This window comes from Hydrogenophaga sp. NH-16 (assembly GCF_004006415.1).
GTDB lineage: Bacteria > Pseudomonadota > Gammaproteobacteria > Burkholderiales > Burkholderiaceae_C > Hydrogenophaga > Hydrogenophaga pseudoflava.
The window spans coordinates 4,602,160-4,657,774 of the sequence record NZ_CP029344.1 but is presented as its reverse complement, the minus strand read 5'-3'; the positions used below and the strand labels follow the sequence as shown (position 1 = coordinate 4,657,774).

The following is a 55,615-nucleotide window of genomic DNA, read 5'->3' as shown; positions in this document are numbered from 1 at the left end:
ACCAGCACCGCGCCACCCATGACCAGCATCAGCCCCATGTCCTGAAAGCGCAGGAAGCTCAGCACCACCTCGGGCCGGATCATGGTGGCCAGCGAGAGCCCGAAGCCGAACAGCGCCCCGCTGGCGAGCACGGCCAGGGCTTTCGAGAGGGTCAGAGAAAAACCGCTCATGCGAAGCTTCCGACCAGATTGGCCACCAGAAAGGCGGTGGCCATGAAGGTCAGCACCGCCCCCAGCGAGGGCAGTTGCAGCGAACCCAGGCCGCAGATGCCGTGGCCCGAGGTGCAGCCGTTGCCAAGTCGCGCGCCGTAACCCACCAGCACGCCCCCCAGCAGCAACTGCCAGGCCGGGATGTCGGTGGAGCCGGGCGTGCCATCGGAAAATCCGAGCCACCAGACCAGCGCTCCCAGGACCAGGCCGGCGGCGTAGACCAGGCGCCAGACCCGCGAATCGGTGAACCGCGCCTGCTGGAAGAACGGCCGCCGCACGACGAACGACCAGGTGGACGAGAACACCGTGCTCATGCCGCCCACCAGGCCGGTGCAGACGAACAGCAGGGCCACGCCCGCGCCGATCAGCAGCCCGCCGGCCAGGTAGTGGATCCAGCCCAGGGGGAACAGGGCGGCAATGGAAGAGGCGATGGCGTCCATGGGGTGAATGAAATGAAAAAGCCCTGAGTCTTTCGAGTCAGGGCTTTGGGATTGGTGCCGGAGAGAGGAGTCGAACCCCCGACCTTCTCATTACGAATGACACGAAAGGAGTGTTCGACAGTATACATGTCTGTAGATACAATCTATGTAAATCAACAACTTGTGGTGCTTTTGGCCGTGCCAGGTGTTGATTTGCACATGGGTTTATTTGTGGTGTTTGCCTACAGATTGCCTACAGATTCTCCGGGGTGAGCCATGAGTGTACTGAAGAGCCGGGTTCGTCTGACCGCTGGGCGCGTGGAAGCATTCACTTGTCCGCCCGGCAAGTCACAGGCGTTTTTGTGGGACACCGACACCCCGACCCTGGCCCTGCGCGCCACGCCCACGGGCCGCAAGACCTACGTGTTCGAGTCGCGCCTGAACGGGGCCACGCTGCGCATCAACATCGGCACATTGGCCGCGACCTTGGAGCAGGCCCGCACCAAAGCCCGTGCGCTGGCTGTCATGGTGGATTCCGGCATCGACCCGCGCGAAGTGGAGCGCCAGCAACAGGCCGACAAAGCCGCTGCAGAAGTCGCCGCCGCTGCCCAGGCGCTGACCGTGGGGGATGTATGGCCGGTATATCTGGCGCAGGGCAAGCCGAAGCGGCGCGATGCGTGGAAGCCGGGATATCGCGCCGACCTAGAGGCCATGGCCGCGCCCGGTGGGGTGAAAAAGAAGCGAGGGGAAGGACTTACCCGACCGGGGCCGCTGTTTCCCTTGATGGCGCTGCCGCTGGCGGATGTGAATGAGGACAGTCTGAAAAGCTGGTTCGACCGCGAAGCTGTAGCCGGGAAACACCAAGCCGCGCGCGCCCTGATGATGTTCCGGGGCTTCCTCCGTTGGTGCAGCGCCCGCCCTGAATACCGCAAGCTGACCGACCGGGACGCGGGCCGCGCCGCCGCCATCGTGGAGAGTCTGCCCAGCAACACCCGCCGCACCGATGCACTGGAAGCCGCCCAGGTGCCGGGCTGGTGGGCTGGCGTGGAGCAACTTAACAACCGCACCGCGTCTGTCTACCTGCGCGCCTTGCTGCTGACTGGTGCCCGCCGCGAAGAACTGGCCGCGGTGAAGTGGGCCGATGTGGATTTCCAATGGTGCAAGCTGACCATTGCCGACAAGGTGGAGGCCACGCGCATCATTCCGCTGACCCCGTACCTTGCCCAACTGCTGGCGACCCTCCCGCACAGCAACGAGTTTGTGTTTGCCAGCACCGGCAAGGCGGGCCGAATCGCTGACACTCGGGCGAGCCACGCGAAGGCGCTGCAGAGCGCGTCCATCAAGGGCCTGACCATCCACGGGCTGCGCCGTTCGTTTTCGCTGCTGGGAGAGGCTGCAGGCGCACCTGCTGGCGCTATTGCCCAGGTAATGGGCCACAAACCCAGCGGAACCGCCGAAGGCTACCGCCCGCGCAGCGTAGATGCCCTGCGCCCGTTCCTTGAGCAGATAGAGGCCCACATCCTGGCGCTGGCCGGCGTGCAGTATGACCCGAAAGCGCAGCCGGGCAAGTTGCGCGCCGTGGTGCGGCGAGAACCGTTGGGTCGATGACCCATATGCGACTCGTTGAGCATATCTGTTTGATTCGTAAGGAAACAATCCTCTGCAACGGGTTTCTTTTGAATGGAATTCATTTAATTGAACATCGTTCTTAACTGAGAAGACCCATATAGGGTTCGACTCAAATCGACGTATGCGAACAATGGGTTTCCAGACCAGCCGCCGGCTGGCCACCTGGAGAAACCATGCACACCACGAACCACAGCGCAGAAGCTCGGCGCGCCTATTCTGACTCTCAACAATTCCCGCCACTGGACACGGTGAGTCGCCCGACAGTACCAACTGCACAAGCCGCCTACTACCTAAATCGCCGCCCACAAACCATGCGTGGTTGGGCATGCTAAGAAACGTTTCCAGAAGGTTTGCGCCCACTGAGGGTGAACGGGCGGTTAGCTTGGCCCGTTGATGGAATTCGCCGTGTCATGGGGGTGTTGTGATGACCACCATGTTCTTCTCGGTCAAGTCCATCGGAATGAGCGGCTACGGTGGACGGAAGAAATGTACTTTGATGGATGCGGCGCGCCACAACCTGCGTGAGATTCAAGCAGAGCGGGGCGCTAATGGTTACATCGACCCAACTCGTATTCATCAGAACGTTATTTTGGCTGGACCAACCAGCGCGAGTGAAGTTGTGGCGTTGTCAAAGACGTTGGCGGCCGAAGCCGGTATCGACTTTGCAACACTGCGCAAAGACTACTGTCATGCCTATGAGCTAGTGTTCAGCTTGTCGACCGTGCGCGGAGGCTTCGATTCACTCAGCTACTTTGCCAATTGCCTGGAATGGACGCGTAGTGCCTATGGATTGCCTGTGCTGTTGGCTACCGAGCATCGCGACGAAGCGACCAAGCACCTGCATGTTTTGTTGCTTCCGATAAAAGACAAGGAGTATGTTGGGTGCAAGATGCTGTCACAGGCATCGACCAGAAAACTCAGCGACTCGTTTTTCAAATCAGTAGCCGGTCCTGCCGGATTGAAACGCGAAAACGCTAAGTTTCGCGGCATCGTTAAGCAGTGGGCTGTGGCCGCTGTTCTTCGGGAATGCGAGGAACAAAAGCTACCAGAGGCAATCGGAGCCCTTTGGCCTGTGTTTAAAGCCTGCATAGAGCGTGATCCCACGGATGCTGTGAAGGCGCTGAACATCGAGGTGGAGAGCCTTCGACCCAGGGAAGATGAAATCCCTGAGCCACCCCAAGCGATCCCTATAGGTTTCGTTCCCACGACAACTGAAGATCAAAACCTATCCTGTGTAGGTTTTCCAGAGGGAACTGGACCTTTAGAGCGTCTGAGCATCGCAAGAGAAGCTGAACGCAGGGCGCTCGAACGACAGGAAAAGCGAAGGTATGTATCTGCGACCCCTACCTTTGAACAGGTTGAAGAAGATGGATTGATCCGCGTCAGGGACTCCGACTTGACCGGGCGTGTCCGAATTTTTGTGTAAACGGTTCGGACTTCAATTGACGGAGATGCGGTCTGCGAACTGAATAGTAAACTCTACATCCGGCGTGCCCAGGTGCTGGACATTCGCGACCGCATCCTGGCCAGCGGCGGGGGTGCGGTGCACGTCTACGGATCGGTCTACCCGGGCACTGAGGCGCCCAGCGCCGACCCGCCGCTGGTGATCCGCTCGCTGTCTGCCGCTGACCTGGTGATGCACGCCACCGATGCGTACATGCTGATCGAGGTGGAGGCCAACGTGGCACTGTCCGGCACACCCACCTGGGCGCGCTTCGTGGATGGCACCGGCACCACGGTGTACGACGCCAGCGCCGGACTGCCGGGCAGCGGTGCGCAGCTGATCGTGAGCGACGGGCAGACCCCGCCCGGCGCGGCCATGTACCCCGGCGGGGTGGTCACCATGTCCATCGAGTTCGTGAGGACCTGACCGTGGATCTGGTTTTCAGCCGGCCGCGATACGTCCCGGGTGATCCGCTGGACCTGGTGTTCGGCGACACGCTCGGGCCCGAGATCCTGCCGCTGACGCTGCAGGGCACGCTGTACCTGGAGGCGCCAGAGGCCACCGGCACGCTGCTCTACGACAACCGCCTGCCCGCCACCGTGTCCGCCGGCTTCACGGCCCGCCACCAGGTGGCCGCGCCTGCACAGGTGCAGCCGGTGGCACCCTGGGGCCAGCCGGCACCGGCCGACCAGGCGAGCGCCAGCGCCTGGCAGAGCGCCGACCGGGCCGCCGCCGCGCCCGTGGCGCCGTGGGACAAGACCGAGCGCGCCGACACGCCCGCGCGCACTGCCTGGCAGGCCGCCACGCCAGTGAGCCAGCAGCGGGGCATGGTCTACCAGGCCTGCACGCCGCTGGACGTGCTGGGCGCCATCGGCTGGCAGCTGGCCGCGCCTGCCACGGTCAACCTGCTGGCGCCGCACCAGGTGGCCGACGTGCTGCACCTGCTGCGCACCGTCAGCGCCCAGCAGGGCGCGCCCATCAGCGCCCGCGCCCACGCGCCGCACCAGGTGGCCACGCCGGCGCAGCGAGCCATCCGTGCCCGCTGGCAGGTGGCCGCCCAGCTCATTCCGCCAGGCCTCACGGTGCTGGTGCCACCGGGTGAGGGTGGCATCACGCCGCACCCGGTCTCACTGGACCTGGTGTTCGCCTGCCCGCCCTACGAACCCGGCGCGCCGCTCGACCTGGTGTTCGGGCATGTGTGCCTGCCGCCGGTGGGGCCAGGCGCGCCCCTGTTCATCCTTCCCGCGAGGTTCTATATGGCCGTCCACTCACTGCAGGCCTGGCGCCTGCCAGACATGCTGCCGCTGCCCATCCTGGAGTTCAGCTACAGCGCCGACCGTGGTTCGTTCGGCTGGTCGTTCACCTTGTCGCTGCGGCGCAGCGCGTTCGACGACCTGGCGCCTGTCTCCGGCGTGCCCGCCCGAGTGCGGGTTGAGGCCGACGGCATCCGCTTCGACATGTTGGTGGACGACCTATCGAGGGACGAGGCGCACGGGCAGCGCGATGTCAAGGTGACCTGCAGCAGCCTCACCGCGGTGCTGGCGGCGCCACTGGCCCGCGAAACCCAGTACCTCAACACGGCCACATACACCGCCCAGCAGTTGGCCCTGCAAGCGCTGGAGTTCACGGGCGTGTCTCTCTCGTGGGGTCTCACCGACTGGCTGGTGCCCGCGGGCGCATGGAGCCACACCGGCACCCCGCTGGGCGCCGTGGCCACCATCGTGGGCGCGGCCGGCGGCTATCTGCAAAGCCACCGCTACCTGCCGGAGCTGCAGGCGTTGCACCCGTACCCGGACCTCACCGGCGGCATCTTGGGCGGGCCGTGGAACTGGGGCCTGGCCGGTGTGACGCCCGCGGTGGAGCTGTCGCCGTTGTCGCTGGTGACCATCGGCATCAAGCGCGAAGATGGGCCGGACCTGAACGCGGTCTATGTGTCGGGCGCGACCCAAGGTGTGAGCGGCCTCTACCGCCGCGACGGCTCGGCCGGTGACAAGCTGCCCAGCCCGATCACCGACCCGCTGATCACTGCGGTCGAAGTGGTGCGTCAGAGAGGCCGTGCGGTCATCGGAGCGGCCGGGCCAAAGCACCGCATCACAGCCACCCTGCCGGTGCTCACCGGCCCAAGCCAGCCGGGCATTCTGTCCGTCGGCCAGCTGATCCAGGTGAATGAGTCCACACCGTGGCGCGGCATGGTCCGCGGTGTGTCGGGATCGTTCAAGCACGGCGCCGAGGTGCGCCAGACGCTGGAGATCGAGCGCCACCTGGGCGTCTGAGGAGCACCCCATGAACCTGTTTGTCGAGATCCTGAAGATCGTCAAAAGAGACCCGGACGTTGCCCAGCCCGAGCTGGTGGGCGACGTGGTGGCCACACATGCCGACGGCACGGTGACTGTGGAGCTGCCCGGCGGCGGCCAGGTGCGCGCCCGGGGCACGGCGGCCGTCAGCGACCGCGTGTTCGTCAAGGGCGGGCTGCTGACAGGCCCCGCGCCCGACCTGCCGTTTGTGACCGTGGAGGAGTGACCAGGACCAGCGAAAAAAGACGGGCGGCTTGACCAGGTGCGGGAACACCAGGCCAAACCCCCAACCTGCAGACATGAGCTGCAAGCCAGGCGAAGACCCGCCACTGTCGCGACAGCGGGACGAGCCTACCAGACATTACAAATAGCGTAATAGGCTTGCAATGAACGAAATCAGATGCGGTGCTTGCTCGCGAAAGCTGGGCGCCGGAGAATTCACCGTCCTACAGATCAAGTGCCCGCGCTGCGGCACGATCAACCACCTGAGGGCCGAGAGCCCCTCACCAGAGCGCCCGAGAGCGTCACGCCCCAAAGGGGATGACCATGGGCAAACCAGCCCCCACGGCCGACAAGGCCCGCCGACCCGGCGAGAACGGGTTTAAGTACCGCCAGCAGTTCGGCCTGGTGATCGTCTGCAAGACGGAGGCCGACCAGCAGCGCCTCTACGGCCGCCTTCTGAAACAGGGCTACAAGCCGAGGGTGGTGTGCGTATGAAGATCGACGTGCACCACCGCTGCGACGACTTCAGTACCTACCGCGCCGCCCGAGTGAAGTCTCTTTTCAACGTCGACAGCGGCGCCAACTTCCGCCTCGAGGCGGATCTCGACATCGAGGGCGCGCCGTGGCAGATCGGCGTGATCGTTGGCCCCAGCGGCTCAGGCAAAACCAGCATGGGGCGGTCGATCTGGGGCGCCGAGGCGCTGTGGGCGCCTGCATGGCCCGCTGATGCCCCGGTGATCGACGCCATCACCCCGCAGGGCAGCTTTGACGACGTGACGGCCGCGCTGTCCAGCGTGGGCCTGGGCAGCGTGCCCACTTGGCTGCGGCCCTTCCCGGTGCTGTCCAACGGCGAGCAGTTCCGCGCCAACCTCGCCAGGCTGATCGCCGAGGCGCCCCACCAGGTGGTGCTGGACGAGTTCAGCAGCGTGGTGGACCGACAGATCGCCCAGATCGGCGCCGGTGCCTTCGCCAAGGCCTGGCGCCGCACAAAAGGGCGGGCGGTGCTGCTGAGCTGCCATTACGACGTGCTCGACTGGCTCCAGCCCGACTGGGTGTTCGACACGGCCACCGGCAAGTTTTCCCGGGGGTGGCTTCGGCGCCGACCACGCATCGACGTCGACCTCTGGCAGACCGGCTGGGAGCACTGGCCTGCCTTTGAGCCGCATCACTATCTGAAGCTGCCCCGCATGATCGCTGCGACGAACTACGTGGCCACGGTGGCCGGCCAGCTGGTCGCGCATGTGGCCGTCAGCACCCGCGCCGGGCTCAAGGAGGCCCGCGCGTGCCGCCTGGTGGTCATGCCAGAGTGGCAAGGCGCGGGCGTCGGGCTGCGCTTCCTGGACGCGGTCTGCGAGCGCTGGCGCCTCGGCGAGAACCGCTACGGCCTGCCGATGCCGGCCCTGTTTCACACCAGCCACCCGGGGCTGGCCAGCGCGCTGCGGCGCTCCTCGAGGTGGACGCAGGTCTCGGCGCGGCTGGTGGGCGACGACAAGGTCAGGAGCGCGGCCAGCGTGGCCAAATCCGCCAGCCGCCACGGGTTTAAGAATCCCACCGCAGGGTACGGCGGCCACTTCCGGGCCGTCCAGGGCTTCCGCTACCTCGGGGAGCCGGTATGCGGGTGATGATCGTCGGGCAGAAGTGGCTGGGGGAGCAGGTGCTGCGCCTGTGCCTGGAGCGCGGCCTGGACGTGGCGGCCGTCAGCGCGCCGAGGGTGGACGACCGACTGGCCGCCGCCGCCGTCGACGCCGGCATTCCGCTGTGCCAGGTCACACGCCGGCTGGACGCGGAGTGGGTGCCGGGCGGTGTCGACCTGATCCTGTGCGCGCATGCCCACGTGTTCGTCACCGCCGACGCGCGGGCCAAGGCCAGGCTCGGCGCACTGGGCTATCACCCGAGCCTGCTGCCACGGCACAGGGGGCGCGACGCGGTCCACTGGACGATTCACATGGGGGACAAGACCGCAGGCGGAACGGTCTATTGGCTGGACGACGGCGCCGACACGGGCGACATCGCGGCTCAGGACTGGTGCTGGGTGAGGCGAGACGACACGCCAGAATCACTGTGGCGCCGCGATCTCGGGCCGCTTGGCATCAGACTATTCGGAGAGGTGATCGACGCTCTGAGGGCCGGAAATCGGCCCGCAAGGCCGCAGCCGGCCGAACCAGCGACATGGGAACCAGCGTTCGCGCCCTCAAAGCTGGCCAGCGCGTCAGCTACAGTGCACAGAACGTAATTCTTTTTCTATGCGCGTAACGTGAGCGAGGTCCATTTATCCAATGAAAACCCGCTCATTTATCGCGCCGCGCTTCAGTTAGCATGGACCGTCCATGCCCGAGCCCTCCCAGCCCCCCGCGCTGCGCCCGGTTCCACCGGTGTCGCCCCCCGACACGCCGCTGTACCAGCAGATCGCGCAGGCCCTGGCACAACTGATTCATGGCGGCACCCTCAAGGCCGGCCAGCGCCTGCCCTCGGTGCGCGAAACCTCGATGGCGCACGGCGTGTCGATCTCCACCGCGCTGCAGGCCTACCGCCAGCTGGAGGAGCAAGGCCTGGCGCAGGCGCGCCCCAAGGCCGGCTACTTCGTGCGGCGACCGCAGCGCATCGCCCAGCCCGGCCTGAGCGCGCCGCCGCAGCGCAGCTTTCTGGTGGAGCGGCAGACCCGCTCCGAGGGCTTTGCCATGCTGCACCAGCCGGGCGACCGCGCCAGCTTCGGCGGCTTCGCGCCCGAACAGAGCACGCTGTTCGACGAGGAACGCCTGCGCGTCGCCATCGGCCGCGCCTCGCGCGTGCACCGCCACAGCCTGACCGAATACAACAAGGCCGACGCCGGCCGCCCCGCGCTGCGCCAGGCGGTGGCCCGGCGCGCGCTGCACCTGGGCTGCGCGCTGGACGCGGCCCACATCGTCATCACCGCCAGTTGCACCCAGGCCGTCAGCCTGTGCCTGCGCGCCGTGACCCAGCCGGGCGACGTGGTGGCGCTGGAGTCGCCCACCTTCTTCGGTTACCTCGACCTGATCGAGTCGCTGGGCCTGCGCGTGCTGGAGATCCCCACGCACCCCGCCACCGGCCTGTCCCTGCCCGCGCTCGAGCTCGCGCTGGACACGCAGCCGGTCAAGGCGGTGCTGGCCGCGCCCACGCTGTCCAACCCGCTGGGTTCGGTGATGCCGATGAACGCCAAACAGAAGCTGGTGAAACTGCTGGCGCAGCGGCGGGTGCCCCTGATCGAGGACGTGGTGTTCAACGACCTGCTGGCCGGCGACGAGCGCCGCAAGGCGGCCAAGTCCTTCGACACCGACGGCAACGTGATGGTCTGCGGCTCGTTCGCCAAGACGCTCACGCCCGGTATCCGCCTGGGCTGGGTGGAGGCCGGCCGCTGGCGCGACAGCGTGGCCTCGCACAAGCGGCTGCAGGGCGCGGCCACGCCGGTGGTGCTGGAGGAAGCCCTGGCCGACCTGCTGAACCAGGGCAGTTACGAGGCCCACCTGCGGCGCCTGACCACCTACATGAACCAGCGCCGCAACGAGGCGCGCCGCCTGATCGCGCACCACTTCCCGCCGGGCACCAAGGTGAGCAACCCGCCCTCGGGCGACACGCTCTGGCTGGAACTGGCGCCCGACCTGTCGGCCATGGAGCTGTTCCGTCGCTGCGCCACCGAAGGCATCACCTTCGGCCCCGGCGAATTCTTCACCGCCACCGACCGCTACCGGCACTGCCTGCGCCTGAACTTCTCCGGGCCCTGGACCACGCTGGAGATGCAGGCACTGGCGCGCATCGGCGAGATCGCGCGGCAGATGCTGCAGGAAAACCCCGAGAAGAAGCGCGCCTGAGCGCGGCGCAGCGGCGCCAGAATGGCCGCACCATGATCCAGCCGCACCAGATCACCCCGCCCATGGGCGCCGACCGGGCACGCGAAATCGCCGCAACGTTCGACCTGCGCGCCCTGCCCGCCGATTTCCTGGCCAACCCATTCCCGGTCTACGCCCTGCTGCGCGAACACGAGCCGGTGCGGCGCATGCCCGATGGTTCGCTCTTCCTCACGCGCCACGCCGACCTGATGGCGGTGTACCGCGACGCCGCCGTGTTCAGCTCCGACAAACACGTCGAGTTCGCCCCCAAGTACGGCGTGGGCTCGCCGCTGTACGAGCACCACACCACCAGCCTGGTGTTCAACGACCCGCCGCTGCACACGCGGGTGCGCAAGCTCATCATGGGCGCCCTCACCCGCCGCGCGATCGCCGACATGGAGCCGGGCCTGGTGACCCTGGTCGACCAGCTGCTCGACCGCATCGAGGCGCAAGGCGGCGGTGATCTGGTCGAGGACTTCGCCTCCGCGATCCCGGTCGAGATCATCGGCAACCTGCTGGGGGTGCCGCACGCCGACCGTGGCCCGCTGCGCGACTGGTCGCTGGCCATCCTCGGCGCGCTTGAACCCGTGCCCACGCCCGAGCAGCACGCCGCCGGCAACCGCAGCGTGACCGAGATGCTGGCCTACCTGCGCACGCTGGTTGCCGCACGGCGCCAGGCCCCGGGCGACCCCGAGCGCGACGTGCTCACGCGCCTGATCCAGGGCGAAGCCAGCGGCGAGAAGCTCAGCGAGGTCGAACTGCTGCAGAACTGCATCTTCCTGCTCAACGCCGGCCACGAAACCACCACCAACCTGATCGGCAACGGCCTGATCCTGATGCAGGAGTTCCCGGTCCAGCGCGAACAGCTGCTGGCCGACCTGCGCACCGCCGGCACCGACGAGGCGGCCCGCGAGCAGGTGCTGACGCTGGCGGTGGACGAATGCCTGCGCTTCGAGTCGTCCAACCAGCTGGGCAACCGGCGCGCGCTGTCGTCGGCCACGGTGGGCGGCATGGCGCTGGACGCGGGTGCGCTGGTCACGCTCTGCATCGGCGCCGCCAACCGCGACCCCGCCGTGTACGACCAGCCGGAGACCCTGAACCTGCGCCGCGAGGGCAACAAACACCTGGCCTTCGGCTTCGGCATCCACCAGTGCGCGGGCCTGAGCCTGGCGCGGCTCGAAGGCCGCATCGCCATCGGGCGTTTCCTCGACCGGTTTCCGCGTTTTGAACTCAGCGCGCCGCCGGTGCGCGGCGGGCGGGCGCGGTTCCGGGGCTTTCTCTCGGCGCCGTTCAGGACCGCCTGATCAGGGCACCGACGGCGCCGCCAGCGCCTGCGCCACCGTCATGCTCCGCAGCCCGCTGACCGCCCAGAAGGCCTCGGTGCTGGGCGAATCGGGCAGCAGCAGGCGCTGCGCCAGCGGCGCCACCGGCAGGTTCGCCGGGTCCTGCAGCAGCACGTAGCGCTCGTCGGCTTCGTCCAGCCGGCCCAGCCAGTCGAGCGCCACCAGCGCGCCGATCGGCTCCTCCAGGTGCAGCGGGTCGACCTGCAGCGCCTGCGCCAGCGCGTCGAGGCTCAGGCCGCGCGCCGGGGCCTCGCGCACCAGCTGCAGCTGCACCAGCGTCTCCAGCGCGAGCTGGAAGCGCCAGCCCGGGTAGTTGCCGCGGCGTGCGATGCCCGAGAGCAGGCTGGGCAGGTAGGCCGCGACCACCGCGCCCAGCAGCACGATCACCCAGGCCACGTAGAACCAGACCAGCAGGATGGGCACGGTGGCGAAGGTGCCGTAGACCACCGAGTAGGTCGGCACCTGGCCCAGGTACCAGGCCAGCACGCCCTTGGCCAGCTCCAGCGCACCCGCGGTGAACAGCCCCCCCACCAGCGCGTGCGACCAGCGCACCTTGGTGTTGGGGACGAAGCGGTAGAGCGCGGCCATGCCGCCGGTCATCAGCACAAACTGCAGCGAGTCGAGCAGCACCCGCACGCTGCCCGATCGCGTCACGCCCGTCGTGGTGACGGCGTAGGAGGTAGCGGTCAGGCTGGCGGCCAGCAGCAGCGGCCCCAGGGTGAGCACCGCCCAGTACACCAGCACACGCTGTGTCAGCGGCCTCGAGGTGCGCACACGCCAGATGTCGTTGAGCTTGCGGTCGATGGTGAGGATCAGCGCCAGCGCGGTGCCCAGCAGGATCAGCGCCCCCACCCAGCCGATCTGCCCGGCCTTGGCCGCGAACTGGTTGAGGTAGCTCAGCACCTGCTTGGCGATGTTGTCGGGCACCAGGCTCTCCACCAGCCAGCGCTGCAGCGTCACCTGCAGGCGGCCGAACATGGGGAAGGCGCTGAACACCGCCAGCGCCACGGTGAACAGCGGCACCAGCGAGATGGTGGTGGTGAAGGTGAGGCTGGACGCGGTCACGCCCAGCCGGTCTTCGCGGAAGCGCTCGCGCAGGGTCAGCGCGGTGGTGCGCCAGGGGAAACGCAGCAGGTTCTGCCACAGCTCGGCCAGCAGGGTCTGGGCGTCGGCAAGGCGCTCGGAAACAGTCATCCCGGTATCATGCCACCCGCCATGTCAGACCCGCTCACCCCCTCTTCCCCCGCGGCCGCCATGGCCCCGGCTCCCGCGGGCGTGGCCCGCTCCCGCCAGCTCGCAGTGGCCAGCCTGGTGGCGCTGATCGCGCTGTGCCTGGCCTGGGAACTCTGGCTGGCGCCGCTGCGGCCCGGCGGTTCCTGGCTGGTGCTCAAGGTGCTGCCGCTGACCATCCCGCTCGCGGGCCTGCTCAAGAACCGCATGTACACCTACCGCTGGCTCAGCCTGCTGGTCTGGCTGTATGCGGCCGAGGGCGCGGTGCGCATGACCAGCGACCCCAGCAGCCTCTCGGCCCTGCTCGCCGGCATCGAGCTGCTGCTGTGCGTCGTGCTGTTCGTGGCCTGCACCTGGCACATCCGCACCCGGCTGCGCGCCGCCGGCAAGGAGGCCATCGCGGCCGACGCGGCCCGCCGGGCTGCCGAGGCCGGCTTTGCCGCCGACCCGCTCCCTCCGTCCAAGACCCCATGAACCAACTGATCACCACCCTGCGCAGCATCGTCGGCCACGCCCAGGTGCTGACGCACGACGATCCGGCCACCGACCTCTCGGCCTGGGAACAGGACTGGCGCAAGCGCATGCGCGGCCGTGCCCTCGCCGTGGTGCGACCCGGCCATACGGCCGAGGTGGCGGCGGTGGTGAAAGCCTGCGCCGCCGCCGGCGTGAGCATCGTGCCCCAGGGCGGCAACACCGGTCTGGTGGTCGGCGCGGTGCCCGACGACAGCGGCACGCAGGTGGTGCTCAGCCTCACCCGCATGAACGCCGTGCGCGCCATCGACGGCGACAACCTCACCATGACGGTCGAGGCTGGCTGCGTGCTGCAGGTGCTGCAGGAAACCGCCGAAAGAGCCGGCTTTCTGTTCCCGCTGTCGCTGGCGGCCGAAGGCAGCTGCACCATCGGCGGCAACCTCGCCACCAACGCGGGCGGCACCCAGGTGGTGCGCTACGGCAACGCGCGCGAGCTGTGCCTGGGGCTGGAGGTGGTGACGGCGCAGGGCGAGGTCTGGAACGGGCTTTCGGGCCTGCGCAAGGACAACACCGGCTACGACCTGCGCGACCTGTTCGTGGGCAGCGAAGGCACGCTGGGCGTGATCACCGCCGCGACGATGAAGCTCTACCCGCTGCCCGCCGCGCAACTCACCGCCTGGGCCGCCGTGCCCTCGCTGGAGGCGGCGGTGCAGCTGCTGGGCCTGGCGCACCGGCACCTGGGCGCGGGCCTGACCGGCTTCGAGGTCATGGGCCGGTTCGCCCTCTCGCTGGTGGCCAAACACTTTGCGCAGCAGCGCGTGCCGCTGTGGGCCGATCACCCCTACTGCGTGCTGCTGGAGAACAGCGACAGCGAGTCCGAGGACCACGCGCGCGGCCAGTTCGAGCGGCTGCTGGAGACCGCTTTTGAAAACGGCGTGGTCAGCGACGCGGTGGTGGCGGAAAACCTGTCGCAGGCCCATGCGCTGTGGCACATCCGTGAGAGCATCCCGCTGGCACAGGCCGAAGAAGGCCTGAACATCAAGCACGACATCAGCATCCCGGTCTCGAAGATCCCCGCCTTCTGCGCCGAGACCGACGCGCTGCTGCAGCGCGAGATACCCGGCGTGCGCCTGGTGAATTTCGGCCACCTGGGCGACGGCAACCTGCACTACAACGTGCAGGCGCCCGAAGGCGGCGACCCGGCCACCTTCCTGCGCGAGCAGGAGGAACGGGTCAACCACCTGGTGTTCGACCAGGTCGCGCGCTTCGAGGGCTCGATCAGCGCCGAACACGGCGTCGGCAGCCTCAAGGTCGACAAGCTGCCGGACTACAAGGACCCGGTGGCGCTGGCGCTGATGCGCTCGATCAAGCAGGCGCTGGACCCGCAGAACATCCTCAACCCCGGCCGGGTGCTGCGCTGATCGGCCGGCAGCGGCACGCCGTCGAGGCAGGGTCAGCCTGCGGGCTGTGCCTTGAGGCGTTCTTCGTTGAAGCGGTCGGCCCGCTGTGCGGCCGGGCGCTCGTGCAACAGCTGCACGTTGTCGGCAGATTTCATCTCGGACCCGAAGTTGAGTCAGACCGTGCGGTAGGGCAGATCGCCCTCCTCCATCATCCAGTGCACGGCGCTCCCCCAGACTGGGAATTGGTGTGAAGAGCCAGTTCACTCATGCAACTTTTATTTCATAAACAAGAACTAGATGGAGTAATTGCAGCAAGACAGAGCGGAGTGCAGGAATTCCGGCTCAAGTATGCTTGGGCCTTGTCAAACACCTGCTTTTTCATCTTAAGTTATTGATTTATATGATTATTCTTTAAAGGCATATAAAACAGCATCAAGATACCAGACGATGTAAGAAAACTAGGCCTGACTTGGCGTTGGGGAAAATTTGTCTTGGCAATGGAGATCCGCCATGAGACTACCCCAGCGTTCCAACCACGACTATCTGAAGCACTTTGCGAAAGACGACGCGAAAACTCGCATCTTGGCCCTTGCGCTTCTAAAGGCTCCGGCCATTCTGGGAGCCCTCGCCGTGATTTTGGGCATCGTCTTCAACAAATAAAACACCTAGAGAATCCATATGACTTCTCGCCCCGTCCGTTCCCAGTACGAAGACTTCATGCGCCACGTCTACGAGCATGGCGTGCAGAAGGGCGACCGCACCGGCACCGGCACGCGCAGCGTGTTCGGCCACCAGATGCGCTTCGACCTCAACGAGGGCTTTCCGCTGGTGACGACCAAGAAGGTCTTCCTCAAGGCCATCATCGTCGAGCTGCTGTGGTTCCTGCGCGGCGATTCCAACGTGAAGTGGCTGCAGGAGCGGGGCTGCACCATCTGGGACGAATGGGCGCGCGAGGACGGCGAACTCGGCCCGGTGTACGGCGTGCAGTGGCGCAACTGGCCCAAGCCGGGCGGCGGCCACGTCGACCAGATCAGCGAGGTCGTCAAACAGCTCAAGACCAACCCCGACAGCCGCCGCATCATCGTCAGCGCCTGGAACGTGGCCGACCTGGACCAGATGGCGCTCATGCCCTGCCACGCCTTCTTCCAGTTCTACGTGGCGCCCGCCACCGAGCCGGGCGGCCGCGGCAAGCTGTCCTGCCAGCTGTATCAGCGCAGCGCCGACATCTTCCTGGGCGTGCCCTTCAACATCGCGTCGTACGCCCTGCTGACCCACATGCTGGCGCAGCAGTGCGACCTGGACGTGGGCGACTTTATCTGGACCGGGGGCGACTGCCACATCTACAGCAACCACCACGAACAGGTGGAACTGCAGCTGAGCCGCCAGCCTTTTGCCTACCCGACGCTCAACATCAAGCGCAAGCCGGCCTCGATCTTCGAATACGAGTACGAGGACTTCGAGGTGGTCGGCTACGAGTGCCACCCCGCCATCAAGGCGCCCGTCGCCGTCTGACGATCTGTCCGTGATTTCGCGCCGCCAGCTCTGGGCGCTGCTGGCCCTCACACTCATGTGGGGGGTCAATTGGCCCATGATGAAGCTCTCGCTGCAGCAGCTCTCGCCGCTGTACTTCCGCGCCAGCACCATGCTGCTGGGTGCGGCCTGGCTGTTCGCCTACGTGGCGTCCAAAGGCGAGCGCATGCGACCCTCCGGCAAGGAATGGCTGACCATCGCCTGGCTGGGCCTGCCCAATGTGCTCGGCTGGCACACGCTGTCCATCTTCGGCGTGCAGGAACTGGCCTCGGGGCGTGCCGCCATCCTGGGCTTCACCATGCCCATCTTCACCGTGCTGATCGGCGCCGCCTTCTTCGGCGAGCGCATCACGCCGCGCGTGCGGCTGGCGGTGGTGTGTGTGAGCCTGGCCATCGGCCTGCTGCTGTGGCACGAGCTGCAGCGGCTCAGTGGCCGCCCCGCCGGTGTGGCCTGGATGCTGGGCGCCGCGGCCTCGTGGGCGCTGGGCACGCTGATGTTCCGCCGCGCCCACCTCACGCTCTCGCCGCTGGTGGTCACGGTCTGGATGCTGCTGCTGGGCAGCGCCGTGGTCTGGGCACTCGCGCTGTCGCTGGAACCGCTGCCGCAGCCTGCCAGCTTCACGCCCATGATGTGGATCAGCCTGGCCTACGGCGTGCTCATCAACTACGGCTTTGCGCAGCTGATCTGGTTCGGCATGGCGCGCGACCTGCCGCCGGCCACCAGCGCCATGAGTGTGATGGCGATCCCGCTGGTGGGCACGCTCAGCGCCACCTTCATCACCGGCGAGGTGCCGCACTGGCAGGACTGGCTGGCCATGGTGTTCGTGATGGTGGCGATCGCCAGCGTGCTGCTGCCCTCGGGCTTTCTGCGCAGAAGTCCCGGCGCGGCACAATCGCCGGATGCCTGAGACCCCCGCCCCCGCTTCGCTCCACCTCATCTACGCCCGCGCCGCCAACGGCGTGATCGGCAAGAACAACCAGCTGCCCTGGCACCTGCCCGAGGACCTGGCGCACTTCAAGCGCACCACCCTGGGCTGCCCGGTCATCATGGGCCGCAAGACCTGGGACTCGCTGCCGCCGAAATTCCGCCCGCTGCCGGGCCGGCTGAACATCGTCGTGACGCGGGACACGGGTTTCGTCGCCGAGGGCGCGAGCGTGGCGCATTCGCTCGAAACCGCGCGCGGGCTCTGCCCCGCCGGTAGCACCGCCTGGGTGATCGGCGGTGCGCAGATCTATGCGCAGGCGCTGCCGCTGGCCAACGAGGTGGTGGTGACGGAGATCGCGCAGGACTTCGAGGGCGACGCTTTCGCGCCCGTGCTGGGCGGCGACTGGCGCGAGGTGGCTCGCGAAGAGCAGGTCAGCGCCAGCGGCCTGCCCTTCGCCTTCGTCACCTACCGGCGCGCGGACGCCTGAACGTCCACCACCCGCCGGCCGTCACTTCGACCGGATCTTTTCCATCAGTTCGCGGGCTTCGGCGCGGCGACCTTCGTCGGCGATCTGGCGGCCGGCGCGGGGCGCGGCCTGCATCACCTTCTCCAGGTGCGCCACCGCCTTCTGCGGCTCGCCGGTCTCGACCAGGTAGTCGGCAAAGAAGTAGTTGGCGTCGATGCCCTTGGGATTGATCGCCAGCGCCTTCTGCAGCAGGTCGCGTGCCTTGTCCTTGTCGCCGAAGGCGATGGGCCAGCCGGGCACCTTGTAGTACAGCACGCCCAGGCTGTTGTAGGCCGAACCATCGAGCGTGTTGCCGTCGATCTGGATCGCCTGCTCGTACAGCACCTTGGCCTGCTTGACCAGGCCGAGCGCGCCCAGGCCGCCCTTGGCGCCGCCCCAGGAGCTGAGGATGATGCCTTCCCAGACCAGGGGCTCAGGGCGGCCGGCGAAGCTCTCGCTGACCTTGTGGGCGCGGGCGGCCAGGGCCTCGAACTTCTTCTCCTTCTCGGCCGCGGGCGTCTTGTAGTTGATGAGCTCCCAGGCCTGCTGCAGCTCGGTCACGGATTCTTCAACCGTGGCGGCCCGGACCGCCGGCAGCAGGGAGAGGCCGGCGAGCGCCAGCAGGGCAGAGCTCAAGCGGCGGCGCGACGCGCCGGTGGTGGAAAGCGGAAACGGGACAGACATGGAAGGACCTCCGGGAATGTGATTCAGGAATTCAGGACCGGCCGGACATGACCGGTGGACTGCAGGTGGCGGCTGTGGCGCTTGAAGCTGCCATCCAGCAGCGCAGGCGCCAGGCCGTTGATGCGGGCGGCGAGCTTCTCGGGAAAGCCGACAAAGCGTTCCCCCGCCCCGCTTTCCAGCAGGGCCACCAGCTCGGCCGCCACCCGTTGCGGGCTGTCGCTGGCGGTGCGGGTCGCCTGGTTGTAGGCCTCGGCGGCCTCGCTGTTGAAGGCGGTCTTCGTGGTGCGCGGGCCGAGGTACTGCACCGCCACCGGCGTCTCGGCCAGTTCACGGCGCAGCGCCTGCGCAAAGCCGCGCAGCCCGAACTTGCCCGCGCTGTAGACGCTGAAGCCCGGCAGGCCGATGGCCCCCAGTGCGGAGCCGACACAGATCACCTGTGCGGCGGGCTGGGCCAGCAGGTGCGGCAGCAGGCCGCGCGTGAGCAGCATGGGCGCCAGCAGATTGGTCTGCAGCGCCGCCGTGATCTGCGCGGGCGTCTGGTCCTGCAGCCGTCCGAACGCAGGCAGCCCGGCGTTGTGCACCAGCACGTTGCAGCACCAGGCCGCCGCCTGCGCCGACAGGCTCTCCAGGTCCTTCGGCTGCGTCAGATCCGCCACCCGGCAGGCCACCTGCGCGGGACGGGCGCCGGTGGTGCGGCCGAGTTCTCGCGCCAGGTCTTCCAGGCGGGGCGCCGAACGGCCCACCAGCATCACCGCCGCGCCGGCCTTGAGCAGCGCCTCGGCGCTGGCGGCGCCAATGCCACCGGCGGCGCCGGTGATCACCACACGAGCGTTCGCGGCCTTCATGCGGCCACCGCCTCGCGGGTCGCCTGGGACGCAGAAGTCTGCGGCAGCGGCAGGCCCCGGAACACATCGCCGTAGAGCCGGAAGAACGCCTTCGCGCTGTGCACGATGTCGGCCTGGTCCTGCGGGTCGCGGATCTGGTCCATCAACAGCTGGAAGTGGGCCGTGTGCTCCTGGTCCAGCGTGCCGTGCGAGCGCAGGTAGCTGAAGGCCGAGTCCGGCAGGTTCAGCGGCTTCTGGATGCTGTCGGCCGCCAGCAGGGCCAGCGAGACGCTGGTGCCTTCGAGCACGTGCACCATGCCGAAGAAACCCAGCGGGTTGCCACGCTGGATGGTGTCGTAGGCGTAGGCGACCATGACCTCGGCCGCATGGCCGGGCCGGCCGTGGCGCACCGCTTCGGCGTCACCACCGCAGGCGCGGATGTCGTCCAGGATCCACTCCTCGTGGCCCTTCTCTTCTTCGACGTATTCGTCCAGTGCAGGTTTCAGCCAAGCGTGGTGCGCCGGCAGCGCGGCCTGGCAGGCCTGCAGCAGCGGCACGGTGTGCTTGACGTGGTGGTAAGCCTCGGTGAGGAAGGCGATGTAGCTGGGCAGCGAGACTTCGCCGCGCAGGCAGCCCTGGATGATGGGCGCGGAGAGCAGGCCCATGCGGGCCTGTACGGTCTGTTGCAGCAGTTGGGCGTGAAAGGACATGAGGACTCCAGAGAAACGCTCAGGCGGTCACCGCGTCGTGGGCGGTGAGACCGAGCAATTGGGCATGAAGGGTCAGGATGGCGTCGCGGCGTGGCCGGCCGTTGGCGGTGGCCATGCTGCTGCCGGCGGTGAACGGCGCCTGCGCCCGCACCCAGCGGGCCACGCGGGCGTAGTCGGGCAGCGAGGCGTTGGCGGCGTCGATCTCGGCCTGGATGGCCGAATCGGGCAGCGCGTCGTTCACCGGCCAGACCACGGCGCTCAGGGCCGGTTCGCCGTCGCCGAGCACCACCGCCTGCGCGAGGGTGCGGCCGCTGCGCAGCGCGGTCTCGACCCACTCGGGCGAGACGTTGCGGCCGAAGGCGGTGATCAGCACGTGTTTGATGCGCCCACGCACGTGCACGAAGCCGTCAGCATCGATCTCGCCCAGGTCACCGGTGGGCCACCAGTCGCCTTGCAGCGGCCGCTGGCCGAGGTAACCCAGCATCAGGCCGCCAGCCACCTCGATTTCGCCGCGCTCGCCGATGCGCACCTGCGCATGCGGCAGCGGGCGTCCGGCGCTGCCGGGGCGGTCGGCGCCCGGCAGGTTGAGTGTCTGCACCGACGAGCCTTCGGACAGGCCGTAGCCCTCGTGCGCCGGAATTCCCAGCTGGCGCGCGGCCCGCAGCAGCGGCGCGCCCACGGCGGCCCCACCGACAGCGACCATGCGCAAACCCTGCGGTGCCAGGCGGCCCTGCACGGCCAGCCAGCCGGCCCAGGCGCGCAGCATCTGCGGCAGCAGGATCAGGCTGTGGGGCTGGTGGCGCTCCACCGCCGCGTTGAACACGGCAGGGTCGAAGGACGAAGAACCGCTCAGGCCCAGTTCGGCCAACGGGGGCACTAGGCACTCCGCCCCGCGCGCCAACGGCGCCATGACACCGGCCACGTTCTCCAGCAGCACCGCCAGCGGCAGCGCGCACAGGTGGCGGCGGATGTCCAGCGGCTCCAGCGCCTGCACCAGCGCGTCGCGCACCCGGTGCAGGCCCTCGGCGCCAAGGCACACGCCCTTGGGCGTGCCGGTGGTGCCGGAGGTGAAGGTCAGCTTGGCAGTGCCGGGCGGCATGGGCAGGCCCTGTGCCGGCAGGCGCAGCGCACACAGCGGTTCGCCCGCCACGTCCCATTGCTCGCACGGAGCCTGCGGCCAGCGCGCGGCCAGCGGGGCGATGGTGAGCAGCGTGTCGACGCCCGCCGCCTGCAGCGCGTGCGCGGTCTGCTCTGGCGTGAAAAACAGTGGCAGCGGCACGTGCACCACACCCGCGTCCTCGGCGGCCAGGTCGGCCACCACCCAGGGCATGCCGTTGTCCAGCAGCGTGGCCAGCACCCGGGTGCCAGCGTGCTTCAGGTGCGCGGTCAAGGCGGCCACTTCGGCGGTCAGTTCGTCGCGGGTCAGACCGGTCTGGCCGTTGCCCAGCGCGATCACGGTGTCGAACGCCATCATGCGTCCAGCCCCCTGGCCTGGCGGCGCTGCAGCCAGCGCAGCGCCGGCTGCATCTGCCCCGCCAGCACGACCGGGTGGTGTTCGTAGTAGCTGCCCCATTCGCCCGCCTGCTCGCCCAGCGCGGTGGCGTCCGCCCGGCCCAGGGCCAGCGGCGTGATGCCCATGCGCACGAACAGGTGGCGCAGTTCTTCGGTCAGCGTGCTCACCACCCACTGCGTGTTCTGCGCGGCCAGGTGGTGGGCCAGCCGCACGATCAGGCGGAGGCCTTCACCGGCGCGCTCGGACGCCAGATGCCCGACCTCGACAATGCCGGCGCGGGCCACCGCCGGCTGGCCCGGCTCGGCCAGGCACTGTTCGACCGGGCGATCCAGGTAGCGCTCCAGAAACAGGGCCCCTTGGTCGGCAAAGCGGTAGCCGGCCGCGGCCACGATGTCACCGCTGTCGGGATCGCGCAGGCACACCAGTTCAGGTGCGAAGCGCTGCACGCGTGCACCAAACCGGCGCGCAAACACCCGCTGGATGAAGCGCTCCACGGTTTCGCGCCCCGGATCGGACTCCGTGCACACGCAGAGCGAGGGTGACGGGTTCGCCGCGGGGAACGAGGGGGCGCATGGGCCACCCGCGGTGGCAATGGCCAGGGGCATCGTGCTTCCTTTTCCAGCCGGTTCGGCCGGACACGGACGCATGGTCTGCGGACCAGATTAAGCGAGTCTTATGGGGGACGTAACAGTGCCCTCACTCCCTAGAATGCAGCTCTTTGGACTCCAGGGAATCCCCATGCAACTAGCGACGTGGAACGTCAACTCCCTCAACGTGCGCCTGCCCCAGGTGCTGGCCTGGCTGGCCACCCACCCGGTCGACGTGCTGGCCCTGCAGGAGCTCAAACTCACCGACGACAAGTTCCCGGTGCAGGCCTTCACCGACGCCGGCTACCACGCGCAGTGGTTCGGCCAGAAGACCTACAACGGCGTGGCGCTGCTGAGCAAGGCGCCCGCCGCCGACGTCATCAAAAACATCCCGGGCTTCGACGACGAACAGTCGCGCGTGCTCTGCGCCACCATTGACGGCGTGCGCGTGATCGGCGCCTACTTCCCCAACGGCCAGGAGCCGGGCAGCGACAAGTTCGCCTACAAAATGCGCTGGCTCGACGCACTGCGCGAATGGGTGCGTGCCGAGATGGCGACGCACCCGCAGCTGGTGCTCATGGGTGACTACAACATCACCTTCGACGACGCCGATGTGTGGGACCCGGTGGGCCTGCGCGAGACCATCCACTGCACGACCGAAGAGCGCAACCAGCTCCAAAGCCTGATCGGCCTGGGCCTGCACGACGCGCACCGCCTCTTCGAGCACCCGCCCAAGACCTTCAGCTGGTGGGACTACCGCATGCTGGGCTTCCAGAAGAACCGCGGCCTGCGCATCGACCACATCCTGATCAGCGACGCGCTGAAGGCCCGCACCACCGCCTGCGAGATCGACCGCGCACCCCGCAAGAACCCCCAGCCCAGCGACCACGCACCGGTGGTGCTGACGCTGGACTGAGCGCGGTCACTCCAGATTCAATTCCTGGATCTTGCGGGTGATCGTGTTGCGGCCGATGCCCAGCTTGTGGGCGGCCTCGATGCGGCGCCCGCGCGTGTTCGCGAGCGCGGTCAGGATCAGGCCGGTCTCGAAGCGGCGCGTGAGCACGTCCCACACATCGGTGCGCCCGGCCTCCAGCAACGAACGCGCCTCGGCCTGAAGGCCCAGCTCCCAGGCCGCCGCCGGAGCCGGTACGACAGGCACGCCCGAGGCCGTGACGGCTGGCACCTCGGGTGCCGGTGCCCACTCCACCGGCGGTACCTGTGGTGCGGGCGCAGCCGGGGCGGCCGCCACCGGCTCGGCGGGCACCGACAACTCGGGCGGCACCGCATCGCCGACCGCAGACAGCACCTCCGGCGGCAGGTCCTTCACCTCGATCATCTGTGCCGGCGCCATCACCGTCAGCCAGTGGCAGACGTTTTCCAGCTGGCGCACGTTGCCCGGGAAATCAAAACCGCTGAGCAGGCGCAGGGCTGCATCCGAAATGCGCTTGGGCTCCACGCCCAGCTGCTTGGCGCTTTGCTGCAGGAAGAAGCGCGTGAGCATGGGCACGTCCTCTCGGCGCTCGCGCAGCGCGGGCAGGCGCAGCCGGATCACGTTGAGGCGGTGGAACAGGTCCTCCCGGAACACGCCTTCCTTGACGCGCTGCTCCAGGTTCTGGTGGGTCGCCGCGATCACGCGCACATTGGCCTTGACGGCGCTGTGCCCACCGACGCGGTAGAAGTGCCCGTCGGACAGCACGCGCAGCAGGCGCGTCTGCAGGTCGAACGGCATGTCACCGATTTCGTCCAGGAACAGCGTGCCGCCCTCGGCCTGCTCGAAGCGGCCGCGCCGCATGGTCTGCGCGCCGGTGAAGGCGCCGCGCTCGTGACCGAACAGCTCGGACTCCAGCAGGTCCTTCGGAATGGCGGCGGTGTTGATCGCCACGAACGGACCGCCACCGCGCGGCGAGTGCTTGTGCAGCGCGCGCGCCACCAGCTCCTTGCCCGAGCCCGACTCACCTGTGATCAGCACCGTCACGTTGCTCTGCGACAGCCGCCCGATGGCGCGGAACACGTCCTGCATGGCGGGCGCCTGGCCCAGCATCTCGGGCGCGGCCGTCAGCGACTCCTGCGCCACTTCCTCGCGCTGGCTCTCCTCCACCGCGCGGTGGATCAGCTCCAGCGCCTTGGGCAGGTCGAAGGGCTTGGGCAGGTATTCGAACGCACCGCCCTGGAAGGCCGACACCGCGCTGTCCAGATCGGAGAACGCGGTCATGATGATGACGGGCAGGCCCGGCAGCTTCTCCTTGACCTTCTCCAGCAGGTCCAGGCCCGAGCCGCCCGGCATGCGGATGTCGCTCACGAGGATCTGCGGTCCTTCGCTTTCGGGCGTCTCGTTCAGTGCCTTGAGGACTTCCTGCGGATTGGTGAAACTGCGGGTGGGCAGGTTCTCCCTCAACAGCGCCTTCTCCAGAACGAAGCGGATCGATTGGTCGTCATCCACTATCCAGATCGGCTTCATGTGTGCGTCTTCCCTTCCTCAGGCGAGGCGTTTCGGTTTCATGGCAACGGAATCAGCAATTTGAAATCCGTGTGGCCTGGCGCGCTCTCACACTCGATCAGTCCATGGTGCTGCTGCACGAAGGTTTGTGCCAGGGTCAGCCCCAGCCCGGAACCTCCCTCACGACCCGACACCAGCGGGAAGAAGATGCGGTCCTTGATCGCATCGGGCACGCCAGGCCCGTTGTCGATCACATGCAATTCCAGTGCCAGGCGGTAGCGCTGCTTGCCGAAGGTCACCTGCCGGCCCACGCGCGTGCGCAGGGTGATCTGCGCATCCCCCGCCGCGATGCGCTCCGCGAGCGCCTGCGCCGCGTTGTGCGCGATGTTGAGCACCGCCTGGATCAGCTGCTCCTTGTCGCCGCGGAACTCGGGGATGGAGGTGTCGTAGTCGCGAACCACCTTCAGACCCCGGGGGAACTCGGCCACGATCAGCGAGCGCACGCGTTCACACACCTCGTGGATGTTCACATCGCCCACCACGTGAGGCCGGCGGTGTGGCGCCAGCAGGCGATCCACCAGCGACTGCAGGCGGTCGGCCTCGTGGATGATGACCTGCGTGTACTCGGTCAGTTGTTTGTTGTCGAGCTCCAGCTCCAGCAGCTGGGCCGCACCGCGAATCCCGCCCAACGGGTTCTTGATCTCGTGGGCCAGGTTGCGGATCAGCTCCTTGTTGGCCTGTGCCTGGTCGATCAGCCGCTCTTCCCGTTCCTGCCGGGCCTGCTGCTCCAGCGGGAGCAGCTCGACAATGACTTCGCCCGCCGTGTCGGTCTGCGCCACCACCACGTGGACCGGCAGCGGTTCATGGGCGAGGCGCCGCAGCCAGGCGTCGTACCGCAGGGCAGCGAACTCGTTGACTGCGGCGCCGCTGAGCGCGTTCTGGAGCAGCTGCGGTTCGGTGAAGCAGTCCTGCAGCCGCGTGCCCGTGATGCTGCGACGGGACATGCCCAGGGCATCCTCCAGCGCCGCGTTGGCAAAAAGTACCTGCCCGTCAAGCGAGACCACCGCCACCAGCGTGGCCAGCAGATCCAGCGAATGGAACTTGCCGTGCGCCGAAGCCGCGCGCTGCGCAGCCTTTCCCGGCAGCATGGCCGCATCGACACGGGACAGGGGGAGAGAAAGGTCTGGCTTTTTCAAGCCGGCTATTTTGCGGCAGGTTCGGACGGCCCGCTCGCACCCGGCACCGCAGGAGCGGGTCCCGCGGGGCCCGACGCCGCTGGCGGCGCCACCGGCGCACCGCCCATGCGGGCCAGCTCGCGCCGCAAACCATTCACATCAGCCTCGGCCCGGGCCACCGTCGCCTTGAGTTCGGCCACACGGTCGAGGTAGCGCTGGTAGTTGCGCGACTCGATGCCTTCTTTCTCGGGCTGCCCATTGGCGTAGGCCTTCTGCGCCTGGGCCAGCCGCTCTTCTGCCTTTCTCAACTCCATCTCAAGAATCTGGCGGGCATCGCTGTCGCGTGCACGCTGCTCAGCAGAATCGTTGCGAGGTGCGCTGCGGGGCGCTGTCGACGAGCTGGCAGACCGCGGAGCCGCCTGCGGCGCCGGGCCTTGAATGACGGTGATGTTGCCGCCCTCCATCAGCTTGCAGCCCTGGGCCTTCGCCACCGTGGCGTTGTTGGTGTACTCGTTGCCACAGCGATAGATGCGCTCTTGCGCCAAAGACGGCAGGCACCACACCGCCGCAACGGAAAGGATCAGGACGCGATGGGTTTTTGCGGCAATGTTCAGCTTCGACAACACGTGGGCTCCAGGCGCTGTGGGCGCATTGAGAATCAATTTTCAGTATGACCCAAAAACAGGCCGCATGGTATCCGCCATGACAGGGCGCCCGCGCGCTCGTCCGGACGGCCCAAAAAAAAGGACGGCCGGGCCGTCCTTTTCATCTGCGAAGCGAGGCCCGGGTGATACCGGGCCTGCCATCACAGGCTGTAGTACATGTCGAACTCCACCGGCGACACTTCGATGCGGCCGCGGTTGACTTCGCCCATCTTCAGTTCGATGTAGGCGTCCAGCATGGAGTCGGTGAACACGCCACCCTTGGTCAGGAACGCGCGGTCCTTGTCCAGGTAGTCCAGCGCCATGTCCAGGCTGTGGCACACGGTCGGGACCAGCTTGTCCTCTTCCGGCGGCAGGTGGTAGAGGTCCTTGGTCGCGGCTTCGCCCGGGTGGATCTTGTTTTCCACGCCATCCAGACCGGCCATCAGCAGCGCCGAGAAGCCCAGGTAGGGGTTCATCAGGGGATCGGGGAAGCGGGCTTCCACCCGGCGGCCCTTCGGGTTGGCGACGTACGGGATGCGGATGGAGGCCGAACGGTTCTTGGCCGAGTAAGCCAGCTTCACCGGGGCTTCGAAGTGCGGCACCAGGCGCTTGTACGAGTTCGTACCGGGGTTGGTGATGGCGTTCAGGGCGCGGGCGTGCTTGATGATGCCGCCGATGTAATACAGCGCGAACTCGCTCAGGCCAGCGTAACCGTCACCAGCGAACAGGTTCTTGCCATCCTTCCAGACCGACTGGTGCACGTGCATTCCGGAACCGTTGTCACCGGCGTAGGGCTTGGGCATGAAGGTGGCCGTCTTGCCATAAGCATTGGCCACGTTGTGCACCACATACTTCTGCAGGACCGTCCAGTCGGCGCGCTGCACCAGCGTGCTGAACTTCGTGCCGATCTCGTTCTGGCCGGCGCCCGCCACTTCGTGGTGGAACACCTCGACCGGGATTCCCAGCGATTCGAGGATCAGGGCCATCTCGGCGCGCATGTCCTGGGTGCTGTCAACCGGAGGCACGGGGAAGTAGCCGCCCTTGACTGTCGGACGGTGGCCGCGGTTGCCGCCTTCGAGCTTGGCGCCCTTGTTCCAGGGAGCTTCGTACTCTTCGATTTCGTAGAAGGTGTGGCCCGGGGCAGTGCTCCAGCGCACGCCGTCGAACAGGAAAAACTCGGGTTCCGGTCCGAAGAAGGCGGTGTCGCCCAGGCCCGAGGACTTCAGGTAAGCCTCGGCGCGCTTGGCAATGGAGCGGGGATCGCGGTCGTAGGCCTTGCCGTCGGCAGGCTCGATGACGTCGCAGGTGAGGATCAGCGTCGTTTCTTCGTAGAACGGGTCGATGTTGGCCGTGTTCGGATCGGGAATCAGCTGCATGTCTGAAGCTTCGATGCCCTTCCAGCCTGCGATGGACGAGCCATCGAATGCATGGCCGGAAACGAACTTGTCTTCATCGAAGTGGGACACGGGCACGGTGGTGTGCTGCTGCGCACCACGGGTGTCGGTGAAGCGGAAATCAACGAACTTGACTTCGTTGTCCTTCACCATTTGCATCACGTCTGCGACGGTCTTGGCCATCAAATACTCCTGTTGCTGTGTGAGTGGAAAACTGAATTTGACAAGGGCATGAAGCAGTTTCTGTGCCAAAGTTGTGCCGTCGGGTTCAATCAACGATGTGCCAAGCCCCAAGGCGGCGCAGATTATGGCGCAGCGCCCTGCGCCGGCGGGCTGCAAAGCCTGGATGCCCGGCGTGACCGCTGTAAACCCGGCATGCAACGCATTGTTTTGGTGCATTCCAGCAGAATGCACAATATTGGTGCAAACAACTATCGCACCAATTCGGGTCCCAACTCCGCACCAAACCGCTCAAGCCCGTCAAGCAGCGACGCAAACGCCGGGGTCACGGCATCTGGGGCGCCCTTGACGCCCAGCTCGATGTGCCGCCCGTAGTCCGGGTGGTCCACGCTGGGCAGGCTGAACACCTTCACCGGGTGCTCGCGCTCGATGGTCTCCATGAGAGGGGTCAAGGTGGCCTCCATGGCCCCCATGACCACCACCGAGCGCTCCTGCCACGCGTCTTGCCGGTGAAGATGGCGGTACGCCCCATCCAGCAGCGCTTCGATCATCGGCCAGGCCATCACGGGAAACCCCGGGACAAAATGCACGGAACCACCACCGGGTCCATCGCAGCTGAACCCGGGAATCTTGTTGTACGGGTTGGGAATGATCCGGGCGCCGACCGGGAACACCCCCATGTTCAGCCGGTGCATGTTGTCGGGCCGCTCGGGGTCGTGAACCTCCCCCTTCTCGGCGGCCACGTCCCTCATACGCTGCTCAATAAGGTCGCGGGCCTCGGGGTGGAGCGCCAGGTCCACCTGCAGTGCCGCAGCCGCGCACTGGCGCGTGTGGTCGTCGGGCGTGGCCCCGATGCCACCACAGCTGAACACCACATCGCCGCTGGCGAACGCCTCCCGCAGTGCGTCGGTGATGCGCTCGCGGTCATCACCGATGAACCGAGCCCACGCCAGCGAAAGGCCTCTTCCCGCCAGCAGTTCGATCACCTTCGGCAAGTGCTTGTCGGCACGTTTGCCCGACAGGATCTCATCGCCAATGATGATCAGACCAAACGCCGGTGGGTTCTCTTTGCTGGTGTTCATGGAGGTCAGGCGCCAGGCGGCGGAAGAACGGTGGTGGGCGGCAGGGTGTCCAGCGGCATGGCTGGTTGGCCTCCTGGCTCAGGATCCAGGACCTCCACCACCTGCGCCGCGCGCATCCGCTGCAGCGCCGCCAGCGTGAAATGTGCGAACCACAGAGACGCAAAAGCAAATACCAGGGTGTAGATCCAGATGGCCACCGGCACCAGCAAGGGCGCCAGCGCCACGAACATGGCACCCGATGCCCAGAGCAGGCTGGGTGCCGCGCCAAGATACCCGCTGAGGATGCCCATGACCAGAAGGCTGCCACGGTGTTCACGCAGGATGGTCTTGCGCTCGGCACTGCTGGCATGCTGCGCCAGTGCGTCATAGGCAAACACGCGGTAGGTCAGCCAGCCCCAGATCAGCGGCGGAAGGATGAGCACCAGCGGCGGAACCAGCCACAGGGGCATAGAAAGAACCAGTACCACCAGGGCCACGAACGTGGACCCCAGCGACCACAACAGACCGAGAACGAAAGAGCCACCACGCCTGCGTTCGAGCAAAGGAAAGCGCCTTTGCGCAACCAGTTCAACCATGGACGGAGTCATGAACACGGCGACCAGCAGCAGGCACAGCAACACGATCACCGGCGTCGCCAGAACCAGGACCACCAGCGGTGCAAACACCGTCCGCATGGAGCCTAGGCCGACGCGATCCAGCCAGCCCAGAAAGCCCTGAACCAGTTCATAGGTCTGCAGCCACTGCGTGACGGCATCGACAGACGTGTCCCAGAAGAAATAGCCCAGCCCAAAAGACAGTGCGACCATCAGCACCAGGGGCAGGAACGACAAACCGATCACCCGCGGGTGCATGCAGTACACCACCGCCCGCCAGAACGCATCAAACAGCTGAGTCATGCAACGAGAATACCGGTTTTCCCGCCAGCCAGGCGGCACGCGAAGCGGAGACACGATGGACAGCGTCATCATCCACGGCACCCGCCTGGAAGTTCGACACATCCCAGGCCCGACCGGCCGCTCGCCGTTGGTGTTCCTGCACGAGGGGCTGGGCAGCGTGTCCATGTGGACCCAACGAGGCCGCGACTGGACGATGGAACTGTGCAACGCCACCGGACGGGCCGGCTGGGTGTACTCCCGGAGAGGCTATGGGTGCTCGGACCCCGTGCCCGACGTGCGCGGGGCGCCCCATGCCGGAGAGTTCTGGCACACCGGACGGCACGAACCCGACTACATGCACCGAGAGGCCCTGGATGTGCTGCCGGCCTTGCTGGAGGCACTGGGCATCGACGCGCCCGTGCTTGTGGGCCACTCCGACGGCGCCACCATCGCGCTGCTGCACGCCAGCCGGCATCCGGTGACAGCCTGTGTGGTCATGGCACCCCATGTGTTTGTGGAGGATGTCTCGATCCGGTCCATCGAGCAGGCCAGGTCCGCCTACATGCAACCCGGGGAACAGGGCCTGCGGTCACGCCTGGCGCGCCATCACAGGGATGTCGACAACGCCTTCTGGCAATGGAACGACATCTGGCTAGATCCAATACTGTTCAGATAGTATTTTTAAAGCCATAATCCTCATCCATCGAAGCTTCAATGGATGAGGGTGATGGCCAGATCGGCCAGTCCTGGCGCAGGAACTGGAGTCGGTTGACGCCGTTCTTTGACTATCCGGCGGAAATCCGAAAGGTCATCTACACGACCAATGCCATCGAGTCGGTGAACATGGGCCTGAGGAAGCTGAGCAAGAACCGGGGCTCGTTCCCCAGCGACGAGGCGCTGACCAAGCTGTTCTACCTGGCACTGCGCAATATCAGCCAGAAGTGGACCATGCCCATCCGGGATTGGAAGGCTGCACTGACCCGCTTTACTATTCAGTTCGCAGACCGCATCTCCGTCAATTGAAGTCCGAACCGTTTACACAAAAATTCGGACACGCCCGGCGCCTGGACACCCAGCCAGGCTGACCCTTGGCCCGTTCGACCTGAACCCAGTCGCGCCGTTTGCTGCGGGTCCGCAGCACTTCACCGTATTCCGCCTGGCCAATGATCGGGTGCCCCGTCCCCGGACCTTTCCGGATGTTGACGATCCGGGACTTGACCACGTGATGAGGCGTTCGCCCGGTCAGGGCTCGTGCAACCCAACCTTTGTCGTTCTCGAAGTCCTGAACCTCAAGCCAGCGCCCCTGGCGCCGCAGTACCTTGAGGGGGTAGCCCTTGTTGAGCACCCACAACACCTCGTGGCCCGTCCCTGGGCCCGAGCGCATGTTCACTTCCGCTCCATCGATGCTCACCAGCCGCTGCGCGTGGGCAACAGGACCGGGCAGAAGCCAGGCACCGACCACGATGGTCGCGGTGATGAATGCCCGGCCCGCCAGCGTCTGAATCATGCGAACTCTCCTTGTGTCAGGTATTGGGATAGGACAAGTCGGATCGTGGCGGCACCATGGCAGCAATGATGTCGCCCATCGAAAGGGTGCCCAGGTGGTGCCCTTTGCTGTTGACGACATTGGCAACCTCCCGCCCCTCAGCACTGAGCACACGGGCGACCTCCTCGATCACAGTACTGATGTCCACCGTCGGTCCTTCGACCGGTGTGTCGGGTCGCATCAAGGTCCTGCTGCGAATCACGCGGCCGCGGTTGACGTCCTTGACGAAGTTGGCGATGTAGTCGTCTGCCGGGTGCAGCACGATCTGCTGGCCTGTGCCCTGCTGCACCACCTCGCCGTCGCGCAGGATGGCGATGCGATCCCCCAGGCGCAAAGCCTCGTCAAGGTCGTGTGTGATGAACACGATGGTTTTGCCGATCTCCTGCTGGATGTCCAGAAGCACGCCCTGCATGTCGCTGCGAATCAGCGGGTCCAGCGCCGAGAACGCCTCATCCATCAGCAGGATGGGCGCATCGTTGGTGAGTGCCCTTGCAAGTCCCACGCGCTGCTGCATACCGCCCGAGAGCTGGTTCGGATAGCTGTCCTCGTAACCCTTGAGGCCGACACGCTCGATCCAGCGCTGCGCCCGTTCACGCCTGACCTTGCGCGCCACGCCCTGCACCTGCAGGCCGTACTCGGTGTTTTCCCGCACCGTCAGGTGTGGGAACAGCGCAAACTTCTGGAACACCATGGCGGTCTGCTCACGGCGGAACTGGCGCAGTCGCGCCGGGTTCATCTTGACCACATCCACGCTTTGATCGTTCACCTGCACCAACACCTCGCCGGTGGTCGGGTCGATCAGGCGGTTGATGTGGCGTATCAGCGTGGACTTGCCCGAGCCGGACAGGCCCATCACCACCTGAATTCCACCGGCAGGCATGTCGATGTGGATGTCGCGCAGACCCAGCACGTGACCATGCACATCGCGCAGTTCCTGCTTGCTCATGCCGCCGCGCACCGCGTCGATGAAGCGCTCCGGCGCGGGACCGAAGATCTTGTACAGACCGCGGATGCTCACACCCACCGCCTCATTGCCAGACGCAGCCGCTTGCTGGATGACGGGATCAGCCATGCACCACCTCCAGATGCTTCTGCAGACGCTTGCCGTAGGCCTGCGAGACGCGGTCGAAGATGATCGCGATCGCGACGATGGCCATGCCGTTGAGGATGCCCATCGTGAAGTACTGGTTGGAGATGGCCTTGAGCACCGGCTGGCCAAGGCCCTGCACACCGATCATCGAGGCGATGACCACCATCGACAGCGCGAGCATGATGGTCTGGTTGATGCCGGCCATGATGGTGGGCAGCGCCAGTGGCAGCTGCACCTGGCGCATCTTCTGCCAGGCCGACGAGCCAAAAGCGTCGGCCGCCTCCAGCAGGTCCTTGTCGACCAGCCGGATGCCCAGGTTGGTGAAGCGGATCACCGGTGCGACGGCGTAGATGACCACCGCGATCAGACCGGGCACACGGCCGATGCCCAGCAGCATGACCACCGGGATCAGGTACACAAAGCTGGGCATGGTCTGCATCACGTCCAGCGCCGGATTGACGATGCGCTGCATCCGATCCCATCGACTCATCAGGATACCGATGGGCAGGCCCACCACCAGCGCCACCACGGTGCTCACGAAGATCATCGAAATGGTCTTCATGGTGTCGTCCCACATGCCCAGCCAGCCGATGACCAACAGCGACAGAATGGCACCGAGAACGATTTTCCAGTTGCGCGAAGCCACCCAGGCGACCACGGCGATGACACCCACCACCACCGGCCAGGGTGTCTGGGTCAGCAGGCGCTCGGATGCGAGCAGGAACTGGCGCAGGGGTTCGAACAGTTGCTCCATGGCCTGGCCATGTTCGCGCGTGAATGCGCGAAAGGCACCATCGATAAAACGGCGCAAGGCAGACAGCTGTTCGGTACCCAGCGCGGGGAATCTATCAAGCCATGTCATGGCATCTCCTCCGGCAGGAATCAGGGAAACGGCCCGTCACTGGTGCGGGCCATCTGTTGTCTCGGCGTGTGATGCCTCAGAGCGCCGACTTCACTTTCTCTGCCACCTCGGGCGTTACCCAGGCACTCCAGATCTCGGGCTGGGTCTTGAGGAAATGTGCTGCCCCGTCGGCCCCGGTGGCCTGCTGGTCGCTCATCCAGGCCAGCAGGCCATTGACCGTGTCGTTGCTCCAGCTGCGTTTGTTCAGGTAGTCCACAGCGGGACCGCCGGCTTTCTGGAAGCGGTCGGTGAGCACGGTGAACACCTCGGCGCGCGCCCAGTCGCTCTTCTTGGGGTTGTCGCACTCCGCCTTGGCATTGCAGGCTTCCCATGCCTCTTTGTTGTGTGGCACACCGGCGTCTAGCTTGACCATCTCGTACTTGCCCAGGATGGATGTGGGCGCCCAGTAGTACCCCAGCCAGCCCTGCTTGCGCTCATACGCCTTGGCGATCGAACCGTCCAGCCCTGCGGCCGAGCCGGTGTCCACCAGCAGGAAGCCCTTGTCGGCCGCGTCCCAGGCCTTGAACGCGTTGCCAGTGGTCAACTGGCAGTTCCAGCCCGAGGGGCAGTTGTGCACCGCGCCCTTCCGCTTGTTCTCGGCCGACGGAAACAGCTCCGGGTGCTTGAGGGCATCGTCGATGGTCTTGATGTCCGGATGGGCATCGGCCAGGTACTTCGGAATCCACCAGCCCTCGACGCCTCCATCCGCAAGCGATTTGGCGGCGTAGTGCAGCTTGCCTTCCTTCACCGCGGCGTCCAGCGGTTGGCGCACGGCGTTGATCCACGCTTCGGGTGCCACGTCGGGTTGCCCCTTCTCCATCATGGCGGTCAGCGTGGGCATGGTGTCACCCGGCACCAATTCGACTTCACAGCCGTAGCCCTTGGACAGAATGATGTTGTCAATGTGGGCCAGTACCTCGGCCGACTGCCAGTTCATGTTGGCCACCGTGACCTTGCCGCAGACGGAGGTCTGTGCCACCTCAGGTGTGGCGGCTGGGGAAGGTGTTTCCTCTTTCTGGCCACATGCGCTCAGCGCCAGCGCGGCGGCGAGCAGGGACAGACGGGAAAGCGGGGGGATGCGCGACATGGTTTTCTCCAAGTTTCGAGTGGTGTTGTCCACCGACGCGGGGCGCCACTGGATGCGAAGTGCACACCCAACGGCCTGAAGAAAACGAACGCTGCTGCAAACGAGGTGACCAGCCGCTCAACCAACAGACAGTTGGATTGAACTCAACTCGGAAATATAACTTTGAGAATAAATCTCACGCAAATGCTGCGACTTTTCATATAACGAAGCCCATCGGCTCCGAGAAGGCCGCGGCTCGAATGAAAGCCGGCCCGCTGTCACCGCAGCGAGTGCAGCGGATGCGCGTGCGCAGGCCAGGGCGAAACAAAGAATTCGACCACCTGTGCATCGCTCACCTCTTCGATGCAGGACGGGTTCCAGCGCGGGGCGTGGTCCTTGTCTACCGCCAGTGCGCGGATCCCTTCAACGGTTTCGCTCGCGGCGCCCGGGCGCAGGTGGAAGCAGCGACGGACCAGGTCGCGCTCCATGCGCAGTTCGTCGGCCAGCCCCATACCCCGTGCCCGGCGAACCTGCTCCAGCACCACATGCAGCATCAGCGGTGAACGCTTGCGCAGCAACTGTGCGGTTTCGCTGGCCCACTCGCCTTGGGCCTGCTCCAGCGCCTGAACCACCGCCTTCACGTTGTCCAATGCAAATACGCGGTCGATGTCCGCCTGCGGAAAGTGCGCCTTCGGCGGCACCTTCTGGACGTGATTGAGACACCAGCGCTCCACCGCCACGCCGCTCTCGTAGGGCGTCTGACCCAGGCTGTCCCACAGGCCCGCAAGGCGGCCGCTGTCCATCACCGCGTCGGCCAGGCCGGCCGCCAGCGCATGAGCGCCGTCAAGCACCAGACCGGTCAGGGCCAGGTACTCACCCAGTCGACCCGGGCAGCGGCTGAGGAAGTAGCCGCCGCCCACGTCCGGAAACAGGCCGATGCCGGTTTCGGGCATGGCGATCTTGCTGCGTTCGGTGACGATTCGCAGGCTCGCTCCCTGACTGATGCCCATGCCCCCGCCCATGCAGATGCCGTCCATGAACGCGATGTAGGGCTTGGGGTAGGTGTGGATCAGGTGGTTGAGTGCGTACTCCTCGGTGAAGAAGTCCTCAAGTTCTGGGTTGCCCGCGAGCGCAGCCTGGTGAAAGAAGCGGATGTCACCGCCCGCGCAGAAACTGCCGAACGCGCCCTCCTTGCCCGTGCCACGGATCGCCACTGCCAGCACCTGCGGGTCTTCGCGCCAGGCCAGCAAGGCGGCACTGATGTCGCGGATCATGCCCAGCGAGAGCGCGTTCAGCGCCTTGGGCCGGTTGAGCGTGATGCAACCGACGCGACCACGGACTTCGGTGATGATGAACTGTTCGGACCCATTCATGGCGTTTCTCCAACGGATGTCTCGGTATTCCTGGCGCTGAGGGTCTGAATGCGCAGTGCACCCTGGCGGTCACGCCAGCCGGCCAGTTCGTTGAGCAGCAAGGCGGCGATCACCACACTGCCGCCGAGCAGCACCTCGCTCCCAGGCGTCTCGTTGGCCCAGAGCCAGGCCCAAACGATGCCAAAGATCACCTCCAGCAGCGCCAGCAGCGACACTTCGGGGGCCTTGAGCGAACGGGCGCAGACCACCGCCAGCGCGCAAGGAATCGCGAGCTGCACCAGACCCAGCAGGGCCAGCCACGCGATGTCGCTGCCTGTGGCCAGAAACGGGAATGCCAGAGGCAGGGTGAGCACGCTCGAGATCAACGCCCCAACCAGTACCGACGGCACGAGGTCGATGGACTCCCCGTGCTGCTGGCTGCGCTGCACAACGGTCCAGTTGATCGCGCCGCCCACCGGCACGCAGAGCGATGCCAGCGACCCCAGGACCAGGCCCGATGCATTTGCTGCCGGGTCGGTGAAGGCGGACCACATCTGGCTGCCGTACATGTACACGATGCCGGCGCCGGCCGTCACGATGGCGGCCCAGGTGCGCCCGGGCAGACGCTGGCCAATGAACACCCGGGCGATGACCGCGGTGAACAGCGGCCCCGCCGCCATGATCACCAGAACGTTGGCGACACTGGTGAAGGTCAGAGCCAGCATGAAGGCGGTGAACATCACGCTCCAGCAGACACCGGACACCCAGAAGGCGCGCGATCCGGCGAGGATGCCCCAGTGGCGCTGCAGCGCACCTTGACTCGTCGGGACACCACGGAGGGCTCCAGACGCACGGTCTGCTGCGCGCCACAGGGGCAGGATGAGCAGCAGCGACACAAAGGTGAATGCGCTGCGCCAGAAGGTGACTTCGAAACGCGCGGCCGACTCCAGCTGGCGCGAGACCACGCCGGCGATCGACCACATCAGGGTCACCGCGACCATGAGGAACACCGCCTGGGTGTGAGTCAGACGGTTGAGCAGCGTGAAGGGCATGGGTGTGAGTGGACCTTGGCGGGCAGCCAACGGCTGCCCGGCGGGTCAAGCTTCGCGCGAAGCGCGCTTGCGATCGTGTTCCTTGAGATGGCGCTTGCGCAGGCGCACGCTCTTGGGCGTGATCTCGACCAGCTCGTCGTCCTCGATGAACTCAACGCCGTATTCCAGCGTCAGGTCGATGGGCGGCGTGATCTTGATCGCGTCTTCCTTGCCGCTGACACGGAAGTTGGTCAGCTGCTTGGTGCGGGTGGCGTTGACCACCAGGTCGTTGTCGCGGCTGTGAATGCCGACGATCATGCCCTCGTACACCGGGTCGTTGGGTTTGACGAACATGCGGCCGCGGTCGTCGAGCTTGCCCAGGGCGTAGGTGAAGATCTCGCCGTCGTCCATGGAGATCAGCACACCGTTCTTGCGGCTGGCGATCTCGCCCTTGTGCGGCTCGTAGCCGTCGAAGATGTTGCTGATCAGGCCGGAACCGCGGGTCAGGTTCAGGAACTCGTTGGAGAAGCCGATCAGGCCACGGGCCGGGATCCGGTATTCCAGGCGCACGCGGCCCTTGCCGTCCGGCACCATGTTGACCAGCTCGCCCTTGCGCTCACCCAGGGCCTGCATCACGCCACCCTGGTGGCCTTCTTCGATGTCAGCGGTGACCAGCTCGATCGGCTCGCACTTTTCGCCGTTGATCTCGCGGAACACCACGCGCGGCTTGGACACGGCCATCTCGTAGCCTTCGCGGCGCATGTTCTCCAGCAGGATGGTCAGGTGCAGTTCGCCACGACCGGACACTTCGAAGATACCGTCCTCGTCGGTTTCCTTCACGCGCAGGGCCACGTTGTGCTGCAGCTCTTTCTGCAGGCGGTCCCAGATCTGGCGGCTGGTCACGAACTTGCCTTCGCGACCGGCCAGCGGGCTGGTGTTGACGCAGAAGTTCATGGTCAGCGTGGGCTCGTCCACCTTGAGCATGGGCAGCGGCGTCGGATTGGCCGGGTCGGTCACGGTCACGCCGATGCCGATGTCCGCAATGCCGTTGATCAGCACGATGTCGCCAGGGCCGGCCTCGGTCACTTGCACGCGGTCGAGCCCCTGGAAGGTCAGGACCTGGTTGATGCGGCCCTTGATGCTCTTGCCGTCTTCACCCTCCATCACCAGCACGTCCATGCCAGGACGGATCTTGCCGGCGCTGATACGGCCCACGCCGATGCGGCCGACGAAGGTGGAGAAGTCCAGCGCCGAGATCTGCAACTGCAGCGGCGCGTCCGGGTCGCCCTGGTGGGCCGGCACATGCTTGAGCACGGTGTCGAACAGGGCCGACATGTTGGGGCCCCACTGTTCGCCAGGCGCACCCTCTTCCAGCGAGGTCCAGCCGTTGATACCCGAGGCGTAGACCACCGGGAATTCCAGCTGCTCGTCGGTCGCGCCGAGGTTCGCAAACAGATCGAAGGCTTCGTTGATCACCTTGGTCGGGTTGGCGCCGGGCTTGTCCACCTTGTTGACCACCACGATGGGCTTGAGCCCCAGGGCCAGGGCCTTCTTGGTCACGAAACGGGTCTGCGGCATCGGGCCTTCCTGGGCATCGATCAGCAACACCACACCGTCCACCATCGACAGCGCGCGCTCCACCTCGCCGCCGAAGTCCGCGTGCCCCGGGGTGTCGACGATGTTGATGTGGGTGCCCTGCCAGCTCACGGCGCAGTTCTTGGCCAGGATGGTGATGCCGCGCTCGCGCTCGATGGCGTTGTTGTCCATCACCGTGTCCACGACCTTTTCGTGTTCGGCGAAGGTGCCCGACTGGCGCAGCAGCTGATCGACCATGGTGGTCTTGCCGTGGTCGACGTGGGCGATGATGGCGATGTTGCGGATCTGTTTGCTCATGTTGCAGGTTCCAGGATTTGCTGTATTTCGATGGGGCTCAGCAGCCGCCCCGGGATGAGTTCGCCGGCCTGTGTGTGGCCGCTGCCCAGCAGGACCGGCATGCGGGAGGTGCCCGCTGGCGGGCCGTAGATTGCCACGCGGGACAGGTCGGACCAGGCCCCGCGGCGGCGCACACCGCTGAGGAAACGCGCGGCATTGTCGCTGTCGAGCGTGACAGCCGTGTGGTCGGGCAGCAGGGCCTGTACCGGCAGCAGCCGTTGGAGCCGCTGCTCTTCGGGCAGCGCCTCAAGGGCTTCTACGGTGATGCACTGGCTGACGTCGAAGGGCCCGGTCTGCACCCGGCGCAGCAGGCTCAGGTGCCCGCCGCAGCCCAGGGCCGCCGCGATGTCTTCGCCCAGCGTGCGGATGTAGGTGCCCTTGGAGCAGCGCACGCGCAAGCGCAGGAAGGGCTCATGTCCCTCGAGGCGCAGGTCCACAAGTTCCAGTTCGTGGATGGTGACTGCGCGCGGCTCACGCTCCACCGTGACGCCTTCACGGGCGTACTCATACAGCGCCTTGCCATCCTTCTTGAGGGCGCTGTGCATCGGCGGAATCTGGCTGATGGGTCCGGTGAACCGGTCCAGCACCTCCACTACCTGACCTACGCTGCAGGTCACAGGACGGGTTTCCAGCACATCGCCCTCGGCGTCGCCGGTGGTGGTGGTCACGCCCAGGCGGACCACGGTTTCGTAGGTCTTGTCAGCGTCCAGGTGCAGCTGGCTGAACTTGGTGGCTGCGCCGAAGCAGATCGGGAGCACGCCTGTGGCCAGAGGATCCAGCGTCCCGGTATGCCCGGCCTTTTCGGCGCGCAGCAGCCATTTGGCCTTCTGCAAGGCCTGGTTGCTGGAGAAACCCAGCGGCTTGTCGAGCAACAGCACCCCATGCACAGGGCGCCGTGGCACCCTGGTGCTGTGGCGCTGCATGGTCATTCCTCGTTCTTGGAACGCGACGCAACGGCCTTGGAGATCAGCGCATTCATGTCCGCCGCCCGTTCGGTGGTGCGGTCGAACACGAAGTGCAGCGTCGGCACGGTGTGGATGTGCAGGCGCTTGAACAGGCCGTTGCGCAGGAACCCTGCCGCGGCGTTCAGGCCCTGCGCGGTCTCCTCCGGATTGCCGGTGAGCAGGCTGAAGAACACCTTGGCGTGGGCGTAGTCGGGCGTGACCTCGACTGCGTTGATCGTGACCATGCCCACCCGCGGATCCTTGAGCTCACGCGCGATCAGCTCGGCCAGATCGCGCTGGATCTGGTCCGCGACGCGGAAACCGCGGTTGGGGACAGAAGAGGCCTTGCGGGGCATGGTGGTGCTCGATCCTTACAGCGTACGGGCCACTTCCTTGACCTCGAAGAACTCCAGCTGATCACCTTCCTTGATGTCGCTGTAGTTCTTGAGCTTGATACCGCACTCGAAGCCTTCCTTGACTTCGCGCACGTCGTCCTTGAGGCGCTTGAGGGTGTCGATCTCGCCGGTGTAGACCACCACGTTGTCGCGCAGCAGGCGGAAGTGGGCGTTGCGGGTGACCATGCCGGACGTGACCATACAGCCGGCCACGGTGCCGATCTTGGACGCCACGAACACGGTGCGGATCTCTGCCGAGCCGATGACCTCTTCCCGCTTCTCGGGTGCCAGCAGGCCGGACATGGCCGCCTTCAGATCGTCCACGGCGTCGTAGATGATGTTGTAGTAGCGCAGGTCGACGTCATTGCCTTCGGCCAGCTTGCGCGCGCCGACGTCGGCGCGCACGTTGAAGCCAATGATGACCGCCTTGGAGGCGATCGCCAGGTTGACATCGGACTCGCTGATGCCGCCCACGCCGGAGAACACCAACTGCACCTTGACCTCGTCAGTCGAGAGCTTGAGCAGCGAGGCGCCCAGGGCTTCCTGCGAACCTTGCACGTCGGCCTTGATGATGATGGGCAGCACTTTGACTTCGCCAGCCGTCATGTCGGTGAACATGTTCTCCAGCTTGGCGGCCTGTTGCTTGGCCAGCTTGGTGTTGCGGAACTTGCCCGCACGGTAGGTGGCGATCTCGCGCGCGCGGCGCTCGTCGGTCATCACCATGAAGTCATCGCCGGCCTGCGGCACTTCGGACAGACCCTGGATTTCCACTGGAATGGACGGCCCGGCTTCCTTGATGGGCTTGCCGTTTTCATCCAGCATGGCACGCACACGGCCAGACGTCTGGCCGACCAGCACCACGTCGCCGGTCTTGAGCGTGCCGCTTTGCACCAGAACGGTCGCGACCGAGCCGCGGCCCTTGTCCAGACGGGCTTCGATCACCAGACCCTTGGCCATCGCATCCACCGGCGCCTTGAGTTCCAGCACCTCGGCCTGAAGCAACACCTGCTCCAGCAAGGCGTCGATGCCTTCGCCGGTCTTGGCGGACACACCCACGAAAGGCACGTCACCACCGAACTCTTCAGGCACGACCTCTTCGGCCACCAGTTCCGAGCGCACACGCTCGAGGTTGATGCCCGGCTTGTCGATCTTGGTCAAGGCCACGACCATGGGCACACCGGCCGCTTTCGCGTGCTTGATGGCTTCCTTGGTCTGCGGCATCACGCCGTCGTCGGCCGCACACACCAGAATGACGATGTCGGTGGCCTGGGCACCACGGGCACGCATGGCGGTGAACGCCTCGTGACCCGGGGTATCGAGGAAAGACACCATGCCGCGCGGCGTTTCCACGTGGTAAGCACCGATGTGCTGCGTGATGCCACCGGCCTCGCCTGCTGCCACCTTGGCGCGACGGATGTAGTCCAGCAGCGAGGTCTTGCCGTGGTCCACGTGGCCCATGACGGTGACCACAGGCGCACGGGGCTTGAGTTCGGCTTGGTGCTGGCCTGCTTCCTCGTCGGTGAAGGCTTCCGGATCATCCAACGCCGCCACCACCGCGGTGTGCCCCAGTTCTTCCACCACGATCATGGCGGTGTCCTGGTCCAGCGGCTGGTTGATGGTGACCATCTGGCCCAGCTTCATCAGTTGCTTGATCACTTCGGAGGACTTCAGGCTCATCTTGTGCGCGAGTTCGGCCACCGTGATGGTTTCCGGCACGTGCACCTCGATGACCTTGGCTTCCGTCGGGGCCACAAAGCTGCTCTGGGCGCTGTCACGGCTGTCGCGGTCGCCACGGCGGCCGCCGCCCTTGGGGCCGCTGCGCCAGTTGGAACGACCAGCGCTGGTGTCGCCACGGGTCTTGATTTCCTTCTTCTTCGCTGCGTCGTCCTTCCAGGTCGACGACAGGTTTTCGGACTTGATTTCCTTCTTGCCACCGGCGCCAGGCGCGGCCGCTGCACCCGCGGCCGTCTTGGCGGCAGGCGTGCCAGCAGGCTTGTGCAGTGTGCCCTTGATGGCCTTGGGATCGGGCGTGGGTTCCGGCTTCTTGGCCACGAGGGTCTTGGCCGGTGCAGCCATCATCGCGCGGATGTTGGCGGCCTCGGCCTCGGCCTTGCGCCGACGCTCCAGCAGATCCTGCGCGCGCGACTCTTCCGCCTTGCGGGCTTCGGCCTGCTTGTCGGCCTCCGCCTTGGCAGCAGCTTCACGCTCGGCCGCGGCAGCGGCACGGCGCTGGTCTTCCTTGGCAGCCTCTTCCTTGGCAGAGTCGACAGAAGCGGCGGATTTCGCCGCCGCCTGTTGCCGCGCCTGGGCTGCGGCCTCTTCGGCCTCTGCGGCCTGGCGCGCGAGTTCCGCCTGGCGGGCCTCTTCTGCTTCGCGCTGCTGGCGCTTGATCAGCAGTTCTTCTTCCTGGCGCCGCAGCAGCTCGGCCTGACGGCGGGCTTCTTCCTCGCGACGTGCCAACTCGGCCGGATCCACCGCCGGTGCGGCTGGCTCGACGGCCTCCGTCGGCACGTCCGGGACCACCACCTCATCGTCGCGCTTGACGAAAGTGCGCTTCTTGCGTACTTCGACCTGGATGGTGCGGGCGCGCCCGGTGGCGTCGGCCTGCTTGATCTCCGTGGTGGACTTCTTCACCAGCGTGATCTTCTTGCGCTCGGCGCCGGCGGTACCGTGACTGGCCTTGAGGTGGCCCAGCAGCTTCTGCTTGTCGGTCTCGGTGACCACATCGGTCCCTGCGGTTTTGGGCACCCCGGCAGCAGACAGCTGCTCCAGCAGGGTGGTGGTGGGCTTGTTCAGCTCAGCGGCCAATTCGGCAACGGTGGTACTGGTCATAGGTGTTTGTTCTCCGCTCGTGCCAGCACGGGTCAGTTGGACGCAGGCGTCTCCTCACCGGAGAACCAGTGAGCGCGGGCGCGCATGATCAGGCTGGTCGCCTCTTCGGGCGTCTGGCCGGTCATGTCGGTGAGTTCGTCGGTGGCCAGATCGGCCAGTTCGTCGCGGGTGTGCACGCCGCCGTCGGCCAGTTTGGCGACCAGGTCGGGGGTCATCCCCTCCAGGTCCCGCAGATCCTGCGACACCTCTTCCACACTTTCTTCGCGGGCGATTTCCATCGTCAGCAGCGCGTCCTTGGCGCGGGCACGCAGCTCGTTGACCGTGTCCTCGTCGAAGGACTCGATTTCCAGCATCTCCTGCAGAGGCACATAGGCCACCTCTTCCAGACTGGTGAAGCCCTCCTCGATCAGGATGTCGGCGATCTCCTGATCCACGTCAAGCTTGGCCATGAACAGCTTGCGGATGCCGTCGGCCTCTTCGGCCTGCTTCTGCGCAGACTCGTCGGCGGTCATGATGTTGATGCGCCAGCCGGTCAGATCGGACGCAAGGCGGACGTTCTGGCCACCGCGGCCGATGGCGATCGCGAGGTTCTCCTCGTCCACCACCACGTCCATGGCATGGCGCTCTTCGTCAACCACGATGGACACCACGTTGGCCGGTGCGAGTGCACCGATCACGAACTGCGCGGGATCTTCGGACCAAAGCACGATGTCCACGCGCTCGCCCGCCAGCTCGTTGGTCACCGCATTGACACGCGAGCCACGCACACCGACGCAGGTGCCGATGGGGTCAATGCGCTTGTCATGCGACAGAACGGCGATCTTGGCGCGCGAACCGGGGTCGCGGGCGCAGGTCTTGATCTCCAGCAGGCCTTGCTCGATCTCCGGCACTTCCTGGCGGAACAGCTCGATCATGAACGAGGGTGCGGAACGCGACAGCAGGATGGGCGCGCCACGCAGTGTCAGGTCGACCTCCATGATCATGGCGCGCACGCGGTCGCCGGTGCGGAAGTTTTCCTTCGGGATCATCTCGCCGCGCTTGAGGCGGCCTTCGACACGACCGCTCTCGACGATCAGGTCGCCCTTGTCCATGCGCTTGACGGTGCCGACAAAGATCTTGTCGCCGCGGCTCATGAAGTCGTTGAGCAGCATTTCGCGCTCGGCGTCACGGATTTTTTGCAGGATCACCTGCTTGGCGGCCATGGCGCCGATGCGGCCGATCGGCACGCTTTCCACCGGCTTCTCGATGTAGTCGCCCTCTTCGATGTCCGGGATGTCGTCACGGGCATCGCTCAGCAACTCCTCGGCATCCGGGTTCTGCAGGCCCGCCGAATCAGGCACCACTAGCCAGCGGCGGAAGGTTTCGTAAGCACCCGTGTCCGGGTCCATCGCGACACGGATGTCGACCTCACCCTTATAGAGTTTTTTGGTCGCCGAGGCCAGCGCCTGTTCGACCGCACCAAGCACGACGTCGCGTTCGACGTTCTTCTCGCGCGAGATGGCATCGATCAGCATCAACATTTCGCGATTCATATCAGTCGCCTACCTTTCCGTATCTCTTCTCTCAAATCACAAAAAAACTCAGGAGCCGGCACGCCGCCCCTTGAAATTCACGAGGGGAGCCAGCCTGGCCTGCTGGACGTCGCCCAGCGCAAACGTCAGCGCCTGAAGAGGTGCGGGTTCGCGCTTTTTGCTCACGCGCTGCCCTGGTTTGACGGGCGGCTCGTCACTCCATACCACCTGCCACATCACCCCGTCGGCGGCCCGCTCCAGCGTGCCGCGAAACTTTTTCCTGTTGGCCGCCACTGCGCCGCCGGTGGCGCCGATGGGCGCCTTGAGCGTGAGATCAATGACCTGCCCCTGGAACCGCTGATAGTCGGCCTCGTGCCGCAGCGGCCGGTCGATACCGGGCGAACCCACTTCGAGGCGCCGGTAATCCAGACCCTCGACCTCCAGCAGATACTGCAGCTGCCGGGTGACCGTCTCGCAATCTTCCACAGTCACGAACTGTTCGGGGCCCGCGGGTTCACCTGGCGGCGGGGCCTGCCAGGGCAAATCGATCGTCACCCGGAGCAAGCCACCAGCCGAACGCTCCAGATCCACCAGGTCAAAACCCAGTCCGGTCACGGTTTGCGCAATGGTGTCTTGCCAGCTCATCGGGTGTATTGAAGCCTTGTGGTGAATGGAATCGAGATTCCGGAAAGCGTTTGGACAAAAAAAATGGGCCGGTAGTAACCCGCCCATTTGGTCGTGAAGCCGGCATTGTACTCCGTGCGGCACCGTTCTTGCAATAGCACCCACCAGGAATGCGTCAGATGCCGAGCACCCACTGAATGACGTTTTTGGCCATGAAACCCATCATGCCCAGGGACAGCACCAGAAAGATGATGAAGGTGCCGAATTTGCCGGCCTTGGACTCCAGGGCCAGATTCAGCACGATGAACAGCATGTAGAGAATGAAGGCCCCCACCCCGAAGGTCAGGCCGAACTGGGCAATCTGACCCTCGGTCAGACCAAATATCGTGTTTTCCATGACTGGGAAATGGGCCGGACTCAGTGGGCCGAAACCGGCGATGGGGTCGCGGTGAGGTCGCAGTAGGCATGCCAGCTCGCGTGGGCGATCAGCGGTATGACCACCACCAGTCCCACCAGTGCGGTGACCATGCCGAGCCCGACCAGCATCGTGATCAGCACGGCCCACCAGACCAGCGGCCCCGGGTAGTCGGCCACCGCGCGCCAGCTGGCCGTGACCGCCATGCTCACGGGCACGCTCTTGTCGATCAGCATGGGAATGGCGACCACACTGGATGCAAACACAGGTGCCGCCAGCAGGGACCCCAGCACAAGCCAAACCTCAAACAGGCCGACCTCCTTGACGAGCACCACGTGGCGAAAAAAGTCCACCGGCTTGAGGATGGGTGTCGGGGACCAAAGCGTGATCAGACCAGCCGAAGCCATCACCCAACCTGTTCCGGCCAGGCCCAGCAAGACGCCGAAACGCACCAGACGGCCATCGAAGGACTTCCACAGCGCGAAGACATCTCGCAGCCCCGCCTTGCGGCCGGCCGCGCGTTCTCGGCTGATGTGATAGAGACCTGTGGCCAGCACCGGTGCCACGATGAGGAAACCCGAAAACGCACCCGCCAGCAGCCAGAAGCGGTCCCGTGCCAGCCAGAGCAGCAGCCAGCCAAAGAGTGCCAGCGCCAGCCCGTGCAGCATGCCCGGCAGCGGGTTGGCCCGCAGGTCTTCCCAGCCGCGCTCGATCCAGCGGGTCGGCGAAATCATGTCCACGGGCATGGTCCGTGTCGTCGCGGGCTTGGAGGCTTGGGTCATGAAAAGCAGCGTTTGGACGTGGTCGGTGCGTTCGACAAGACGCGATTGCGCCGCAACCGATCCTAATGGAAGCTCAGGACGCGGCGCTGACAAGCGCCTGTGTGTAGGCGTTGTTTGGCGCACGGAGGACCTGCTCGACGGGGCCCCGCTCCATCACGACACCATCCTTGAGCACCAGCACCTCGTGGGCCATGGCCCGGATCACCGCGATGTCGTGGGTGATCAGCAGGTAGCTCAGGCCGCGCTCTCGCTGCAGGCGCTGCAGAAGGGTCAGCACCTGTTGCTGGACGGTCACGTCCAGCGCGCTGGTGGGCTCGTCCAGCACCAGCAGCTGCGGCTCGACGATCAGCGCGCGCGCGATGGCCAGGCGCTGGCGCTGCCCGCCGGAAAATTCGTGCGGGTAGCGCTGCAGCCAGTCGTCGGCCTGACTGGGTTCGGACACCAGCCCGACGTCGGCCAGCGCCGCCCTCACCCGTTCGCGGCGCTGCGCCGCATCCAACGCCGGCTCGTGAACGACGAGCCCCTCCCCGACGATCTGCTCCACCGTCATGCGCGGGGACAGAGAGGAAAACGGGTCCTGGAACACCACCTGGACCTGGCGGCGAAGCGCTTTTTCGGCGCCGGTCTGGCGCGCTTGCTCCCAGCCGGTGTCGCCGATATGCAGATCGCCGCTGTGCGGCAGCAGGCCCAGCGCAGCCAGAGCCAGGGTTGATTTGCCCGACCCGGACTCACCAACCACCCCGAGTGTGCCGCCGGACGGAATCGCAAAATCGGCCCCCTCCAGCGCGACGAAACTGCCGCGCCGGAACCAGCCCCGGAGCCCGGGCAGCGGCACCGGATAGCTCACACGCAGGCCCTGCGCCCGCATCACCGTCGGCGCATCTGCGGTTGGCTCGGCCACATCCCGCCGAGCCTCGCTGGCCAGCAGGCGGCGCGTGTAGGCATGCTGAGGCGCCTCATACACCGACTCCACCCCGCCCTGCTCCACCAGATGCCCTTTTTCCATCACAGCCACCCGGTCAGCGAAGCGCCGCACCAGGTTCAGGTCGTGGGTGATGAGCAGCACCGCCATGCCGTGCTGGCGCTGCAGATCCGAGAGCAGGGCCAAGATCTGGGCCCGCACCGTGACGTCCAGGGCAGTGGTCGGCTCGTCGGCGATCAGCAACTTCGGCTGGGCCGCCAGCGCCATGGCGATCATGGCGCGCTGGCGCTGACCGCCGCTGAGCTGGTGCGGAAACGCCCCGGCGCGCCGGGCGGGCTCGGAGATGCCGGTCGAGGCCAGCAACTCGATGGCGCCTGACCGGGCCTGCGCGGTGGTCAGCCCTTTCTTGAGCTGGAGCACCTCGACGATCTGCTCGCCCACGCTGTAGAGCGGGTTGAGCGCGGTCATCGGCTCCTGGAAGATCACCGCGATGCGGTCGCCCCGGATGCCGCGCAGCGCGTGTTCGTTCAGGGACAGCAGGTCGGTGCCGCCGAAGTGGGCCGTGCCGCGCACCTCGGCGTTGTGGATCAGCCGCAGCAGCGACAGTGCCGAGACGGTCTTGCCGGAGCCCGACTCGCCCACCAGCGCCAGCTTCTCACCAGCTGCGAGCGAGAAGTCGATGCCATGCACCACCTCGTGGCCACCGAACGAGACGCTCAGGCCCTTGACCTCCAGCAGCGGCGTCATTGGTCGGCCTTTCGCGGATCGAGCGCGTCCCGCAGCGCGTCACCCATGAAGGTCAGCAGCAGCAGCGTGATGACCAGAACGCCGAAGGTCGAGAGCGAGATCCACCAGGCGTCAATGTTGTTCTTGCCCTGGCTCAGCAGCTCGCCCAGCGACGGCGTGCCCGGCGGCACGCCCAGGCCCAGGAAGTCCAGCGAGGTCAGCGCCAGGATGGCCGCGCTCATGCGGAACGGCAGGAAGGTGACCACCGGCGTCAGGCTGTTGGGCAGTACGTGGCGCCAGATGATCTGGCCGTTGGACAGCCCCATGGCCCGCGCCGCGCGCACGTAATCCATCTGCCGGTTGCGCAGGAACTCCGCCCGCACGTAGTCGGACAGCCCCATCCAGCCGAACAGGCTGAGCAACACCAGCAACAGGCCGATGCTCGGCGACAGCACGGCCGAGAAGATGATCAGCAGGTACAGCTCGGGCATGGAGGACCAGATTTCGATGAAACGCTGGAAGGCCAGATCGGTCTTCCCGCCAAAGAAACCCTGGATCGCACCGGTGAGGATGCCCAGCACAGTGCCGATGAAGGTCAATGCCAGGGCAAACAGCACGCTGACACGGAAACCGTAGATCAGCTGCGCCAGCAGGTCGCGCCCGCGGTCGTCGGTGCCCAGCCAGTTCTCGGCGGTCGGGCGGGACGGGTTGGGCTCTTTCGCGAAGTAGTTCAGCGTCTTGGGGCCATAGGGGTTGGGCGCGTAGATCGCCCAGCTGTCCCCCTGGGTGATGCGCTCGCGGATGAAGGGATCGAGGTAGTCAGTGTCGGACTCGAAATCACCACCAAAAGTGGTTTCCGGCAGGTCCTGGACCATCGGGAAATAGGTCTTGCCTTCGTAGCGCACGACCAGCGGCCGGTCGTTGGAGATCAGCTCGGCGAACAGGCTCAGCACCACCAGGGTGCAGAACAGCACCAGGCTCCAGTAGCCCAGGCGGTTGCGCTTGAAACGTTGCCAGGCGCGGCGGGAGGGGGACAGCGAGGCGGCGGCCATCAGTCGAACTTCACGCGCGGATCCACCCACACGTAGCAGAGATCGGACACCAGCTTGGTGATCAGGCCGATCAGGGTAAACAGGAACAGCGTGCCCATGACCACGGGGTAGTCGCGTCGTATCACGCTCTCGTAGCCGAGCAGGCCCAGCCCGTCGAGAGAGAACTGGGTCTCGATCAGCAAAGCGCCAGTGAAGAAGGCGCCGATGAAGGCGGCCGGAAAGCCGGTCACGATGGGGATCAGGGCGTTGCGGAACACGTGCTTCCACAGCACCTGCCGCTCGCTCAGACCCTTGGCGCGGGCCGTCATCACATACTGTTTGCGGATCTCTTCGAGGAACGAGTTCTTGGTGAGCATGGCCGTCACGGCGAAGCTGCCCAGCACCATCGCAGTCACCGGCAGCGTGATGTGCCAGAGGTAGTCGACGATGCGAGCGCCCCAGCTCAGCTCCTCCCAGTTCGACGAGGTCAGGCCGCGCAGCGGAAACCACTGCAGCTGGCCGCCGAAGATCACCAGCAGCGCGACGCCGAGCACGAAGCCCGGTATCGCATACCCCACCAGCACCAACAATGTGGTCACCAGATCGAAGCGAGACCCGGCGCGCACCGCCTTGGCCACGCCCAGCGGCACCGCCACCAGGTAGCTGATCAGAAAGGTCCAGAGCCCGAGGCTGACCGACACCGGCAGCTTTTCGATGATCAGCTGCGAGACCGCCTTGTTCTGGAAGAAGCTGGTGCCGAGGTCGAAGCGCGCGAACTGGCCCAGCATCTGGAAGAAGCGCTCGTGCGCGGGTTTGTCAAAGCCGTAGAGGGCCTTGATCTGCTCCAGCCGTTGCGGGTCCACGCCCTGGGCACCCCGGTAAACCGAGCCGCCTTCCGCGCCCGTGCCTGCTCCGGCACGCGCCTCCGCCAGGTACTGCTCCACCGGCCCGCCCGGCACGAACTGGATCACGACGAAAGTCAGCAGCAGCACCCCGAACAGCGTCGGGATCATCAACAGCAGGCGCTTGAGGATGTAGGACCACATATCAGGGTTTCGCCCACCAGGTGTCGATCGCCCAGTCCTCGCCGGTGGCATAGGGAGGCATGGCATCCGGACGGGCGAGGCGCCAGGCGTTGTAGACCATGCGGTGCGTGCTGGAAGACCATTGCGGCACCAGATAGTGGCTGTGCGTGATGGCACGCTCCAGCGAACGGCAGGCGGCCAGGAACTCGGGACGGGTGTCGGCGCCGACCATTCGGCCGATCAGGTCGTCGACTGCCGGGCTTTTCACGCCGGCCATGTTGCCCGAGTCTTCGATGTCGGCGGCCTTGCTGCCGAACAGGTCGGCGTATTCCGGACCGGGGTTGTGCGTGCCACCGTACGCGATCGATGTGATGTCGAAGTTGAACGTGCGCAAGCGCTGCTGATACAGCGCGAAATCCACCGGACGAAAACTCAGCTGGACGCCCAGCTTGGCGAGGTTGCGCGACCAGGGCGTCACCACGCGCGCACCCGTTTCCTGGCTGTCGAGATACTCCAGCACCATGGCCTCGCCCTTCGCGTTGCGCAGCGCGCCGTCTTTCACCGCCCAGCCGGCCTCGCGCAGCAGGGCCTGTGCCTTGCGAAGGTTGCCGCGCAGCGAGTCATCCCCGTCGGTGCGCGGCGAGCGGTAGGCCGGGCCGAAGACGGCGGGCGGCAGTTGCGCACGCCAGGGTGACAACAGAGCCAGCTCGGCCGGGGACGGTGCCCCCTCGGCTGAGCAGTCGGTGTTGCCGAACAGCCCCTGCACCCGCTGGTAGGCGCCGTAGAACATTTGCCGGTTCATCCATTCGTAGTCCAGCGCCAAGCCCAGCGCCTGCCGCACGCGGATGTCGTCGAGCGGCGGGCGGCGGGTGTTGAGCACATAGCTCTGGAAACCGGTGGGCTGTTTGTGCACGAACTCGGCCTTGACCAGTTCGCCGCTGTCAAAGCGCTTGCCGTTGACGCGCCGCGCCCAGTCGCCGGCCGAAAAGAAGCGCATCAGGTCGAACTCGCCCGCCTTGAGCGCCTCCAGCCGCGCCGTGTTGTCCTTGTAAATCTTGACGGTGATGCGGTCGAAGTTGGCCGTGCCGCGGCGCACCGGCAGGTCCTTCGCCCAGTAGGCCGGGTCGCGCACGTAGGTGATGTCCTTGCCGAAGCGCACCGGCCCGATCTTGTAGGGCCCGCTGCCGATGGGGATGTCCATCACCACTTGGTCGAAGCTCTTGCGCTGGCCGGTCTTCGGATCTTTCTCGTCGCCCCAGTCGCGGCTGAACACCGGCAGGCCGCCCACCGTCAGCGGCAGTTCGCGGTTGAACTTCCTGAACCGGTAGCGCACCGTGCGCTCATCGACCACGTCCACACCAGCCACGTCTTCCAGAATCGTTTTGTAGGCCGGCGAGGTGTGGGGGCCGATCAGCGTCTCGTAGCTGTGCTTCACGTCAGCGGCCAGCACCGGCTGTCCGTTGTGGAACTTTGCCTCTGGCCGGATGCGAAAGGTCACCGACAACCGGTCGGGCGCCAGCACCACATCCGAGGCCAGCAGGCCGTAGGCCGAGCCGTTTTCGTCCAGCGCCCCTGTGAGCAGGCTGTCGAACATCAGCGACGACAGGTAAGCCGGCGCATTGCCGCGCAGGGTGAACGGGTTGTACTTGTCGAAGGTGGAGACCCGCAGGTTACTGACCAGGCGCAGTTCACCGCCCTTGGGCGCATCGGGATTCACATAGGCGAAGTGCGTGAAGCCAGGCGGATACCGCAGTTCACCCCAGAGCGCATAGCCGTGTGCGGCCCAGGCCGGCAGCGAAGCCATCGCAACGCCGACGGCCACCAGAAGGCGCCACAGGCGAAGGGAAAAGGCTCGATGGGCTTGCATGCGACAATTCTGCGGGAAATTTTTCTGGAGTCTGAACAATGGGTTTTCTCGCCGGCAAGAAACTGCTGATCACGGGCGTGCTGTCCAACCGGTCCATCGCCTACGGCATTGCCAAGGCCTGTCATGCGCAAGGGGCCGAGCTGGCCTTCAGCTACGTGGGCGAACGCTTCAAGGACCGCATCACCGAATTTGCGGCCGATTTCAACTCGAACCTCATCTTCGATTGCGACGTCGGCGACGATGCCCAGATCGAGAAGCTGTTTGCCGATCTGTCGCAGACCTGGCCGACGTTCGACGGCTTCGTGCACAGCATCGGTTTCGCCCCGCGCGAGGCGATTGCCGGCGACTTCCTCGACGGCCTGACGCGCGAGAACTTCCGCATCGCCCACGACATCAGCGCCTACAGCTTCCCGGCCATGGCCAAGGCCGCCCTGCCCTACCTCAATGCCAACGCGGCGCTGCTGACGCTGAGCTACCTGGGGGCGCTGCGCACCATCCCGAACTACAACACCATGGGCCTGGCCAAGGCCAGCCTGGAAGCCAGCGTGCGCTACCTGGCGGAATCGCTGGGCCCGCGCGGCATGCGGGTCAACGGCATCAGCGCCGGCCCGATCAAGACCCTGGCCGCCAGCGGCATCAAGGACTTCGGCAAGCTGCTGGGCTATGTGGCCGCGGCCTCCCCGCTGCGCCGCAACGTCACGATCGAGGACGTCGGCAACGTGGCCGCCTTCCTGCTGTCGGACCTGGCCTCGGGCGTGACGTCCGAAATCACCTACGTGGACTGCGGCTTCAGCCAGACCGCCGGCATCAGCAAGGACAGCGAGTCGGTCTCCTGACCGTTCTTTTTCCTTCGCGATGACTACCATGGGCACCGGTCGACGCAGCGTCCTCGCTGCCATCGCCGGTGTTTTTTTGTGCCCTTTGGCATCGCTGGCGGCCGACGCGCCACCGGCCCTGATGCTGGCGGGCAAGTACCGGCCCGGACTGGATCTTTCGGCCTACTGGGTCAGTGAAAAATACGACGGCGTGCGTGGCTACTGGGACGGGCAGCGCCTGTGGACCCGGGGTGGTGAGCCGCTGTCGCCACCCGTCTGGTTCACGCAGGGTTGGCCACCCACGCCCATGGACGGCGAGCTGTGGGCCGGGCGCGGCCGTTTCGAGGAAGTCAGTGGCACCGTGCGCCAGTTGCAGGCCAGCGACGAGGCCTGGCGTCGCATCCGCTTCATGGTGTTCGATCTGCCCGCCCATCCAGGCCTGTTCGATGAGCGGCTGGCGGCTTACCAGGCGCTGGTGCGCCAGCTTGATCTGCCGTGGGTGGTGGCCGTGCCCCAGGAGAAAATCACCGACCACACCACGCTGCAGCGCCGGCTCAAGACCGACATACAGGCGGGCGCCGAGGGCCTGATGCTGCACCGAGGAGATTCGCCCTACCGCGCGGTGCGGGGCGACGACCTGGTCAAGCTCAAGCCGTTTGACGATGCCGAGGCGCGCGTACTGTCCTACGTGCCCGGCAAAGGACGGCATGCCGGGCGGATGGGCGCGCTGTGGGTCGAGACGCCCGACGGCCAGCGCTTCCGGCTGGGCACGGGTTTCTCAGACGCGCAGCGTGAACGTCCGCCCTCCGTCGGCAGCTGGATCACCTACCGCTACCGGGGTCTGCACGACAGCGGGCTGCCCCGGTTCGCCAGCTTCCTGCGCGAGCGCCCGGACTACCGGCCACCCGCCCGCTGACTTTGTCCGTCAGGCGCCAGACACCTGGCGCAGGTGCGCGTAGATCTGATCCTTGAGGGCGAGCTTCTCCTTTTTCAGCCGCTCGATCTCCAGTTGCGTGCCCGGTTCGATGTGGGCTTCCTTGTTCCTGATCTGCTGATCGAGCTCGTTGTGCTTGTCGAACAGCCGGGTGAAGTGGTGATCGTGGCCCTTGAGGCTTGTGATCAGATCGCGGTATTCGGGAAACATCGGTGCTCCTCTGGTGTCGGGATGCCAGCTTACCCCGCCTTCACACAGTCCGCAAAGTAGCTGACCACGCCGTCGAGCCCGACCTCCTGCACCAAGCCATGGATATCGGTCTCGAACCCAGGGCATTCACGGGCAAACTCGCGGTTGAACTTGAGGTAGTCCACGATCTTCTTGTTGAACACCTCACCCGGAATCAGCAGCGGAATGCCCGGCGGGTACGGCGTCACCAGGCTGGTGGTGATGCGCCCTTCCAGATCGTCGATAGGCACGCGCTGCGTCGTGCGGTGCGCGATGTGCGCGAACGCGTCGCTGGGCTTCATGGCCGGCGTGTGGTCGCTCAGGTACATGTCGGTGGTCAGGCGTGCAATATCGTACTTGGCGTAGAGCGCGTGCACATGCTGGCACAGGTCGCGAAGACCCATCTGCTCGTAGCGCGGCTGCTTGGCGCAGAACTCCGGCATGATCCGCCACATCGGCTGGTTCTTGGCATAGTCGTCCTTGAACTGCTGCAGCGCCGTCAGCAGCGTGTTCCAGCGGCCCTTGGTGATGCCGATGGTGAACATGATGAAGAACGAGTACAGCCCGGTCTTCTCCACCACCACGCCGTGTTCCGCCAGGAACTTGGTGACGATGGATGCCGGGATGCCGGTGGCGGCGAAGTCGCCCTTGAGGTTCAGGCCCGGCGTCACGATGGTGGCCTTGATCGGATCGAGCATGTTGAAGCCCGGCGCCATGTCGCCGAAGCCGTGCCAGGCTTCCTCACCATCCGAGGGCTGCACGCCATCTGCGTCGGTGCGCTTGAGCACCCAGTCGCTGGCCCTGCCCACACCCTCCTCCACCAGGCTGTCCGGCCCCCAGACCTGGAACCACCAGTCGTCCTGCCCGAACTCGGCCTCCACCTTGCGCATGGCACGTCTGAAGTCGAGCGCCTCGGCAATGCTCTCTTCCACGAGCGCCGTGCCGCCCGGCGGCTCCATCATGGCAGCGGCCACGTCGCAGCTTGCGATGATGCTGTACTGCGGGCTGGTGCTGGTGTGCATCAGGTAGGCCTCGTTGAAGAGGTGGCGGTCGAGTTTGGTGCTCTGGGAATCCTGCACCAGCACATGGCTGGCCTGGCTGATGCCGGCCAGCAGCTTGTGGATGGACTGCGTGGCGTACACCACCGAATGCTGCGGACGCGCGCGCTTCTTGCCCATGGCGTGGAAGCTGCCGTAGAAGGGATGGAAGGCCGCGTGCGGCAGCCAGGCCTCGTCGAAGTGGAGGTTGTCCACCCAGCCATCGAGCAGGTTCTTGATGGTCTCAGTGTTGTAGAGCACGCCGTCGTAGGTGGACTGCGTCAGTGTCAGGATGCGCGGCTTGACCTTGTCGGCATCCACTCCGGCGAGCAGCGGATTGGCGCGAATCTTGGCCTTGATGGCATCGACCTCGAACTCGGCCTGCGGGATCGGACCGATGATGCCGTAGTGGTTGCGCGTGGGTTTGAGGAACACGGGTATCGCACCCGTCATGATGATCGAGTGCAGGATGGACTTGTGGCAGTTCCGGTCCACCACCACCACATCGCCCGGCGCCACCGTGTGGTGCCAGACCATCTTGTTCGACGTCGACGTGCCGTTGGTCACGAAGTAGCAGTGGTCGGCATTGAAGATGCGTGCGGCGTTGCGCTCGCTCGCACCAATGGCGCCGTTGTGGTCCAGCAGCTGGCCGAGCTCCTCCACCGCGTTGCACACGTCGGCGCGCAGCATGTTCTCACCATAGAACTGGTGGTACATCTGGCCCACCGGGCTCTTGAGGAAAGCCACTCCACCCGAGTGACCAGGGCAGTGCCATGAATAAGAACCATCTTCCGCATAGTCCAGCAGGGCCTTGAAAAACGGCGGCTGGATGCCTTCGAGATAGCTCTTGGCCTCGCGGATGATGTGGCGCGCCACGAACTCCGGCGTGTCCTCGAACATGTGGATGAAGCCATGCAGCTCGCGCAGCACGTCGTTGGGCAGGTGGCGGCTGGTCTTGGTCTCGCCATGCACGTAGATCGGCACCTCGGCGTTCTTGCGGCGCACTTCCTCGATGAAGTTGCGAAGATTCAGCACCGC

General features: G+C 65.9%; 55 protein-coding genes and 1 pseudogene (2 of these 56 running past the window's edge). 22 read left to right on the top strand and 34 right to left on the bottom strand.

Annotated features, from left to right (window positions below; genetic code table 11):
• Together DD542_RS22485 and DD542_RS22480 are read right to left on the bottom strand one after the other, a co-directional pair.
• Window positions 1-170, bottom strand: partial view of a DUF6691 family protein gene (locus DD542_RS22485; protein WP_127807136.1) — the start only. It extends 256 nt beyond the left edge of the window; only the first 170 of its 426 coding nucleotides appear in the window; the start codon lies at window positions 168-170; its stop codon lies beyond the left edge, outside the window.
• On the bottom strand, window positions 167-649 hold the full coding sequence (locus DD542_RS22480) for a YeeE/YedE thiosulfate transporter family protein (protein WP_079366974.1): 483 nt from the start codon (window positions 647-649) through the stop codon (window positions 167-169). Before DD542_RS22480 ends, DD542_RS22485 begins: the two co-directional genes overlap by 4 nt.
• A 255-nt stretch (window positions 650-904) precedes the next feature.
• Here DD542_RS22480 and DD542_RS22475 point away from each other — a divergent pair, with 255 nt between their 5' ends.
• The 11 genes from DD542_RS22475 (at window position 905) to DD542_RS22425 (ending at window position 11,366) form a co-directional block, all read left to right on the top strand.
• Window positions 905-2,236, top strand: a complete 1,332-nt coding sequence (locus DD542_RS22475) for an integrase family protein (protein ID WP_127807135.1) — start codon at window positions 905-907, stop codon at window positions 2,234-2,236.
• 445 nt (window positions 2,237-2,681) lie between these two features.
• Entirely contained in the window at window positions 2,682-3,683 is a 1,002-nt protein-coding gene (locus DD542_RS22465; RefSeq protein WP_127807134.1) for a plasmid recombination protein, read from the top strand.
• Between the two features lie 72 nt (window positions 3,684-3,755).
• Entirely contained in the window at window positions 3,756-4,127 is a 372-nt protein-coding gene (locus tag DD542_RS22460; protein WP_127807133.1) for a hypothetical protein, read from the top strand.
• 2 nt (window positions 4,128-4,129) lie between these two features.
• Window positions 4,130-5,974 (top strand): hypothetical protein, encoded by a 1,845-nt coding sequence (locus tag DD542_RS22455; protein ID WP_127807132.1) that lies wholly within the window; start codon window positions 4,130-4,132, stop codon window positions 5,972-5,974.
• A 10-nt stretch (window positions 5,975-5,984) separates the two neighbouring features.
• The gene (locus DD542_RS22450) at window positions 5,985-6,221 is read left to right on the top strand and encodes a hypothetical protein (protein WP_206610702.1); all 237 of its coding nucleotides are present in this window, start codon (window positions 5,985-5,987) and stop codon (window positions 6,219-6,221) included.
• Between the two features lie 160 nt (window positions 6,222-6,381).
• Window positions 6,382-6,600, top strand: coding sequence for a Com family DNA-binding transcriptional regulator (locus DD542_RS22445; protein ID WP_127807131.1), 219 nt, complete (start codon window positions 6,382-6,384; stop codon window positions 6,598-6,600).
• Window positions 6,542-6,712, top strand: a complete 171-nt coding sequence (locus tag DD542_RS23635; protein ID WP_164868309.1) for a hypothetical protein — start codon at window positions 6,542-6,544, stop codon at window positions 6,710-6,712. Before DD542_RS22445 ends, DD542_RS23635 begins: the two co-directional genes overlap by 59 nt.
• Complete coding sequence (locus tag DD542_RS22440; RefSeq protein WP_127807130.1) at window positions 6,709-7,839, top strand: ABC transporter ATP-binding protein; 1,131 nt, start codon at window positions 6,709-6,711, stop codon at window positions 7,837-7,839. The genes DD542_RS23635 and DD542_RS22440 overlap by 4 nt, the downstream gene beginning before the upstream one ends.
• Entirely contained in the window at window positions 7,830-8,450 is a 621-nt protein-coding gene (locus DD542_RS22435) for a formyltransferase family protein (RefSeq protein ID WP_127807129.1), read from the top strand. The genes DD542_RS22440 and DD542_RS22435 overlap by 10 nt, the downstream gene beginning before the upstream one ends.
• A gap of 94 nt (window positions 8,451-8,544) precedes the next feature.
• Window positions 8,545-10,044 (top strand): PLP-dependent aminotransferase family protein, encoded by a 1,500-nt coding sequence (locus DD542_RS22430; protein WP_127807128.1) that lies wholly within the window; start codon window positions 8,545-8,547, stop codon window positions 10,042-10,044.
• Between the two features lie 32 nt (window positions 10,045-10,076).
• Window positions 10,077-11,366: a cytochrome P450 gene (locus DD542_RS22425; RefSeq protein ID WP_127807127.1), complete on the top strand. Its 1,290-nt coding sequence runs from the start codon at window positions 10,077-10,079 to the stop codon at window positions 11,364-11,366.
• Here DD542_RS22425 and DD542_RS22420 read toward each other — a convergent pair whose 3' ends face one another.
• Window positions 11,367-12,599 carry a YihY family inner membrane protein gene (locus DD542_RS22420; protein ID WP_127807126.1) on the bottom strand — a complete coding sequence of 411 codons (1,233 nt, stop codon included), beginning with the start codon at window positions 12,597-12,599 and terminating at the stop codon, window positions 11,367-11,369.
• Window positions 12,600-12,620: 21 nt separating this feature from the next.
• On the opposite strand from DD542_RS22420, the gene DD542_RS22415 reads away from it, so the two are divergent.
• The 6 genes from DD542_RS22415 (at window position 12,621) to DD542_RS22395 (ending at window position 17,448) form a co-directional block, all read left to right on the top strand.
• Window positions 12,621-13,109, top strand: a complete 489-nt coding sequence (locus DD542_RS22415) for a DUF2069 domain-containing protein (RefSeq protein ID WP_079365204.1) — start codon at window positions 12,621-12,623, stop codon at window positions 13,107-13,109.
• Window positions 13,106-14,527, top strand: a complete 1,422-nt coding sequence (locus DD542_RS22410) for an FAD-binding oxidoreductase (protein WP_127807125.1) — start codon at window positions 13,106-13,108, stop codon at window positions 14,525-14,527. Before DD542_RS22415 ends, DD542_RS22410 begins: the two co-directional genes overlap by 4 nt.
• Window positions 14,528-15,016: 489 nt before the next feature.
• Complete coding sequence (locus DD542_RS23630) at window positions 15,017-15,166, top strand: hypothetical protein (RefSeq protein WP_164868457.1); 150 nt, start codon at window positions 15,017-15,019, stop codon at window positions 15,164-15,166.
• 18 nt (window positions 15,167-15,184) lie between these two features.
• The gene (locus DD542_RS22405) at window positions 15,185-16,018 is read left to right on the top strand and encodes a thymidylate synthase (protein WP_127807124.1); all 834 of its coding nucleotides are present in this window, start codon (window positions 15,185-15,187) and stop codon (window positions 16,016-16,018) included.
• A gap of 10 nt (window positions 16,019-16,028) precedes the next feature.
• Complete coding sequence (locus tag DD542_RS22400) at window positions 16,029-16,943, top strand: DMT family transporter (RefSeq protein ID WP_127807123.1); 915 nt, start codon at window positions 16,029-16,031, stop codon at window positions 16,941-16,943.
• Entirely contained in the window at window positions 16,936-17,448 is a 513-nt protein-coding gene (locus DD542_RS22395; RefSeq protein ID WP_127807122.1) for a dihydrofolate reductase, read from the top strand. Before DD542_RS22400 ends, DD542_RS22395 begins: the two co-directional genes overlap by 8 nt.
• A gap of 21 nt (window positions 17,449-17,469) precedes the next feature.
• Here DD542_RS22395 and DD542_RS22390 read toward each other — a convergent pair whose 3' ends face one another.
• From DD542_RS22390 to DD542_RS22370, 5 genes are read right to left on the bottom strand one after another with little or no spacing between them, the layout of a single operon-like run.
• Window positions 17,470-18,150 (bottom strand): tetratricopeptide repeat protein, encoded by a 681-nt coding sequence (locus tag DD542_RS22390; protein WP_206610701.1) that lies wholly within the window; start codon window positions 18,148-18,150, stop codon window positions 17,470-17,472.
• 23 nt (window positions 18,151-18,173) lie between these two features.
• Window positions 18,174-18,995, bottom strand: coding sequence for an SDR family oxidoreductase (locus DD542_RS22385; protein ID WP_127807121.1), 822 nt, complete (start codon window positions 18,993-18,995; stop codon window positions 18,174-18,176).
• Window positions 18,992-19,684 carry an iron-containing redox enzyme family protein gene (locus DD542_RS22380; RefSeq protein ID WP_127807120.1) on the bottom strand — a complete coding sequence of 231 codons (693 nt, stop codon included), beginning with the start codon at window positions 19,682-19,684 and terminating at the stop codon, window positions 18,992-18,994. Before DD542_RS22380 ends, DD542_RS22385 begins: the two co-directional genes overlap by 4 nt.
• Window positions 19,685-19,703: 19 nt before the next feature.
• Complete coding sequence (locus DD542_RS22375; protein WP_241559625.1) at window positions 19,704-21,158, bottom strand: AMP-binding protein; 1,455 nt, start codon at window positions 21,156-21,158, stop codon at window positions 19,704-19,706.
• A complete protein-coding gene (locus tag DD542_RS22370; protein WP_127807119.1) occupies window positions 21,155-21,802 on the bottom strand; it encodes a thermostable hemolysin in 648 nt (215 codons plus the stop codon). Before DD542_RS22370 ends, DD542_RS22375 begins: the two co-directional genes overlap by 4 nt.
• Before the next feature lie 133 nt (window positions 21,803-21,935).
• On the opposite strand from DD542_RS22370, the gene xth reads away from it, so the two are divergent.
• Window positions 21,936-22,700 (top strand): exodeoxyribonuclease III, encoded by a 765-nt coding sequence (xth, locus tag DD542_RS22365; RefSeq protein ID WP_127807118.1) that lies wholly within the window; start codon window positions 21,936-21,938, stop codon window positions 22,698-22,700.
• A gap of 6 nt (window positions 22,701-22,706) precedes the next feature.
• Here xth and ntrC read toward each other — a convergent pair whose 3' ends face one another.
• The 6 genes from ntrC to DD542_RS22335 form a co-directional block, all read right to left on the bottom strand.
• Complete coding sequence (ntrC, locus tag DD542_RS22360) at window positions 22,707-24,242, bottom strand: nitrogen regulation protein NR(I) (protein WP_127807117.1); 1,536 nt, start codon at window positions 24,240-24,242, stop codon at window positions 22,707-22,709.
• Window positions 24,243-24,280: 38 nt separating this feature from the next.
• Complete coding sequence (gene glnL / locus DD542_RS22355) at window positions 24,281-25,369, bottom strand: nitrogen regulation protein NR(II) (protein WP_066155876.1); 1,089 nt, start codon at window positions 25,367-25,369, stop codon at window positions 24,281-24,283.
• Between the two features lie 53 nt (window positions 25,370-25,422).
• Window positions 25,423-26,022 (bottom strand): hypothetical protein, encoded by a 600-nt coding sequence (locus DD542_RS22350; protein WP_347232061.1) that lies wholly within the window; start codon window positions 26,020-26,022, stop codon window positions 25,423-25,425.
• Window positions 26,023-26,201: 179 nt separating this feature from the next.
• On the bottom strand, window positions 26,202-27,617 hold the full coding sequence (gene glnA, locus DD542_RS22345) for a type I glutamate--ammonia ligase (protein WP_127807116.1): 1,416 nt from the start codon (window positions 27,615-27,617) through the stop codon (window positions 26,202-26,204).
• 248 nt (window positions 27,618-27,865) lie between these two features.
• Entirely contained in the window at window positions 27,866-28,696 is an 831-nt protein-coding gene (locus DD542_RS22340; protein WP_127807115.1) for a molybdopterin-binding protein, read from the bottom strand.
• Window positions 28,697-28,701: 5 nt separating this feature from the next.
• Window positions 28,702-29,592, bottom strand: a complete 891-nt coding sequence (locus DD542_RS22335; RefSeq protein WP_127807471.1) for an EI24 domain-containing protein — start codon at window positions 29,590-29,592, stop codon at window positions 28,702-28,704.
• A gap of 55 nt (window positions 29,593-29,647) precedes the next feature.
• Between DD542_RS22335 and DD542_RS22330 the strand changes: the two genes are divergently transcribed.
• Together DD542_RS22330 and DD542_RS22325 are read left to right on the top strand one after the other, a co-directional pair.
• A complete protein-coding gene (locus DD542_RS22330; protein WP_127807114.1) occupies window positions 29,648-30,247 on the top strand; it encodes an alpha/beta fold hydrolase in 600 nt (199 codons plus the stop codon).
• 59 nt (window positions 30,248-30,306) lie between these two features.
• Window positions 30,307-30,594 (top strand): annotated as a pseudogene (locus tag DD542_RS22325) (transposase); the annotation flags it as partial.
• On the opposite strand, the gene DD542_RS22320 reads toward DD542_RS22325, so the two are convergent.
• From DD542_RS22320 to DD542_RS22235, 18 genes are all read right to left on the bottom strand, one after another.
• Complete coding sequence (locus DD542_RS22320; protein ID WP_127807113.1) at window positions 30,587-31,078, bottom strand: SH3 domain-containing protein; 492 nt, start codon at window positions 31,076-31,078, stop codon at window positions 30,587-30,589. The pseudogene DD542_RS22325 and the gene DD542_RS22320 overlap by 8 nt on opposite strands.
• Window positions 31,079-31,094: 16 nt before the next feature.
• On the bottom strand, window positions 31,095-32,189 hold the full coding sequence (locus DD542_RS22315; RefSeq protein ID WP_127807112.1) for a betaine/proline/choline family ABC transporter ATP-binding protein: 1,095 nt from the start codon (window positions 32,187-32,189) through the stop codon (window positions 31,095-31,097).
• Window positions 32,182-33,069: a proline/glycine betaine ABC transporter permease gene (locus tag DD542_RS22310; RefSeq protein WP_066159699.1), complete on the bottom strand. Its 888-nt coding sequence runs from the start codon at window positions 33,067-33,069 to the stop codon at window positions 32,182-32,184. Before DD542_RS22310 ends, DD542_RS22315 begins: the two co-directional genes overlap by 8 nt.
• Before the next feature lie 76 nt (window positions 33,070-33,145).
• The gene (locus tag DD542_RS22305; protein WP_127807111.1) at window positions 33,146-34,195 is read right to left on the bottom strand and encodes an ABC transporter substrate-binding protein; all 1,050 of its coding nucleotides are present in this window, start codon (window positions 34,193-34,195) and stop codon (window positions 33,146-33,148) included.
• Window positions 34,196-34,452: 257 nt separating this feature from the next.
• The gene (locus DD542_RS22300) at window positions 34,453-35,547 is read right to left on the bottom strand and encodes an enoyl-CoA hydratase/isomerase family protein (RefSeq protein WP_066159697.1); all 1,095 of its coding nucleotides are present in this window, start codon (window positions 35,545-35,547) and stop codon (window positions 34,453-34,455) included.
• Complete coding sequence (locus DD542_RS22295; protein WP_241559624.1) at window positions 35,544-36,578, bottom strand: DMT family transporter; 1,035 nt, start codon at window positions 36,576-36,578, stop codon at window positions 35,544-35,546. The genes DD542_RS22300 and DD542_RS22295 overlap by 4 nt, the downstream gene beginning before the upstream one ends.
• A gap of 45 nt (window positions 36,579-36,623) precedes the next feature.
• Window positions 36,624-38,450: a translational GTPase TypA gene (typA, locus tag DD542_RS22290; RefSeq protein WP_127807110.1), complete on the bottom strand. Its 1,827-nt coding sequence runs from the start codon at window positions 38,448-38,450 to the stop codon at window positions 36,624-36,626.
• Window positions 38,447-39,412, bottom strand: coding sequence for a tRNA pseudouridine(55) synthase TruB (gene truB, locus DD542_RS22285; RefSeq protein ID WP_127807109.1), 966 nt, complete (start codon window positions 39,410-39,412; stop codon window positions 38,447-38,449). Before truB ends, typA begins: the two co-directional genes overlap by 4 nt.
• A 2-nt stretch (window positions 39,413-39,414) precedes the next feature.
• On the bottom strand, window positions 39,415-39,789 hold the full coding sequence (gene rbfA / locus DD542_RS22280) for a 30S ribosome-binding factor RbfA (protein ID WP_127807108.1): 375 nt from the start codon (window positions 39,787-39,789) through the stop codon (window positions 39,415-39,417).
• 15 nt (window positions 39,790-39,804) lie between these two features.
• A complete protein-coding gene (infB, locus tag DD542_RS22275; protein WP_066159684.1) occupies window positions 39,805-42,660 on the bottom strand; it encodes a translation initiation factor IF-2 in 2,856 nt (951 codons plus the stop codon).
• Between the two features lie 32 nt (window positions 42,661-42,692).
• On the bottom strand, window positions 42,693-44,192 hold the full coding sequence (gene nusA, locus DD542_RS22270) for a transcription termination factor NusA (RefSeq protein ID WP_066159681.1): 1,500 nt from the start codon (window positions 44,190-44,192) through the stop codon (window positions 42,693-42,695).
• A gap of 48 nt (window positions 44,193-44,240) precedes the next feature.
• Complete coding sequence (gene rimP, locus DD542_RS22265; RefSeq protein WP_066159677.1) at window positions 44,241-44,816, bottom strand: ribosome maturation factor RimP; 576 nt, start codon at window positions 44,814-44,816, stop codon at window positions 44,241-44,243.
• 154 nt (window positions 44,817-44,970) lie between these two features.
• Entirely contained in the window at window positions 44,971-45,192 is a 222-nt protein-coding gene (locus DD542_RS22260) for a DUF2788 domain-containing protein (RefSeq protein ID WP_066159673.1), read from the bottom strand.
• A gap of 20 nt (window positions 45,193-45,212) precedes the next feature.
• Window positions 45,213-45,992 carry a DUF2189 domain-containing protein gene (locus DD542_RS22255; RefSeq protein ID WP_066159669.1) on the bottom strand — a complete coding sequence of 260 codons (780 nt, stop codon included), beginning with the start codon at window positions 45,990-45,992 and terminating at the stop codon, window positions 45,213-45,215.
• A 73-nt stretch (window positions 45,993-46,065) separates the two neighbouring features.
• Window positions 46,066-47,661 (bottom strand): dipeptide ABC transporter ATP-binding protein, encoded by a 1,596-nt coding sequence (locus tag DD542_RS22250; protein ID WP_066159667.1) that lies wholly within the window; start codon window positions 47,659-47,661, stop codon window positions 46,066-46,068.
• Window positions 47,658-48,692, bottom strand: coding sequence for an ABC transporter permease (locus DD542_RS22245; RefSeq protein WP_127807107.1), 1,035 nt, complete (start codon window positions 48,690-48,692; stop codon window positions 47,658-47,660). The genes DD542_RS22250 and DD542_RS22245 overlap by 4 nt, the downstream gene beginning before the upstream one ends.
• The gene (locus DD542_RS22240) at window positions 48,692-49,717 is read right to left on the bottom strand and encodes an ABC transporter permease subunit (RefSeq protein ID WP_079365129.1); all 1,026 of its coding nucleotides are present in this window, start codon (window positions 49,715-49,717) and stop codon (window positions 48,692-48,694) included. Before DD542_RS22240 ends, DD542_RS22245 begins: the two co-directional genes overlap by 1 nt.
• A 1-nt stretch (window position 49,718) precedes the next feature.
• Entirely contained in the window at window positions 49,719-51,500 is a 1,782-nt protein-coding gene (locus tag DD542_RS22235; protein ID WP_241559825.1) for an extracellular solute-binding protein, read from the bottom strand.
• A 101-nt stretch (window positions 51,501-51,601) separates the two neighbouring features.
• Between DD542_RS22235 and fabI the strand changes: the two genes are divergently transcribed.
• Together fabI and DD542_RS22225 are read left to right on the top strand one after the other, a co-directional pair.
• Window positions 51,602-52,399: an enoyl-ACP reductase FabI gene (fabI, locus tag DD542_RS22230; RefSeq protein WP_066159654.1), complete on the top strand. Its 798-nt coding sequence runs from the start codon at window positions 51,602-51,604 to the stop codon at window positions 52,397-52,399.
• A gap of 28 nt (window positions 52,400-52,427) precedes the next feature.
• On the top strand, window positions 52,428-53,294 hold the full coding sequence (locus tag DD542_RS22225) for a DNA ligase (protein ID WP_127807105.1): 867 nt from the start codon (window positions 52,428-52,430) through the stop codon (window positions 53,292-53,294).
• Window positions 53,295-53,303: 9 nt separating this feature from the next.
• On the opposite strand, the gene DD542_RS22220 is transcribed toward DD542_RS22225, so the two are convergent.
• Together DD542_RS22220 and DD542_RS22215 are read right to left on the bottom strand one after the other, a co-directional pair.
• Window positions 53,304-53,522 (bottom strand): YdcH family protein, encoded by a 219-nt coding sequence (locus tag DD542_RS22220; protein WP_066159651.1) that lies wholly within the window; start codon window positions 53,520-53,522, stop codon window positions 53,304-53,306.
• Window positions 53,523-53,551: 29 nt separating this feature from the next.
• A protein-coding gene (locus DD542_RS22215) for an arginine/lysine/ornithine decarboxylase (protein ID WP_066159646.1) crosses the window boundary here: on the bottom strand, window positions 53,552-55,615 show its 3' portion. It continues 231 nt past the right edge of the window; the window shows 2,064 of its 2,295 coding nt (coding positions 232-2,295); the start codon falls outside the window, past its right edge; it ends in the stop codon at window positions 53,552-53,554.

Excerpts from the sequence above, each read along its gene's own strand:
- DD542_RS22385 (WP_127807121.1), bottom strand. The coding sequence starts at position 18,995 with ATGAAGGCCGCGAACGCTCGTGTGGTGATCACCGGCGCCGCCGGTGGC.
- DD542_RS22465 (WP_127807134.1), top strand. The coding sequence starts at position 2,682 with ATGACCACCATGTTCTTCTCGGTCAAGTCCATCGGAATGAGCGGCTAC.
- rbfA (WP_127807108.1), bottom strand. The coding sequence starts at position 39,789 with ATGCCCCGCAAGGCCTCTTCTGTCCCCAACCGCGGTTTCCGCGTCGCG.
- DD542_RS22480 (WP_079366974.1), bottom strand. The coding sequence starts at position 649 with ATGGACGCCATCGCCTCTTCCATTGCCGCCCTGTTCCCCCTGGGCTGG.
- DD542_RS22220 (WP_066159651.1), bottom strand. The coding sequence starts at position 53,522 with ATGTTTCCCGAATACCGCGATCTGATCACAAGCCTCAAGGGCCACGAT.
- DD542_RS22395 (WP_127807122.1), top strand. The coding sequence starts at position 16,936 with ATGCCTGAGACCCCCGCCCCCGCTTCGCTCCACCTCATCTACGCCCGC.
- fabI (WP_066159654.1), top strand. The coding sequence starts at position 51,602 with ATGGGTTTTCTCGCCGGCAAGAAACTGCTGATCACGGGCGTGCTGTCC.
- DD542_RS23635 (WP_164868309.1), top strand. The coding sequence starts at position 6,542 with ATGGGCAAACCAGCCCCCACGGCCGACAAGGCCCGCCGACCCGGCGAG.
- DD542_RS22240 (WP_079365129.1), bottom strand. The coding sequence starts at position 49,717 with ATGTGGTCCTACATCCTCAAGCGCCTGCTGTTGATGATCCCGACGCTG.
- DD542_RS22225 (WP_127807105.1), top strand. The coding sequence starts at position 52,428 with ATGGGCACCGGTCGACGCAGCGTCCTCGCTGCCATCGCCGGTGTTTTT.
- DD542_RS22410 (WP_127807125.1), top strand. The coding sequence starts at position 13,106 with ATGAACCAACTGATCACCACCCTGCGCAGCATCGTCGGCCACGCCCAG.
- nusA (WP_066159681.1), bottom strand. The coding sequence starts at position 44,192 with ATGAATCGCGAAATGTTGATGCTGATCGATGCCATCTCGCGCGAGAAG.
- DD542_RS22260 (WP_066159673.1), bottom strand. The coding sequence starts at position 45,192 with ATGGAAAACACGATATTTGGTCTGACCGAGGGTCAGATTGCCCAGTTC.
- glnL (WP_066155876.1), bottom strand. The coding sequence starts at position 25,369 with ATGCTGCCGGGAAAGGCTGCGCAGCGCGCGGCTTCGGCGCACGGCAAG.
- DD542_RS22450 (WP_206610702.1), top strand. The coding sequence starts at position 5,985 with ATGAACCTGTTTGTCGAGATCCTGAAGATCGTCAAAAGAGACCCGGAC.
- ntrC (WP_127807117.1), bottom strand. The coding sequence starts at position 24,242 with ATGAAGCCGATCTGGATAGTGGATGACGACCAATCGATCCGCTTCGTT.
- DD542_RS22420 (WP_127807126.1), bottom strand. The coding sequence starts at position 12,599 with ATGACTGTTTCCGAGCGCCTTGCCGACGCCCAGACCCTGCTGGCCGAG.
- typA (WP_127807110.1), bottom strand. The coding sequence starts at position 38,450 with ATGAGCAAACAGATCCGCAACATCGCCATCATCGCCCACGTCGACCAC.
- DD542_RS22445 (WP_127807131.1), top strand. The coding sequence starts at position 6,382 with ATGAACGAAATCAGATGCGGTGCTTGCTCGCGAAAGCTGGGCGCCGGA.
- DD542_RS22300 (WP_066159697.1), bottom strand. The coding sequence starts at position 35,547 with ATGAATGGGTCCGAACAGTTCATCATCACCGAAGTCCGTGGTCGCGTC.
- DD542_RS22440 (WP_127807130.1), top strand. The coding sequence starts at position 6,709 with ATGAAGATCGACGTGCACCACCGCTGCGACGACTTCAGTACCTACCGC.
- DD542_RS22430 (WP_127807128.1), top strand. The coding sequence starts at position 8,545 with ATGCCCGAGCCCTCCCAGCCCCCCGCGCTGCGCCCGGTTCCACCGGTG.
- DD542_RS23630 (WP_164868457.1), top strand. The coding sequence starts at position 15,017 with ATGAGACTACCCCAGCGTTCCAACCACGACTATCTGAAGCACTTTGCG.
- xth (WP_127807118.1), top strand. The coding sequence starts at position 21,936 with ATGCAACTAGCGACGTGGAACGTCAACTCCCTCAACGTGCGCCTGCCC.
- DD542_RS22320 (WP_127807113.1), bottom strand. The coding sequence starts at position 31,078 with ATGATTCAGACGCTGGCGGGCCGGGCATTCATCACCGCGACCATCGTG.
- DD542_RS22245 (WP_127807107.1), bottom strand. The coding sequence starts at position 48,692 with ATGGCCGCCGCCTCGCTGTCCCCCTCCCGCCGCGCCTGGCAACGTTTC.
- DD542_RS22415 (WP_079365204.1), top strand. The coding sequence starts at position 12,621 with ATGTCAGACCCGCTCACCCCCTCTTCCCCCGCGGCCGCCATGGCCCCG.
- DD542_RS22305 (WP_127807111.1), bottom strand. The coding sequence starts at position 34,195 with ATGTCGCGCATCCCCCCGCTTTCCCGTCTGTCCCTGCTCGCCGCCGCG.
- DD542_RS22390 (WP_206610701.1), bottom strand. The coding sequence starts at position 18,150 with ATGTCTGTCCCGTTTCCGCTTTCCACCACCGGCGCGTCGCGCCGCCGC.
- DD542_RS22335 (WP_127807471.1), bottom strand. The coding sequence starts at position 29,592 with ATGACTCAGCTGTTTGATGCGTTCTGGCGGGCGGTGGTGTACTGCATG.
- DD542_RS22295 (WP_241559624.1), bottom strand. The coding sequence starts at position 36,578 with ATGCCCTTCACGCTGCTCAACCGTCTGACTCACACCCAGGCGGTGTTC.
- glnA (WP_127807116.1), bottom strand. The coding sequence starts at position 27,617 with ATGGCCAAGACCGTCGCAGACGTGATGCAAATGGTGAAGGACAACGAA.
- DD542_RS22370 (WP_127807119.1), bottom strand. The coding sequence starts at position 21,802 with ATGCCCCTGGCCATTGCCACCGCGGGTGGCCCATGCGCCCCCTCGTTC.
- DD542_RS22475 (WP_127807135.1), top strand. The coding sequence starts at position 905 with ATGAGTGTACTGAAGAGCCGGGTTCGTCTGACCGCTGGGCGCGTGGAA.
- DD542_RS22375 (WP_241559625.1), bottom strand. The coding sequence starts at position 21,158 with ATGATGGCGTTCGACACCGTGATCGCGCTGGGCAACGGCCAGACCGGT.
- DD542_RS22340 (WP_127807115.1), bottom strand. The coding sequence starts at position 28,696 with ATGAACACCAGCAAAGAGAACCCACCGGCGTTTGGTCTGATCATCATT.
- infB (WP_066159684.1), bottom strand. The coding sequence starts at position 42,660 with ATGACCAGTACCACCGTTGCCGAATTGGCCGCTGAGCTGAACAAGCCC.
- DD542_RS22235 (WP_241559825.1), bottom strand. The coding sequence starts at position 51,500 with ATGGCTTCGCTGCCGGCCTGGGCCGCACACGGCTATGCGCTCTGGGGT.
- DD542_RS22250 (WP_066159667.1), bottom strand. The coding sequence starts at position 47,661 with ATGACGCCGCTGCTGGAGGTCAAGGGCCTGAGCGTCTCGTTCGGTGGC.
- rimP (WP_066159677.1), bottom strand. The coding sequence starts at position 44,816 with ATGAGCTGGCAAGACACCATTGCGCAAACCGTGACCGGACTGGGTTTT.
- DD542_RS22405 (WP_127807124.1), top strand. The coding sequence starts at position 15,185 with ATGACTTCTCGCCCCGTCCGTTCCCAGTACGAAGACTTCATGCGCCAC.
- DD542_RS22315 (WP_127807112.1), bottom strand. The coding sequence starts at position 32,189 with ATGGCTGATCCCGTCATCCAGCAAGCGGCTGCGTCTGGCAATGAGGCG.
- DD542_RS22330 (WP_127807114.1), top strand. The coding sequence starts at position 29,648 with ATGGACAGCGTCATCATCCACGGCACCCGCCTGGAAGTTCGACACATC.
- DD542_RS22310 (WP_066159699.1), bottom strand. The coding sequence starts at position 33,069 with ATGACATGGCTTGATAGATTCCCCGCGCTGGGTACCGAACAGCTGTCT.
- DD542_RS22255 (WP_066159669.1), bottom strand. The coding sequence starts at position 45,992 with ATGACCCAAGCCTCCAAGCCCGCGACGACACGGACCATGCCCGTGGAC.
- DD542_RS22435 (WP_127807129.1), top strand. The coding sequence starts at position 7,830 with ATGCGGGTGATGATCGTCGGGCAGAAGTGGCTGGGGGAGCAGGTGCTG.
- DD542_RS22380 (WP_127807120.1), bottom strand. The coding sequence starts at position 19,684 with ATGTCCTTTCACGCCCAACTGCTGCAACAGACCGTACAGGCCCGCATG.
- DD542_RS22425 (WP_127807127.1), top strand. The coding sequence starts at position 10,077 with ATGATCCAGCCGCACCAGATCACCCCGCCCATGGGCGCCGACCGGGCA.
- truB (WP_127807109.1), bottom strand. The coding sequence starts at position 39,412 with ATGCAGCGCCACAGCACCAGGGTGCCACGGCGCCCTGTGCATGGGGTG.